Origin of the sequence: Rhodococcus tibetensis (assembly GCF_024438035.1) — a bacterium.
Lineage (GTDB): Bacteria > Actinomycetota > Actinomycetes > Mycobacteriales > Mycobacteriaceae > Rhodococcus_F > Rhodococcus_F tibetensis.
The window spans coordinates 456,787-514,231 of the sequence record NZ_JANFQF010000001.1 but is presented as its reverse complement, the minus strand read 5'-3'; the positions used below and the strand labels follow the sequence as shown (position 1 = coordinate 514,231).

Below are 57,445 nucleotides of genomic sequence, written 5' to 3'. Positions count from 1 at the left end.
GGTCAGGGGCGTTCAGGCCTGACGACGACCACCGGGCACAGGGCAGCACGCACCAGGCTGTTGCTGGTCGAGCCGAGCAGCATCCCCTTGAATCCGCCTCTGCCCCGGCTGCCCACCACCACGAGCTGCGCCTTCTTCGACCATTCGAGGAGGCGGGCTCGCGGATTGTCTATGTACACCTTCCGAGCAACCTGCACGTCAGGGTACTTTTCTTGCCAGCCGGCAAGTCGTTCGGCGAGCACTGCCCGCTCGTCCTCCTCGAGCCCGGCGGGCACCAGCGCAGCGTTGCGCGGGTCGTCGAACGTCATGGGGCCGAGGTCGCTCCAGACGTGGACGGCCACCAACGCCGCGTTCCGCAACGAAGCCTCCTGGAAGCCCACCGAGATGGCGCGTTCGCTGGTGCGGCTTCCGTCGACCCCGACGACGACCGGTCCGCCGGAGTGCGCGGCACCGCGGACCACCACGACCGGGCAATGCGCGTGACTGGTGACATTGATCGCAGTGTTGCCGAGCAGGGCCGTGGCCGCGGCTCCCGACCCCGACGCTCCGACCACCACCATCCGGGCGCTCTCGGAGAGGTCGACGAGCCACTGTGCACTGCTGCCGATGGACAGCTCGGTGTGGAGGTCGATGATGGGGTTGACCACGTACGCCTGCTCCTGGGCGTCAGCGAGGATCGCCTTGCCGCTCGCCTCGACCCACTCGTACACACCCCCTGAGTCCATGTAGGGGCCACCGAAACCGTACGGGGCGAAATCGAGAGCGTGGATGATCTTCAGATTCAGTGCGCGTTCGGTGGCAAGTTCCGCCGCCATTCGCACTGCGGCCTTGGAGTTGTCCGACCCGTCGACACCGACGACGACGCTGTTGCGGTCCCGTGCGCTCATGCCTCCACACTATCCCCGGTCACCATTTCACGTCTGCCGCCCTTCACCTTTCGGCGAAGGACCGAAGTTACCACCAACCAGGGACTCCAGCCTCTGTACGGCTCGATCCAGGCGTGCGAAGATGTGGGGTTTGCCGCTGAGTTTGCCCGAACACGTTGCAATGAAACATATTTCGCTAACGCGACGTCCGTCACACCATACGGATCCGAAGAGAGGATCGCAGTACCCTCGAGCCTGTGCGACTCCACTGACGTCGCGAGAAGATCGGAGAACGACATGCTCTCGGCCACATCGAAAAACATAGTTCGCGCCACCCTGCCTGCAGTGGGTGCCGCTGTCACCGACATCACATCCTTGTTCTACCGCAGGATGTTCGCGGCCCACCCCGAGCTCGAACGGGACCTTTTCAATCGCGGCAATCAGAAGAAGGGTGAACAGCAGAAGGCGCTGGCCGGGGCCATCGCTGCGTTCGCACGCCTGCAACTCGAGGCCGATCAGGCGCGCACCGACCTCATTCTGTCGCGGATCGCGAACAAGCACGCCTCGCTGGGAATCGAACCCGAGCAGTACGGGATCGTGCACACCCATCTCTTCGAGGCCATCGCCGAGGTCCTGGGCGACGCCGCCACCGCGGAGGTCGTCGCGGCGTGGAACGAGGTGTACTGGCTGATGGCAGAGACCCTCATCGCGATGGAGGCCGGCCTCTACGCGTCCGCCGGCGTCGCGGCTGGTGACGTCTGGCGGGACGTGCGTGTTCGGGAACGGCGACACGAGTCCGCCGACACGGTGTCGTTCGTGTTCACCTCCGTCGACAACGACCCGCTTCCCGGGTTCTCACCGGGGCAGTACGTGTCCGTGGCTGTCCGCCTCCCGGACGGCGCGCGCCAAATCCGGCAGTACAGCCTGTCGTCCGCCCCCTCGCACGACGATTGGCGGATCACCGTGAAAAGTGTCTCGGGCGGCGAGGTGTCGAACTTTCTGCATCGCAACATCTTCGAGGAAGATGCTCTCACCGTGTCGCTACCGTTCGGCGATCTCGTGCTACCGGACGACGATTCACCGCTGTTGCTCGCCTCGGCGGGAATCGGGTGTACGCCGATGATCGGGATGCTCAGCCATCTCGCCGCCACCGAGGACCGGAGACAGATTTCGGTGATCCACGCCGACCGTTCACCCAGCGATCATGCGCACCGCGCGGAGTTGACCGAACTCGTCGAACGCCTGCCCTCCGCAGTGATGCATCGTTGGTACGAAGACCTCGGCGCTCGCCGACCTTCGGGAGGTCTGCGTCTGGGCCGCGCCGATCTCGACGACCTCGCCGTCGTCCCCGAAAGCCATGCCTACCTGTGTGGCCCGTTGCCCTTCATGCTCGGAATCCGTGCGGCGCTGCTCGAGAAGGACGTGCCCGCCGAGAACATCCACTACGAGGTGTTCGGGCCCGACAGCTGGACCGCCGCGGTATGAAAATTCCCGAGATCAGCGGTCGGTGGTGAGCAGGTCGGCGAGGTTGTCCAGACTCGCCCGCACAGTGCGGGAGTACGCCTTGTTGACGATGGGGTCTGCCAGCTTGCCGAAGATCCCGCCGAGACCACTTTCGCTGTCGACGCGATAGGTGAAGAGGGTGCCGCCGTCGACCTCCTCGAGCCTCGTTGCCGCGGTGAACCCGATCTTGCTCTCCACCGATTTGGACACGCCCGCCTTCGCCGGCTGGTACTCGACGAATTCGCTTACCCAGTCGAATCGCTTACCCAGGATCCGCGTTGCTCCCCGCCACCGGGTGCCCACCCCGGGATCCCCGTCGGTGAGCTGCTCGCATTCGACGATGGACGCTTCCCACGAGGGCCAATTCTCCGCGACGGTGAGAAAGTCCCATACTTCCGACGGAGGACGGGCGATGACGACGGACTGCTCGGTAACCGGCATGGTGATCATTCCTTGTACGGTTGGCAGATGGATAGACCGGGTGAATAAGACCGGTCCGTTTCATCGTCCTCCCGAGCCGTGCCGGTGTCACCGATGGTTAGCACGTCAAAGCGCCGAGCGGCCGGCGTCCGGGGCGTTCACACTCGCCAGGTGTGGACCGGGCTCCCATCACGCATGTTCTCGACATACTGACGCATCATGGCGGCCAGCGCGTCCCGCCGGTTCATTCCGGCGTCTTCGTGACGAACGACCTGCGCGCGTTGCCACGCCGCCCCCGTCTGCCGGGTGAGGCACCGCCCCTCGATGACACTGAGGTAACGGTCCCGCGCCTTCTGCGAAAGTCCGAAGGCCGCCAATCCCTGGTCGGCGATCGGCAAGAGCCTGCGGAGAACCAACTCGTCCGCACCCGTCCGCCCGACGTCCGGCCAGTACATCTGGGCATCCATGCCGTGTTGGGCCCCGGCGCGCAGATTTTCCTCTGCCGCATTGAACGACATGCGCGTCCACACGGGCCGGTCGGCTTCGACCAGTCCGCGCAACGCCCCGTAGTAGAAGGCGGCGTTGGCCATGATGTCGAGCACCGTCGGGCCGGCAGGCAACACCCGGTTCTCGATCCGCAGATGCGGTCTGCCGTCGGCGCAGTCGTAGACAGGACGATTCCAGCGGTAGATGGTGCCGTTGTGCATTTGCAGTTCACTCAGGTCGGGGATGCGGCCGGCGTCGAGTTCGGCGGCCGGATCGACATCGGTCACCTCCGGCAGGAGGGCCGGAAAGTACCGGGAGTTCTCCTCGAAGAGGTCGAAGACCGACGTGATCCACCGTTCACCGAACCACACCCGTGGCCGGACGCCCTGATTCTTGAGCTCGAGGGGGCGGGTATCGGTAGCCTGCTCGAAGATCGGAATCCGCGATTCGTGCCACAGAGCCTTCCCCGCGAGAAATGGCGAGTTGGCCGCCAGCGCGACCTGTGCGCCTGCGAGGCACTGCGCGGCGTTCCAATGCGCAGCAAACTGCTCGGGTGCCACACGTAGATGCAGTTGCAGCGATGTGCACGCCGCCTCGGGAACAACCGAATTGCTGTCGGCGCGTAGTTGCTCCCGCGGACGGCCTTCGAGAGCGACACCGTCGAGGTCGAGCTCGATGTCCTCACCACGGGCCGCAAAAATCTGCTCGTTGAGCAGTTCGTACCGTGGGTTGGCCGAGATCCACTCACGGTCCAAGTGCTCGAGCTCGAGGGTCGGCAGCATCCCGATCATCACGAGTTGTGCATCATGGCGGTGGATTCGGGCATCGACAACGGACAGCGACGCCCGGAGGGTGCGCTCGAGGTCGAACGTCCCGTCACCGACGAGCGGCCCCGGTTTGACGTTCATCTCCACATTGAACTGACCCAGCTCGGTCTGGAACACCGCGTCGTCGTCGATCGATTCGAGCACGGCGTCATTGGACATCGCCGGTGTCATGTCGGCGTGCACGAGATTGAACTCGATCTCCATGCCGAGCATCGGTCGTGGTGGATCGATGTCGTCCGCGAACGCACCCTCCTGCAGCATGCGCTCGAGCGCGTCGGCGCACATCAGCACCTTCTGGCGGAACAAACGCCGATCTGCTCGGCTGAATGTCCGAGAGGTGACCTCACGGCCCATGCCACTCCTCTGCTCTGCTCTGCGATTTCCGTTCCGCGAGCATATCCGTTCGGTCGGCGCGAGACCGGGGTGGCGGGCTAACCTCGAACCAGACGCTGGTCAGCGGAAGGATCCGAGATGACACCTCACACCGACTCCAAGAAGACGCCAGAGTTCAGCGTGGGAACGCGCGTGAAGACACGACATTCGGCCGATCCCGGGCTTCCCGAGAAGGAATGGCCACTCGAGACGGGGGTCATCGTCGACGAATTCGGCGGTGTCCAGGACATCACCGACGAGTCCTACGGCCGCAACTGGGCCGTGTCGCGCCGATGGGCGGTGGCGCTCGACGGTGGTCCCCTGGTCTTCCGCAACGACCCGGATCTCGAGCCGGAATGACGGCTACGCGTTGGCGCCGGCGTCGCCCCACGTGACGGACACGCCGTTTTCCTTCAACCAGCGGCCGGGATCGACCTTGTTTCCAGCGGCGTCATGCACCTCGAAATGCAGGTGCGGGCCGGTGGACTGACCACGGTTGCCCACGTGAGCGATCTGCTGTCCGGCCGAGACCCGCTGACCGACGGCGACGGTGTAGTCGTTGACGTGCCCGTACACCGTCACCGTTCCGTCGTCATGGAGCAGCCGCACCCACAATCCGAAACCGGACGCAGCACCGGCGTCGATGACTTCACCGTCGGCAGCGGCGAGGACGGGAGTACCGATGGGAGCCGCGATATCGATGCCGCCGTGGTGCGCTCCCCAGCGGGAGCCGAAGTTGGAGGTCAGGGTGCCCGAGACCGGCTGCACCGCGTGCGGCTTGACCGGGTTCACCGAGCTCAGCCACTGCTGGGCCTGAGCCCCCAGGTCGGGACCGCCGAGATTCTGAACGGCAGCGCCCAGATCTGCGGGCACGTCGAATCCGGCAGGCAGGACGCCCGCAGGGATCTCGAAGGGCAGGCCGGGGACGGCCTGAGGGGCAGCCGGCTCGACTGCATGCGAGTCGGCCGGGGTAGCGGCCGCGCTGCCCGCACCGAGCTGAGCTGCGCCGACGACGAGGGCACCGGTGGCGGCCGCTACAGTGGCGGCCTTCATGCCCACTCCCGCTCCGGCCTGCTGATTGCGGTGGCGCCCGCGCGCCGCGTCCGGATCGATGTCGAATCGGAGCGATTGCCCGTTCGAGCGGTGGTGGGAACCCACAGTTGATACCTCGTCAGTCGTCGGATTGCAGCACGCCCCGTGTGGGGTGGACTCCTCTGTCTGGCGACGAATGTAACAAAACGATATAGGTCAGCGCCACCGTGACCGAATCTTTATGATCTGCGCTCGTCGAGTTCGGCGCGGAAGGCGGCATAGCGTGCCTTGTGCGGGGCGCGCGTGCGCACCACGGCCCAGGCGATACCGAGCACGACGAACCAGATGGGCGTGACGAGGAGCGCCTCGAGTGTGTCGTCTTCCTGCGTCAGCGCCCAGAGAAGAAACACGAAGAACGCCAGTACCACCCAGCACATCACCACACCGCCGGGCATCTTGAATGCCGACGCCTCGTGCAGCTCCGGCCGACGCTTGCGGTAGACCAGGTAACTGGCGAGGATCATCGTCCACACGAACATGAAGAGCACGGACGAAATCGTGGTGACCGTCGTAAACGCTTCGATCACAGAATCACCGGAGAAGAGCAGCGCGATGGCCGACAACAGGAAAGTGCACGAGAACATCAAGGCGTTGGCAGGCACCCTGCGCGAACTGAGCGTGCCCAATCGGGCGGGTGCGTCACCCTCTCGGGCAAGACCGTAGACCATCCGTGACGTCGAGTAGATGCCCGAGTTCGCCGACGACGCGGCCGAGGTCAGCACCACGAATTGGATCACTCCGGCCGCGATTGCGAGACCCGCGAGCGCGAACATCGCCGTGAAGGGACTCTCGCCGGGCACTACCTCACGCCAGGGCGTGACCGAGATGATCACGATCAGCGACACCACGTAGAACAACAGGATGCGGATGGGGATGGAGTTGATCGCTTTCGGAAGGTTCTTCTCCGGATCTTTCGCCTCCGCCGCGGTGGTGCCGACCAATTCGATGCCGACGAACGCGAACACCGCGATCTGGAAGCCTGCGACGAAACCCATTGCTCCAGTAGGGAACATGCCGCCATCGTTCCACAGGTTGTCGAAGCCGGCCTCCGCGCCGTTCGGTGCCGTGAAGTGTGCGAACACCATGACGAGACCGACGACGATGAGACTGACGATCGCGATGATCTTGATCAGAGCGAACCAGAACTCGGTCTCGCCGAACGCCCGCACGGTCGGGAGGTTCAGCAGCAGCAAAGCCGCAATGGCCACGACCGCCGGTATCCACAACTGCAGATCGGGCCACCAGTACTGCACATATCCCGAGATGGCAATGATGTCGGCGATTCCAGTGACGATCCAGCAGAACCAGTACGTCCAGCCGGTGAAGAATCCGGCCCACGGGCCGAGGAGGTCTGCCGCGAAGTCGGAGAACGACTTGTACTGCAGATTCGAGAGCAGGAGTTCACCCATCGCCCGCATCACGAAGAACAGCATGAAGCCGATGATCATGTATACGAAGATGACCGAAGGCCCTGCCAGCGAGATGGTCTTCCCGGACCCCATGAAGAGGCCCGTGCCGATGGCGCCACCAATCGCGATCAGCTGTATGTGACGGTTGGCCAACTGTCGGGACAGATGCGGCGCTTCCGCCGAGCCCGTTGGCGGATTTCCACTCGCGTCCGATCCGATCGCGCCCGTCGAGGAAGTTCGGTCAGCCATGGGAACCTGCAACCCTTTCTCAGTACGTGCCGGCGCTCTCGGCGTCTGGCGTCCGCAAAAGCGTGGGTCACGTTACGCGGGGATTCCTCGCGGACCACGTTCGAGGGCAGCTTCGTCGGACGCAGGGCTTGACACGCCACACCTAGCTAAGGCTAACCTTCCTAGAACTTACCGAGGCAGGAGCTGAGTTCATGATCGACGACCTCATCGAGATCGCGTACGCACAGGGCACCGTACGGACCGCGGCCCGTGCGAGCAACGGTGTGGACGAGTACGAACTCGCCCGGATCGATTGCGAGCGGACCACCGTGACTGTCGCGGTGCGCGCCGACGGCAAGTTCGCGAAGGCGACCACCCCGGACGGGTACCTCTCGCTCGGGCAGGTCATGCAGGTCTGCGGACTTCACTACCGGAACGCCACCTCCCGCGCGCGAGAGATCGTCTCCTGATCAGCGGAGATACTTCCGCAGATCCGGAACTTCCGCCGACCGCCCTCCCCTCCGGATCGCGAGTGCACCACAATTCCCGCTACACTCACCACGGCGTACGCCACCGGTGTACACGCGCCCTCGTAGCTCAGGGGATAGAGCAACCCTCTCCTAAAGGGTAGGTCGCAGGTTCGAATCCTGCCGAGGGCACGTTCAGCCCAGTTTCGGCTCGTAATGGACGCGTGGTGACGCCTCGGTTGTGACGCAGTGCGGCGTCGACCAGCGACCGGAGGTCCGCCACGACCTGCTGGGAACGCGCGCCGGCCAAAAAGCATGAAGTCACTTCATGCAGCAGAGGGCGGGGAATGGTGAACTCGCCGGCAACCGCAGCACGCAGGATCGTCTCGACAGCGAGGCGTTCTTCACCCTCATCCAGGAACTCATCCACCCGACATCGGGCACCGGCGTCGAGGAAGTCCTCGGCGATCTGCGATAAGTCGTGGGCAACGTCGATCGCATTCCTCATCCGATGAGTCTAGTGCGACGGTCGTAACTTGGGATCGGACCGTGAAATCTGGTGCCCACCTAACGATGAGTGAAACTAGTTGTGATGCACAGTTACTCACATCTCAGGACGCCGCGCCTACGATGCCGAGCCCGATGACCGCCACCCGGAGCAGCGTGTCGAGCACACCGCAGAACTCCGCGAGTGAGCGGTCGACCACCTTGTTCGCCCGGTAGTGGTAGACGTCCCACGCGGCGTGCGCGAGTAAACCGGCGCCGACGAGGAGGGCCCCGGCGGTAGGCCTCACCATGATGGCCGTGGCCGCCACTGCACCGTAGGCGGCCATCGCCAGGACCGCAGGCTGTACCCGGAACGTACGCCGAACGACGGCTCGACCCACCGTATAGCCGACGCCGATGGCGCCGAGCCCCACCGCACCCACGTGACGTCGACGCCGACTTCCGTGACACGCTCCGCCACCTTTCCCGCGGTGATCATTACCACCGTTCCGAAGAACAGCGGCCACGCGGAACCTCTGCGTCGCAGCAGTGCGGCACCCAGGTACACCAGCGCGGCGGCTGCGGTTACCGGCGCGAGATCGGTGCCGCCGTCGAACATGACGAGCACCGCGAACCCGACAGCAGCCGTGGTGGGCCGGCGTTGGAGGACGGGAGGGGCCGGATGGTGAGCGTGCCGTGTGGGTGTGGTGCTTATCGACTCCCCTCGGGTGCCTGGCGACCATTCACCGCGACGGTGCTGGCATCCTTTGCCCCGGCCGACAGGACGGAACAAGCGGAACAAGTCGTGTCGGAGGGCGGACGTAGTATCGACGCACATTCGACCGGGGGGTGAGTGATGTTGGTACAGAACGAGTTAGACGCGACGCCACCAGGCATCATGGCACTGGACGCCCTGCGGGCGCAGCAGGCCGAGCTCGCGCAGGCACAGTACGCACAGGTCCACGCGATTACCGACTACTACTACCTGTGCGCCGACGAGGATGAGCAACGTGGGATCAATCCGGCGCACGCCGCCGTCGAACTGTCCGCTGCGCTGGGGATGAACGAAGGAACGGTCACCGCGTCGATCGAGTTGGGTCTGGAGTTACGACACCGTCTTCACCGGACGCGCGAGGCGTTTGCGACCGGCCGGATCGGCCTGGCCCAGGCCCGCGTCATCTCCGCCATGCTGACCGGAGTGAACGACGCCGCCCTCGACATCCTCGAATCAGCAGTCCTCGACGGACGAAACCTGCCACCCACCACGCTCCGCGCCCGCTGCCGCCGACTGATCGCCAAACATGACCCCGGTAGTCTCCGTCGCCGAGCGAAGCTCGCCGCCGCCGACCGCGATGTCCGGGTGCGCCCCGCCGAGAACGGCATGTCTTACGTCGACGGACATCTTCCCGCGGCCGACGCCCACACGATCGGGATGCGGCTACGCGAGATGGCCATCCACGACGTCTGCACCGGCGACCCCCGAACCCTCGCCCAACGCCGTGCCGACGCCCTGACCGCACTCGCAGACGGCAGCGGCAGACTCCTCTGCCGCTGCCTGGACGTCGGCTGCCACACCCGTACCAGGCCCTCTCCTACCCGTCGGGCACCACTGATCCAGGTCGTAATCAACGCCGAAACACTGCTCGGGTTGGACGAAACCCCGGCCCACCTCGACGGGTATGGGCCCATCGACGCCGACACCGCCCGCCTTCTCGCCGCAGACGGGGTCTTCCAACGCGTCCACGCCCTCACCGAGAACGACGTACCCGGCGACGCCAGCCACATCCTCGGCCTCAGTGCCATCGTGAAACACCCTGGCGTACCGAAGGACCTGATCCGTAACGACACCTGCGCCACCACCTACACACCCGGCACCGCGCAGTCCCGCCGCATCCGTGCCCGGGACGGGCAGTGCCGCTTCCCGAACTGCCAGGTGCCCGCCCGACACTGCGACCTCGACCATACGACTCCGTTCGACCACGACGACCCCAGAAACGGTGGCCTGACCGTCGACTCGAATCTCGCCTGCCTCTGCCGGCGCCATCACCGCCTCGAAACCCGAGGACTGTGGACAGTGAAACAGACCGGCGCCGGACACCACGATCTGCGCCAACCGCCCCCAACCGTCCCCGACATCACCGTGCGAGATCCGGCACGCGACGATCCGCCGTTCCAGCAACCTAGGACGCGACCCGCTCACACTTCCCGACAGGGCCTTCGGACAGCAGATCGCGCGCCCTGTTCCGCGCTGCGTTGTACTCGTACCACTCGGCCTCTTCGGCGACCTCGCGTTGTAGCCGGTACAGGGCACACGAACGTTCGGGCTCCGGCAGTCGATTCAGGGCGGGAACTGCATCCACCGACAACGACCTCAGGTAGCTCACATCGATGCGTCCGGTCTGCTCGAAGCGTTCCACGTTTCTGTGCGCGATGTAGGCGTCCGGATCGACCGCGGCCAGCAGGAGAACTGCGCACACCGCAGAACCCAGAACCGCACCCGGCAGCCACCGTCCCGACAACCGCAGCCCCGCAACGATCAGCAGCACGAACACCAGCCCCAGCCACAGTTCGGTCACCAACACCAGGAGACGCAGCTGCGTGTACCCATAATGGCTCTCGTACAGCGACATCCGAGCGACCGCCGATGCCACGATGATGAGCGTCAGAACGCAGAGCAGTCCGAGCAGCACCCGCACCAGGGTGCGATCGAGCGTATCCCTCCGCGCCGCCTTGCGGATGGCGACGGCAATCACCAGCAAAGTCAGACCCGTCACGGCCAGCAGCTGCCAGAAACCCTGCCGGGCGTACTCGGCGTACGTAAGATCGTCCGTCGTCAATACGTGCCGGTTCCCGCCGAACAACACCCTCAACTGCACGGCGACGAATCCGAGAAACAGCACGTCCAGCATCGCGAGCGGAAACGCCCACTCCCACCGGGCAACCGGCCGACCAGGCCCGGGTGCGAGTGCGTCCACTCGCGGGGTGCGTCTCAGCAGATAGGCCGCACCCAGCGTTCCACCGCACACGAGGACACCGAGCGCGATCCTGCCGAGCGGATTGGACACCTGGACCGAGGGTGTCGCCTGTTCGAGCAGTTCGGCGAACTTCGCATCGGCACTGGCGAACAAGGCTCCGAAAACCAGCAGCAGCACGGCGCTGACCACCGCCACCCCGAAAACACGGAGCAGCGATACCCTTTCGGCGGAGTGCCAGCGGGACGCTCCCCGTCGCGTCCAACGGATCACCCGCAGCGGTGTGAACCACAGCGCGAACGAACCGGACGCCAGACCCGTCCACGTTCTTCCCCCGACCACGGCGAAGGACCCGACCACCCAGCTGAGGGCAACACAGACCACGGCCAGCCAGCCGGCGCCGCGAACACTGAGCACAGCGAGCAAGGCAATTGCAGTGACGATCGCAACTGCCTGCGTAGCTGTGGGTCTGACCCTGCGCGTCGCGAAGACGGCCACCGCGACAGCGCTACCCGTCAGCACGTATCCGAGACCGACCACAGTGATCTGCAGAGTGAGGGCAGCGACCAGCCCGGCTCCGACGGCGGCGAGGACGATCGCGCGAGGCGCTATCGAAGTGCGGTCACGCCGCCAGACCCCCCTCGGCCACGATCTTGTCCTCATCGGCCGAACTGGTTGTGCAGGTGCGATTGTCATGCGTCCTCCCTGGTTGCACCGCCCGGAATCGGACAGGCATCATCGCGGGACCGGCGGGTCCCGTATTCGGTCTGTTCGTGTTATCCGGCGGGCAGGGTCACCCGAATACAGCAGCCGCGCGCGGTGTCGACAACCTCGATACGGCCGGCGTGCAAGTCGACCGCCCAACGCGCGATCGCGAGCCCGAGCCCCGTCCCACCGTCCGTGGAGCCGCCGCGCGTAAAACGCTCGAATGCCCGTGACCGCTCACCGGGGGTGATACCCGGTCCGTCGTCCTCCACCTCGATGATCACTCCGTGCTCTTCCGGCCCGGGCCGGGCCCGCACCACGACCTGGGTGCGCGCCGAGCCGTGCCGTAGAGCGTTGTCGACGAGGTTCGTCACCGCCTGGTGCAGGCGCGCGACATCCGCATCGGCGCAGAGTCCGGAAGGCTGCACGTCCACCTGCACCCGCCGTGGTCCTTCCGGTCCCACCGCTTGGCGGACCACATCCTCGAGGAAGTCCCGGACTGTGAAGCGCTCGCGGTCGAGTTGCACGGCACCCTCTTCCAGGCGCGACAGGTCGAGCAACTCGGCGACCAACCGGCCGAGCCGTTCGGTCTGATCGAGCGCCACCTGCATCCTCGCCGGATCGGGTTTTTCCACACCGTCGACCACGTTCTCGAGCAGTGCCTGAAGTGCGGAAATCGGTGTGCGAAGCTCGTGCGACACGTTGCCGATCAATTCACGCCGATATCGGTCTGCCGCCTCGAGATCCTCAGCCATCGAGTTGAACGCGCGGGCCAGCTCACCGATTTCGTCTCTCGACGTCGAGCGGACCCGGCGGGAGTAGTCCCCCGTTGCCATCGCACGTGCTGCGGCGGTCATCTCCCGCAAGGGAGACGTCATACCGTGCGCCAGGATCTGCGTCACGGCCAACGACACCAGCAACGCCAGAGCGAGCGCGTATCGGAATGGCCAACGCGCCGTGACCCAGAACATCAGGGACGCGAGGAACAGTGCTGCGACCACAAGCAGCCCGGTCTTGACCTTGAACGAGCGAAACGGATCGAGCGGTCTGGGCAACCTGTCGACGATCCTGCTTCCGCCTACCCGTTCACCGGCGTTCACTTCTGAACGTCCAACGCGTAACCGACTCCGTGGACGGTGCGGATGAGGTCGCCTCCGAGTTTGCGTCGCAGGGCTTTGACGTGACTGTCGACGGTCCTGCTGCCGGCCACGTCGCCCCATCCCCACACCTCCGCGAGCAGCGACTCTCGGGAGATCGCAGCCCGGGGCCGCGACGCAAAGTGCGCAAGAAGGTCGAATTCTGTTCTTGTCAAATGTATTTCGTCGTTACCTCGGCGGACCCGGCGCTCGACGAGATCCACCTCGATATCGCCCACCGACATCCCGGCCGGTCCGGTGGAAACGGCCTCGGTGGCACGCTCGGCGCGGCGCAGGAGCGCGTGCACCCGGGCCACGAGCACCCGCATACTGAAAGGCTTGCTCAGATAGTCGTCGGCACCCACCCCGAGTCCGATGAGCATGTCGGTTTCGTCTGCGCGGGCTGTGAGCATCAGCACCGGAACGGGCCGCGTGGCCTGAACACGCCGGCAGACCTCGAGTCCGTCGAATCCGGGAAGCATCACATCCAGAACGAGCAGGTCCGGCTCCGAGGCCTCGCATTCGGCAACCGCGCCCGGTCCGTCGGACGCCGTGACGACGTCGAAGCCCTCCGCACGCAACCTGGCGGCGACCGACTCGCAGATCGTCGCCTCGTCGTCGACGACGAGCACTCTTCGCTGGCTCATGCCCCGACTGTATTGCCCGCACGTGCGGATCCCCGTCAGGGCTTGTGAAGATTCTGTGCAGGTTTACCCGCGCGCCGGGTGGCGGATCCTCACCCTGGGGTCACTGTCGAGAAGCTCGGGTTCAGCGCACGCTTTAGTCATCAACCCGGCACACCCCCCATACCCACCGGAGGCCTACACGTGACCACCACCGCAACCCGCATCGCTATCGGCACCACCGCCGCAATTGCCTTCTCGTTCGTAGGGACGGCAGTCGTCCTCCTCGCCGGTGGGCATATCGACGGCGCACCCTCACCGATTTCCGACAGGGGGAACTCCCAGCAGCGGGTTCTTCCCGGGATTGCTGCTGTGCCTGGCGACGTCGCGGTGGATCCCGCCAACGCGGCCGATGGCGAGGTCGCGGCGCCGGGACCGGATGTCGTCCCGCCGATCGTCTTCGCGCCGCCGGTGTTCGTTCCCCCCGTCGCAGCACCCCCGGTCGCAGGTCCCCCCGTCGCAGCACCCCCGGTCGTGGTTCCCCCGATTGCGCAGCCGCCCGTCGTCGAACCTCCGGTGGTCGTGCCTCCTGTCGACGAGCCTCCGGTGGTGGTGGACCCGGTCCCACCGAAGAAGCGTCCGTTCCCGTTCCCCGGAAAGATCGACCACGAAGTGCTTTCGCCCGAGACCGATCCCTTCCCGGCCGGTGGCGGACCGAAGACCCGGCCGCCGGGCGTTCCGCAGGCCCCCGGCGGAGTGGGCGGGTCCGTGGGCGGAACGACTGTCGGCGAGTAGGCAGATCGGAGCGCTACGATTCGTCCACCACATCCGCCGGCTGCTTGTCTTCTCGCAGCCCACGCCAGCTGGGGTGCCGTAGGCGTCCGGCGCCGGTCCACTCCATGAATCGCACCTCGCCTACCAGGGTGGGTTCGACCCACACCGCACCTTTGCGGTCAGCGGTCGGGAGATCGTCGATGAAGGGGCTGGCGTCGGTTTCGAGAGGAGCCAGGGTGGACGCGAGCTCTTCCAGGTCGCGCTGGGTGAATCCGGTGCCGACCCGGCCCACGTAGCGCAGCCCGCCGTCCTCGGGTATTCCGAGCAGGACAGAACCGATCCCCCAGGACCGGCCGCCCTGTCCGCGCCGCCAGCCACCTATCACCGCTTCCTGCGTCCGCCAGTTCTTCACCTTGATCCAGCTCGACCCACGCTTGCCCGGCAAATACACGGACTCGCGGCGTTTGGCCACCACACCTTCCCAACTGCGGCGACGACTCTCTTCGAGCGCGTCCTCCGCGGTCCCGTGCAGCTGCGGCGGCACCACGAGATCGTCGACTTTCGCGGCAAGCGCTTCGAGCACCCGACGGCGGTCGGTGTACTTCTTTCGCAGCAACGACACGCCGTCCAGGTACAGCACGTCGAAGGCCAGGAAGTGCGGTTCGTTACCTTGTTGCAGCAGGCTGAAACTGGTGATGCCGCGCCTGTCGAAGGCAACCACCTCACCGTCGAGCACGACGTCGTGGTCGGCGAGAGCGTCTGCGAGCCAACTCAATCCAGGGTAGTCCCGCGTCTTGTCGTTGCCTGCCCGGCTGCGCAGACGCACCACTCCCCCACTGATCTCGGCGATCACCCTGATGCCGTCCCATTTTCCCTCGAAAGCCCACTCGGCAGGGTCGAGTCCGTCCAGGGCGCCCGGCGTCGCCAGCATCGGGGAAAGATCATGCGGCAGTTCGGCGGACGTCGACTCTCCGGCCGACTGATCCTTCATCAAGTGCATCAACCACTGATCGCCCTTGGTGCGGATCAGCGCGAATCGCCCGTCCACCTGATCACCGTGCAAGCGCACGATCACTTCGTCGTCGCGCCACTTCTCGACGTCATACGTGCCGGTGTCCCAGATCGTCATGGTTCCGCCGCCGTACTCCCCCTTCGGGATGGTGCCCGAGAAGGTCAGGTATTCGAGCGGGTGATCCTCGGTATGGACGGCCAACCGGTTCTCACCGGTGGAGATCGGCACATTCTTCGGCACCGCCCACGACACCAGGACGCCGTCCCGCTCCAGCCTGAGGTCGTAGTGCAGTCGCCGAGCGTGATGTTCCTGAATGACAAAGCTGTTGCCCGCCCCGGGATTCACCCTGTCCGGCATCGGCTCCGGGGTTCGATTCGGGTCACGTTTACGGCGATAGTCCGCAAGGGTCGCATCGTTTTCCCACGGCGGATCGAGATCGGCCAGCAGGTCGCCGTCCGATTCCCACCGCTCGAGCACTTCCTCGAAACGCAACTGCCGCAACCCCGGATCGTCGAGTTCGTCCCAGCTGCGGGGCGCCGCGACGAACGGTTGCGGTCTTCCCCGCAACGAGTACGGCGCGATGGTCGTCTTCGACGGATTGTTCTGACTCCAGTCCACGAACACCTTCCCAGCGCGGACCGCTTTGGCCATCGTGGCGGTGACCAGTTCGGGCATCAACTTCTCCAAGCCCGTCGCCACCTGCTTCGCGACGGTCGACGCCCCCGATCCCTCCAACTGCCGGTCGAGCGGCACATACAGGTGAATACCCTTGCTGCCGCTCGTCACAGGGAAGGCGGTCCAGCCCAGTTCTGCCACAAGGTCGCGGACGGCGCGGGCAACCTCGGCGCATTCCGGCAGACCGACACCGGGTCCGGGGTCCAGGTCGAATACGATGCGGGTGGCCGGTCCGCGGTGTGACCCGTCGAATCGCCACTGCGGCACGTGTATTTCGAGCGCGGCTTGCTGACCCGCCCAGGCGAGGGCCGCCACAGAGTCGAGAATCGGGTAGTGCACGGAACGATCGGAGTGTTCCAGCGCCCGTCGCTGCAGCCAGGCGGGAGCGGAAGCCGCCAGGTTCTTCTCGAAGAACGGGTCGCTTTCCACGCCGTTCGGCCAACGTTTACGGGTGGCGGCCCGGTCGATGATGTGGGGAATCATCGCAGGCGCGATCCGCGTGTAGTACTCGATCACCTCACGCTTGGTGGTACCCGACTCGGGGTAGAGGACCTTGTCGAGGTTGGTCAGTGACAGCCGATGTCCGTCGACCGTCACCTGCCGGGTTCCCGCGTTCGCCATCGACACCCTTCCGCCGCCAATACATACATATTGTGCGCTGCGGGAGGAGTTTCCTCGCTCCGATCACGGCCCGGCAGGTGAGTCGTTCAGCCGTACAGCTCCACGAACGTCTGCAGCGACTTCTCGATGTCGCCCCTCAGCGCCTTCGCGACGCCGGAGCCGATGGGTCCGAACAGCGGCGCCCCGCCCAGTTCGATGGTGAACACGACCTCGGAGCCCCCACCCTTCGCCTTCACCTCCAGCGTGAGTCCGAGCTTGACCCCGCCCTTACCGTCGCCCTTCAGAACCAGCCGCCGCGGAGCGTCGTATTCCTTGATCGTCCACTTCACCCGGTTCCGCAGTCCCTTGACCGTCACCACGGAGCTGAGAACCGTCCCTGCCGTCAGCGTTTCGGGGAGTTCACTGCGCCAACCGTCGTGCACCACGAACCACTTGTCGAACTCCTGCAGATTCGATGCCTTGTCCCAGGTGTCCTGGGGAGTCAAAGGAACGTCCGTCTCAACCGTTAGTTTCGCCATCGCTGCAGCCTAACGGCGTCAGTGCGAGACAGCCTTCTCCACGCCGACACCGGTGAGGGAACGAACCTCCATCTCCGCCTGCTTGGCGGGATCCTCCGCCCTGCTGCGACCGACGTAGGTGCCGACGATACCCAGCAGGAACGCGAGCGGAATGGACACGATGCCGGGGTTGGCCAGCGGGAACAGGTCGAAGTCGGCGCCCGGGAACATCGACGACTTCTTGCCGGACACCGCCGGGGAGAAGACGATCAGCACGAGGCAGCTGATAAGTCCGCCGTAGATGCTGAACAACGCACCGGTGGTGTTGAACTTCTTCCAGAACAACGAGTACAGCAGCGTCGGCAGGTTGGCCGAAGCGGCGACGGCGAATGCAAGCGCCACCAGGAACGCGATGTTCTGACCCATCGCGAGAATGCCGAGGACGATCGACACGATGCCGATCACGACGACGGTGATGCGCGAGACCCGCACCTGCGACTCTTCGGACGCGTTACCGCGCTTGATCACGCTGGCGTAGATGTCGTGGGCGAACGATGCCGAAGCCGTAATCGCCAGACCCGCCACCACCGCGAGGATCGTCGCGAACGCCACCGCGGAGATGATGGCGAGGAAGATGGTGCCGCCCAGTTCGAACGCGAGCAGAGGCGCGGCCGCGTTCTCACCGCCGGGTGCGGCGAGGATGGCGTCCGGTCCGACCATCTTGGCGGCGCCGTAACCGAGGACCAACGTGAACAGGTAGAACGCGCCGATCAGTCCGATCGCCCAGGTGACCGAGCGGCGAGCTTCCTTGGCGGTGGGAACCGTGTAGAACCGCATCAGCACGTGCGGCAGGCCTGCGGTACCCAGAACCAGTGCAATACCGAGCGAGATGAAGTCGAGCTTGCTCATCGAGCTGATGCCGTACTTGGCGCCGGGACTGAGCAGGTCGCGGCCGGCGATCGCCTCGTTGGTGGAACCGGCGGCCGTGGCCTGGGCGTCGGCCAGCAGTTGCGAGAAGTTGCCGCGCACCGCGAACAGGACGAGGAAGAACATGACACCGGCACCGAGGACGAGCAGCACAGCCTTGACCATCTGCACGTAGGTGGTGCCCTTCATGCCGCCGACGAGAACGTAGACGATCATCAGCGCACCGACCACGGCGACGACGATGGCCTGGCCTACCTTGCCGTCGATGTTGAGCAGCAGCGCGACGAGTCCGCCGGCTCCCGCCATCTGCGCAAGCAGATAGAACAGCGACACGACCAGCGTGGAGAGTGCTGCCGCCATCCGCACCGGGCGCTGCTTCAGCCGGAAGCTCAACACATCCGCCATCGTGAACCGGCCGGTATTGCGGAGGAGTTCGGCGACCAGCAGCAGAGCCACCAGCCAGGCGACGAGGAAGCCCACCGAGTACAGGAAGCCGTCGTACCCGTACACCGCGATGGCTCCGGCGATACCGAGGAACGACGCTGCCGACAGATAGTCGCCGGCGATGGCGAACCCGTTCTGCGGTCCGGAGAACTGACCGCCTCCGGTGTAGAAGTCCGAGGCCTTCTTGGTGGTGCGGCTCGCGCGAATCACGATGGTCATCGTGATCACGACGAAGGCCGCGAAGATTGCGATGTTGAGGAGCGGGTTGCCGACGTCGGTACCGGCCGCGAGCGTGGTGATCACTTGACGGGTCCTTCCAGCTCTTCACGGATGGCGGCGGAACGGGGATCGAGTTCCCGGTTGGCGAACCGCACGTACAGGGCGGTGATCGCGAACGTGGTCACGAACTGCCCGAGGCCGAGGATGATGCCGAGGTTGATGTTGCCGAGCACCTTGGTTGCCATGAACTCGGACGCATAGGTGGCCAGGAGTACATATGCCGCATACCAGGCGAGGAAGAACGCCGTCATGGGGAAGACGAACCTACGGAGGCGGTGCCGCAGCTCCTGGAACTCGGGGCTCGCCTGCATGTCGAGGAAGGCTTGCGCATCAGGGGCGCGGCGCTCTTGCGACGCTCCCTCGCTGATATCGGCTGTGGTCACTGCTGACTCCTTGGTCGCACGCATGATGTGAACTGAAGGTCGACGCTAATGAGAGGTGAGTCACAACAACAGACTGTGTCTGCAGTCACACGCCGAGCTGTCGGAGTGTGCGCCGAACGGTCACCCGACCGCGACAAGCGGCTCCGCCACCCGTGCGTGCTCGAGGAGTGCAGAGACTCGTCAAGCACTCACGGGGAGCGGAGCTCCCTCTCCCGGTCGGAGCCGACGCCGAGCCGTTCGGGGGAGTGCATCCGCGTGAAGATGCGGCCGAGGTCAGCGGGGATCTGCCGTTGGGTCATCTTGCTGACCAGCACCATCGTGGTGAAAGCCAGCGGCACGCTGACCGCTGCGGGATAGGCGACCATCGCGGCGGGCCAGCCGTGGGCGACGTCGTCGGGAACGCCGCCGAGCACGACGACAGCTGCGGCGGTACCGGCGACGAGTCCACCGGCCGTCATTCCGGCGCCGGCCCCGGCTGCGGTGAGTCCACGCCACCAGATGCCGAGGATCAGCAACGGGCACAGCGTCGACGCTGCGACAGCGAAGACCAGTCCGACAGTTCGGGACAGGTCGAGCGATGTCACCGCCAGCGACAGCGCGAGCGGCGCGACCCCGGCGAGGATCGCGGCGATCCGGAAGTCGCGGACCCGTCCGCGCAGCACGTCGGTGCTGAGGACCCCCGCGATGCTGACGAGCAGTCCGGACGACGTGGACAGGAACGCGGCGATCGCGCCGGCGGCGACGAGCGCAGCCAGTAGCTGACCGCCCCAGCCCGAGAACACCGAGCCGGGGAGCAGCAGCACTGCGGCGTCGGATGTGCCGGTGATCAGCAGCTGTGGCACGTACAGCCGCGCGAACACGCCGAGCAGGGTCGGGAAAAGATAGAACACCCCGAGCAGTCCGACGACGGCGAGGGACGTCAGCCGCGCCGCTCGTCCGTCGGGGTTGGTGTAGAACCGGACCAGGACGTGTGGAAGCCCGAGCGTGCCGAGGAAGGTCGCGATGATCAGCGAGTACACCTGGTACGTCGGATGCCCTCCCCCGAAACCCCATCCAGGCGTGATCCAGTCGGAGTTGTCAGCCGGTGCGCCCGCGACGACGGGCACGGGCGACCCCGCCTCGAGGATCATCGAGGTGCCTTCGCCGAGATGGTGTTCACCCGGTGCGAGCTGGACGGCCTCCGCGTTCGACACTCCGTCGATCGTCCCCGACCCCCCGACCGTGACGGGAGCCGAAACCTGCACGACGACGTCGGTGGTGATGTCGACTGTGGTCTGCTCGTCGACGGTGGGCGGTGCGGGTGCACCCAACTGGTGGGAGTCGGCGAAGAAGTACACCGACAACACCAGTGCCGGGATCGCGACAGCGGTCAGTTTCAGCCAGTACTGGAACGCCTGCACGAAGGTGATGGACCGCATGCCTCCGCCCACCACGTTGGCGATGACGATGACCCCGACGACCGCCGCTCCGACCCAGCTGGGGACACCGAGGAGGATGTTCAGGGTGAGGCCGGCCCCCTGGAACTGCGGGACGAGGTACAGCGCGCAGACGACGGCGACGACGACCATCGCGAGGGTCCGCACCCGTGCCGAGCCGAGCCGGAATTCGGCGAAGTCGGGCACCGTGTAGGCCCCGGACCTCCGCAGCGGCGCTGCGACGAACAGCAGCAGGCCCAAATAGCCGGCCGTGAACCCGATCGGGTACCACAGCGCGTCCGCACCGTACTTGGCGATGAGCCCGGCAACTCCGAGAAACGATGCTGCCGAAAGATATTCACCGGAGATGGCCGCGGCGTTCCAGCGGGGACCGACGCTGCGCGAGGCGACCAGGAAGTCGGAGGTGGTGCGGGCCAACCGCACGCCGTAGATCCCGATGGCCACGGTGGCGACGGCTGCCGCGGCCAGACCGGCCAATGTGAGCCAGGGAATCGGTTGGTCGGCGGTCACGGCGTGCTCAGTCGTCTACCAGGTCGGTGAATTCCTGCTCGTTGCGTTCGGCCTGCCTGATGTAGACCCACCCGGTGGTGAGGAGTACCGGATACACCAGGGCGCCGAGCACCACCCAGGGCAGGCGAATTCCCAGCACGGACGCCTCCGACACCGCGGGGAACGACAACAAGACAACCGGCACCGCACACAGCACACCTGCCGCGAGGACGGCAAGCCGGACCGCGAGCCACAGCTGGGCTCGGACGAGCCCGCGAATCATGGCGTCCCCGACCGCGGTCTGCTCCTGAACCTCGACACGGGTACGGACGATGCGGGCACCTCGGCGCTGCGCCAGCACCACCCGGACGCGTTCGGGCGAGCTCATCGCGCGGTCCACGACTGCTTCGGCGCGCGGACCAGACGATCCTTGAGCATTCGCGTGTGCCGTCGACTGACCGGCAATTCGACGGGCGGGAGGTCGCCGTGCTGGCGTAGACAGACGACGAGGCCGTTGCCGACGGTGCGAATTCCCGTCACCAACGGCAGCGACACCAGGTAGGAACGGTGCACGCGGAGGAAACCGGCATCGGCCCAGCGCGTCTCCAGCGCGGAGATCGGAATGCGCACGAGATGTGAACGATCGGCGGTATGCAGTCGTGCGTAGTCGCCGTCGGCCTCCACCCACTCGACCGACGACCGGTGGACCAGAGTGGTGACACCGCCGAGTTCGACGGGAATCACCTCGTCCGACACCGCAGCGGTCGCGGCCTGTGGTTCATGCCGCCGGCGGCCCTCGACGATCCGCCGCACCGACTCGGCCAGACGTTCCTCGCGCAACGGTTTGAGCAAGTAGTCGACGGCACCGAGGTCGAAAGCGTCGACAGCGCGGTCGTCGTGTGCGGTGACGAACACGACCGGCGGCGGCGACGCGAAGTTCGACAGGATTCCAGCCAGTTCGAGACCGTCGAGGCCCGGCATGTTGATGTCGAGGAACACGGCGTCGATCTCACCGTCCCGCAGGATGCGCAGCGCCGTCGTGGCCTCACCTGCGGTGCGGATCTCCCCGACCGCGTCCTGGGCGCGCAGCAGGAACGCCAGCTCGTCGAGGGCGGGTTTTTCGTCATCGACGGCCAGCACGGTGAGCGGCGCGTCGGTACCGGACGCTCGGAGGGCCATGTCGTCAGTGTCGTTCACAACGGAAGCAATTTTCGCACGGACCCCACCGGTTCACGGGCGAATCCCCTGCCGAAACTTGGGAACGCGCATGCTCACCTTGGTGCCAGCTCCCGGCGCGGTCTCCACCACCAGCCCGTAGTCGTTGCCGAATGCGGCGCGCAGCCGGTCGTCGACGTTGGCGAGCCCGACGTGTGCCGTCTCCTTCATCCCGGACGACTCGGCGACGGCGTCGAGCGACCCCGACCGCAGCAGTTCGGGGTCCATCCCGATCCCGTCGTCCTCGACGCTGATCACGCAGTCCGTACCCTCGTCGGCGGCGACGATGCTGACGGTTCCGCCCTCGGGTTTGCCGGAAATTCCGTGGCGCACCGCGTTCTCCACGAGCGGTTGGAGCGCGAGGAAGGGCAGCACCACGTTCAGGACCTCGGGGGCCACCTGCAGTTTCACGTTCAGCGCGTCACCGAATCGGGCGCGCTCGAGGGTGAGGTACCGGTCGATGTTGCGCAGTTCGTCCGCCAGTAGCGTGTACTCCCCCGCCGACCGGAACGAATACCTCGTGAAATCGGCGAACTCGAGGATCAGTTCCCTCGCCCGGTCCGGATCGGTGCGCACGAACGACGCGACCGTGTTCAACGCGTTGTAGATGAAGTGCGGGCTGATCTGCGCGCGCAGGGCACGCACCTCGGCGCGGTCGAGGCTGGCCCGGGACGCATCGAGGTCGGCGAGCTCGATCTGACTGCACGCATACCGGGCCACCTCCGTGACGGCGCCCAGCATGCCTGGACCCGGGTCTTGGGTAGTGACGACACCGAGTACTCCAACCACGCCGGTGGCCTCGATGAGCAGCGGCTGCGCGATGAGCGCCCGCACCCCGTGGTCACCGGCGCTGCGGACCAGTCCCCCGTAGGCGACGAGCACCCGGCGCTCACCGTCGACGGCCCGGCGCGCGGCATCGTGAAGTTGTTCCGCCACTGCCTCGTGCGGGCCGTTCCAGGCGAGGAGCTGCCCGGCGGCATCGAAGATCGCGAGGGCCGGGGCGCCGGTGAGTCGGCGCAAATGGGGTGCCGCCTCCTCCGCCGAGGTCTCGTCGAGTCCCCGCCGCAACGATCCGGCCGCCAGCGACGCCGTGTGCAGGGTGGTATGGACTGCTCGTTCGGTGGGTGTGGTCAGCTCTTGTCTCGCCCGCAACCAGTGGAACAGACCACGACCGCTCATTCTCCGGCGTCCAGTCGAGCGATCAGAGTTTTCGGAGCCACAGTGCGGTATGCCTCCTCGACGATGTCCGCGATGTCCCGCCAATCCTGCGGCACGTCGAGGTACACACCCACCCATCCTCGACCGCCGACGTAGGGCGGCACGAAGAATCGTTCCTCGTTGCGCCGAACCCAATCCTGCTGCGCGCCAGCGGGAGCGGCGGCCCAGAATGACATGCGGTCGTCGTGGTGATGGTCTGCGAGGGTCGCGAACTGGGGTGACCGGCGGACGAACCACGCCGGTTCCCCGTGACTGACGCGTTCGGTGGCTTCAGGCAATGCCAGGCACAGCGCTCGCAGCCGCTCGATCAGAGACTCGCTCACGGCGTCCCGCCTTCGCCACAGGTATTCGGCGCCGGTACACCGGCGAAGCGGTCGGCGATCCACTGCACCGCACCGGGCACGGCCCGTCCGTCGGCGTGTCCCTCGCCCGGTCGGGATTCGAACTCGATCACATCACCCTGTTCGCACGCTTTGTCGACGGCTTCCGAAGTCCATTGCGGCAGAATGAGATTGTCACGTTCGCCGACCACAACGAGCATCGGTCCCTCGGCACGCTCGCGAGGCAGCGCGGTGTCCTCGAGCCAGCCGTTCATCCGTTCGGCGGCGGCTGCGGTGCGCGGTCCCGTGTCGGCCGGGGTGAGCTGGGTTGCCACGGTCCACTTCTCGGACAACCTCGCCGTGACGCACGACAGCGTGACCTCGGGGTTGTCGGCGAGCACGCCGCGCATGTAGTCGGCCGGATCGAGTTCCGGATGCAGCACCGAAAGGCCCTCCAGGAGATACGGCAGGAACATTTTCTGCGGCAACGACAACGGGGCAGCGGTGCCGTCGTCCATGATGGCCGACAGATCAGCCGCGGGCGACAGGTTCGCCGACCCGAAAAACTCGAGCCCGTCCCCGTAGTCGTCCGCATGTTCGGCTGCCGCCCACGACGCCTGACCACCCTGCGAGATCCCCACCGCAGCCCAGCGCGTCGACGCAGTGGGCACCACGTTGCGAGCTGCTCGGACAGCGTCGATGAGGTTGTAGGCCGCGGTGACGGGTTCGAGGTAGGGGTGCGGGCCGTCGGTGCCGAGGCCTTGATAGTCACTGACAGTCACCACATACCCCGCCTGCAGAAGCGGCGCGACGAGTCCGGTCGTGCCCGACAGCGTCGGTGACGCCGAGGGTGCACAGTCGTCGGTGACTCCAGTGGTGCCGTGCCCCACCGTGACTACCGGCCAACCGCCCTCGGGAGCGGGTCCTGCCGGTGTGAACACGGTGCCCACCACTTCGGTGCCGGCTCCGTCGACACCGGACGTCGACCGGTAGAGCACACGAGTGGCCGTCGCCCCCAGATTCGTGATCGCCTCGTCGATGGCGGCCACCGGATTCTGCGAGGTCAGCGCGCCGCGCTCGGTTCCCGTGGGAGCAGGCGGGAATTGCGGGCTGGAGGTCGCTGCGGGAGGAGGGGACGGGGCGGACGCGTCCGCCCCGCACGCAGTCAGCGCCACGACACCGGTAAGGGCGAGTAGAACGGACCATCCCGGACGCCGTCTCGACGGACCTGTCATCGCGCACCCCATTCTCGACGCCTTCGGACCCGCTCTTCCGCTGCAGCCTCTTCCACGTCGAGGCTTTCCAATACGGTACGCATCACCTCGTCATCGAGGGTGCCTGTATCGCGGGCATCGATCAGCGCCTGCCGCTGCGCCCGCAGCGCTGCCCGCCGGATGTCGTCGAAGACCACGCCGGCCCGCGCCTTCGCACCGGGCTCTTCCGCCTCTTCGGCTTGCGACCGTGCCCGCATCGATCGGCGTACCCGTGTCAGAATGTCGGTCACTTCTGCGGGGTCGACCCCTGAGGGCGGATGCTCGGCGAATCCGTCGAGGAACCGGTCCCCCGCCTCGCGTGAGATGGTGCGCGCGTGCTTCACCTGTTCCTCTTCCCGCTGACGTTCGAGGGGGTCGGCAAGATCGAGTACTCGGATCAGCAGCGGCATCGTGGCGCCCTGGATGAGCAGGGTTCCCACCGCGACCACGAAGGCGATGGCCTGGATCACTTCGCGGCCCGGGAAAGGCGCTCCGCTCGCGAGCGTCATGGGGATACCGGCCGCGGCGGCGATCGTGACCACCCCGCGCATACCGGCCCACGACACCACGAGGCTTTCGCGCCAGCCCAGTTCCACGGTGTTGCCCGGCGTCCGCACCACCAGACCGACGCGGCGGCGAAGCCGGTGCAGCAATATCCACGCCGGTCGCACCGCCATCACGACGAAGAGGACTGCGAAGCCGTAGAAGAAGATGTGGTGCACCGGCAACCCGTTGTCGCGGACGTCGCCGATCACGAACTTGAGCTGCAAGCCCATGTAGGCGAATACGAACATCTCGAGTACGAGGTCCACGCTCTCCCACAGGGACCGCTCCTGGATGCGGGTGGACACCGACGCGTCGGTTGCCTTGTGGCCCATCAGAAATCCAGCCGTGACCACCGCGAGGACGCCGGAGGCGTGCAGTTGCCCGGCGGCGAGGTACGCCGCGAAGGGAAGCATCAGCCCCAGCACCGTTTCCAGCGGCGAGTCGTACATGCGTCGGCGGACCCACTCCACGATCTTCGCGAGGACCAGCCCGACCACCACTCCACCGACCACCTCGTAGACGAAGAACAGCACCGGGTGAACCGGAACATCCGTCCCGACCACGGCCGAGACGGCCACGGCGAACAGTGTCAGGGCGGTGGCATCGTTCACCAGGCCCTCACCGGTGAGTATGGCGATCACCCGATTCGGCAACCCGAGCCTGCGGCCGACAGCGACAGCGCTGACCGCGTCCGTCGGCGCGACCACGGCTCCGAGCACCAGGGCTGCTCCCAGCGTCAGCTCCGGCGACAACCACGAGGCGAAGAAGGCGACGGCAAAAGCCGTGGCCAGCACTGTGAAGATGCCGAGCCGGAGGATGGGCCCGAGGTGACGGCGGAAGGTGGCCACCGAAAACTTGAGGGCCGCCGAATACAGGAGCGGCGGCAGCACAACTCCGAGGATGGCTTCCGGGTCGAGCTCGAGGCGCGGTAGGCCAGGGATGAAGGAGGCGATCGCGCCGATCGTCACCAGAACCAGTGGTGGCTGCAGATCCCGGCGCTTGGCGAGACTCGTCACAGCGATGGCCGCGATGATGACGAGGAGCACGAGGACGCCGTTCACACTTCGATTGTGCCGTGCCCGCCCCGAGATCGCGGCTCATGACCGCAGACGCGTGTGGGCCCCGGCTCGAGAACCGGGGCCCACACGAACTAGACGGGAAGGATGGTCATTCCTTGGGAGGAACGGCCTTCTTCGCGGCGTCGGCAGCCTTGTCGATCTTGTCGCTGTACTTGCGGCCGGTCTTGCTGTCCGCGATGTCGGCGGCCTTGTCGATGGCGCCGTGAACCTTGTCCGCGTTCTGTGATGCCGCGGCCTTTCCCTTGCCCAGCAGGCCCTTCAGTGTGTCGGCAAAACTCATCGTTCTTCCTCCTCCGGTGCTTGCGCACCTAGCCTCTGCGCGAGATCGAACACTCGCAGCGCAACCAGTCTCACAGCATCGAGCCGCCGACGCCAACGGTCCCGGTATCAGGCCCGGTGCTCGGGCACTCTCGCTGGTCCTCGAGCCGCCGCCCTCACTGGCGGCCCGGCAGATCTTCCGGTGGTGCGAAGAGTCGTCGATGCTCTCCGTGCAAGCGCCCCGTCACCCACCACGCCACCTCGACGAGAACCACGCCGACGAGACCGCACGCGAGCGCCGACGTCGTGGCAGCCACATTGGTGGGGTCGAGCTCGAAGAACGTCCGCGTGAACGGGAGTGCGAACAGGACGAGGTATGCCGCGACCGACCCGAAGATCAGTACCAGTTTCCACCACACGTACGGGCGGGCGACGACCGCGAGCACCCACAACGCGATCATGATGAGGGTGATCAGTGCCGATGTGCCCGCCTGCACCTTCTGTGTCTGGGTCTGCTCGGGCCCGGCATAGACCAGGAGATACGAAATGAACGTCGTGACGCCGATGATCACGCCCGACGGCACCGCCAGCCGCATGACCCGCGGCACGAAGCCGGAGCGGGCACGTTCGTTGTTGGGTGCGAGCGAGAGGATGAACGCGGGAATGCCGATGGTGAACCACGCGGCTATGGTCACGTGCCTCGGCAGAAAGGGGTACGGCACCGGTTCGAAATCGAATACTTGCGACAGCGCGCCCGTCAGGCCGATCAGGAACGCCAGTAGCACCGAGTAAACGGTCTTGGTGAGGAAGAGATTGGAGACGCGTTCGATGTTGCCGATCACCCGGCGGCCCTCACCGACCACGTACGGCAACGTGGCGAACTTGTTGTCCAGCAGCACGATCTGCGCCACAGCCCGTGTCGCGGGGCTTCCCGATCCCATCGATACCCCGATGTCGGCGTCCTTGAGCGCGAGAACGTCGTTGACCCCGTCACCCGTCATCGCGACCGTGTGGCCGCGAGATTGCAACGCTGCCACCATTTCCCGCTTCTGATCCGGCCGTACCCGGCCGAAGGTGGTGGAATCCTCGAGTGTGTCGGCGAGGCTCTCGGGGTCCGACGGGAGGGTGCGTGCATCCACGGGTCGCTCACCACCGGGGAGGCCGAGCGACCCGGCCACGGCCCCGACCGACACGGCGTTGTCCCCGGAAATCACCTTCACCGTGACGTTCTGGCTCGCGAAGTACTCGAGGGTGCCGCGCGCATCGGGTCGCACCCGCTGCTCCAGGATCACCAGAGCGCGAGGCGTGACGACACCCGGCGCCGCCGGATGGTCGACCGGAACGTCGCAGCTGCCGAGCAGCAGCACCCGCAGCCCCGACGCACCCGCATCCTCCGCCTGCCGAGCCATGACGCTGCCCGGGTCCAGGAGAACGTCCGGTGCGCCGAGCACCCAGTTCCCATGGGAGCCGTAAGACTGTCCGCTCCACTTCTTCGCCGACGAGAACGGTGCCTGCGCTGTCGCTTCACCCCAGCCGGGGTTGTCCGGGAACGCCTCTCTGATCGCCAGGACACTCGCATTGGGGCGTGGGTCGTCTGCCGCCATGGCGGCGAGTGCAACACCTGCCGGCCCGGCGTCTTCGGGTTCGGCGCAACGCAGTTCGGACAGGCGCATCCCGTTCTCGGTGAGTGTGCCGGTCTTGTCGGCGCAGACCACGTCTACCCGGGCGAGCCCTTCGATGGCGGGCAACTCCTGTACGAGACACTGGCGCTGTCCGAGCCGTACGACGCCGACCGCGAACGCGATCGACGTCATCAGGACCAGTCCTTCAGGGACCATCGGCACCAGTGCCGCCACCATGCCGTTCAACGCCGGTCGCAGCGACTGGCCGCTCGAGAACAACTGGTTGTAGATGATGAGCAACCCGGCCGGAATCATCAGGTAGGTGATGAACTTCAGGATCTTGTCGATCCCGCTGCGCAACTCGGAGTGCACGAGCGTGAACTTGCTTGCCTCCTCCGCTAGTTTCGCGGCGTAGGCGTCACTGCCCACCTTCGTCGCGCGGTAGCAGCCGCTGCCGGCAGCGACGAAACTCCCCGACAGAACCGGATCACCGACCGATTTGTGCACGGGGTCGGCCTCACCGGTGAGCAGCGATTCGTCGATGTCGAGCGCGCTCGCCTCCACCACGACACCGTCGACGACGATCTGGTCGCCCGACCCCAGTTCGATGAGGTCGTCGAGCACCACCTCGCGGGGTGCCATCGCCACGGCTGTCCCGTCCCGGCGCACCACAGGTTTGGTCTGGCTGACGATCGCGAGTTTGTCCAGAGTCCGCTTGGCGCGCACTTCCTGGATGATGCCGATGCCACTGTTCGCAATGATGAGCAGGCCGAACATCCCGTCGATGATCGAACCCGTCGCCAGGACGATGCCGAGCAGAATGCCGAGGATCGCGTTGATCCGCGTGAAGACGTTGGCGCGCACGATGTCGCGAATCGACCGGCTGGCGCGGTCCGGCACGTCGTTGGTCTTGCCCGCGGCCACCCGCTCCGCAACCTGGTCGGCGGTCAAGCCGTCCGCAGCGAGAACTGCAATGCCGTCCGTACCGGTCTCGTCGTACGCCATGATCCAAAGGCTACGCAACGAGGCGACGACGGGCGGTCACCCCGCCGATCGACCCGATCCAGGACAGCTTCCCGAACGAGATGAAGTGAGCACCCGGCACCCGGTCCGACAGATCAGCCGAGGGTGATCCACCACGGCGTCTGCGGAGTCGGCTTGGCCACGTCGATGCGCTGGCCCGGCATGGGCACGGCGACCGTCGTGCCGCTGGCCTTCGCGGCCTCGACGAGCCGGACGATCGGTTCGGACCACGCGTGAAAGGCGAGATTGAACGTTGCCCAGTGCACGGGAACCAGCAGCCCCCGGGTGGCGTCACCCTGTTCGAGGTCGGTGTGTGTCTGCACCGCCTCTTCCGGGTTCATGTGGATGTCGGCCCAACGCGGGTCGTAGGCGCCGACCGGCAACAGCGTCAGATCGAACGGCCCGTAGCGGCGACCGAGGTCCGCGAACCTCGGGGTGTACCCGCTGTCACCACCGAAGAACACCTTGCGCTCGGGGCCGGCGAGAACCCACGACGCCCACTGCGTGGTGTTGCGGACGAGCCCGCGACCGGAGAAGTGCCGTGCTTCGGTGCATGTCAGCGTGAGCGCACCCACCGTGGTCGCCTCGTCCCAGTCGAGTTCGACGATCCGCTCCTCCGGCACCCGCCACCGGCGCAGGTGCGCGCCGAGCCCGACCGGGACGACGAACGGCGCCTTTTGGCTGGAGGTGAGTTCCCGCACCGTCGCCATGTCGAGGTGGTCGTAGTGATCGTGCGAGATGACGATGGCGTCCACCGCAGGCAGGTCTAACAGTGGCACGGGTGTGGGATGCATACGCGACGGACCGAGGAACGTCGACGGCGACACCCGGCGACTCCACACCGGATCGGCCAGCACCCGGTAGCCGTCGACCTCGACGAGCACGCTCGAATGGCCGTACCAGGTGACCGCGACGTCGGCTGCCTCGACCGGTGCGAGAGGCGTGGCCAAGGGAATCGGCCTGCGCGGTCGGCCCGCCGCACCCCGGGTGATGAGCGCCTTCAAAATTCCGGTCTCCGATCCGGGCAGCATCGTGCTGCCCGGATCGGAGTTGTGGAACTGCTTGCCCCGGTATCTCGGCGACACCGCGGCGTAGGGACGCACCTTGGCGCGGGATGCCCCGATCTGCGCGGGCAGTCCCCACGCAGCCCTCGTCAGCCACCCGAGTGTGGCAGTTGCCAGGACAGTGGTCACAGCGCGTTTCGCGTTCATCCCGACAACTGTAACCACGAGTGCGCGGTAGGTGCCGGGGCCGACTATCGGCCCCGGAACACCGGGGGCCGCTTCTCCGCGCGTGCCATCCGTGCTTCGTGGGCGTCGTAGCTCTTCCACGCGGCATGGAGTGCGGCGAGCTGCTCGGGCGGCGGCGGGCTCTGCGTGCCGTCGTCGTTGAGAACCATCTTGAGGTGCTGCAACGACAGCGGGGCAAGCCGGGCGATGGAGTGCGCCCAGCGCTGTGCGACCGCGAGGTCGCCACGCTTGTTGGCGAGACCGTGGGCGAGGGCCTCGTCGGCACCGACCTCCTCGGCCCCGAGAAGGATGGTGCGGGCCGGGCCGCCGCCGATCAGCGACGCCAGCCGGTGCACGGTCCACCGGTCGACGGAGATACCGAGCTTGGCAGCCGGGATGGCGAAACGCGCTTCGGGGGCCACCACCCGCAGGTCGGCGGCGAGGGCCAGTTGGCTTCCTGCGCCGATGGCGGGACCGTTGATCGCGGCGATCACCGGGACGGGGACCGAGTCGATGGTGTGCAGCATCTCGAGCAGCGTGTCGGTGAACCCGTCGGCGTACACGTCGCCCGACAGATCGGCTCCCGCGCAGAACGCGGTGCCCTGTCCGGTGAGCACGATCACTCGTCCGCCGTCGGTCACGGACTTCTCCATCTCCTCGCGCAGGCGCTCGCAAATCTCGGTGTTCAGGGCGTTCCGGCGGTCGGGGCGTTGTAATTCGAGGGTGAAGACGTCGCCGTCACGACTCGTCCCGATCATGTCCACTCGCTTTCCTCGTGCTTGCTGTCCATTGCGTTGCTGACGTGCCCACCCGACTGGACCGCTGCCAGCCAACCACACGCCGGGACGGCCGGAACACAGGAGCCAGTCGGATAGTTGTCTAGGTGGAGGTAAGGACGAACATGAGTAGCGACATCGACGTGGTGGTGATCGGGGCCGGTCAGGCAGGGTTGTCCGTCGCCTACTACCTGCGCAAGTTCGGGGTGGAGCCCGAGACCGGGTTCGTAGTTCTCGACCATGCGGCCGGGCCCGGGGGCGCCTGGCAGTACCGCTGGCCGTCACTGACCCTGAGCACGGTCAACGGAGTGCACGATCTTCCCGGCCTCACTTTCGCCGATGCGGTGGGTGTCGAGGTCGCCGATGCGGCGGCGGCCCAGGTTCAGGCGTCGACCGCCGTTCCTCAGTACTTCGCGACGTACGAGAAGCAGTTCGAATTGCCGGTGCACCGGCCCGTGCACACGCGTGTGGTGTGTGCCCGAGGCCAACGGTTGCGGATCGAGACCGACACCGGCACTTTCACGGCACGCGGACTCGTCAATGCCACGGGCACCTGGGAGCGCCCGTTCATTCCGCGCTATCCGGGCGCCGAGTTGTTCGGCGGACAGCAGGTGCACACCAAGGACTACTCGTCGGCGCAGCAGTTCGCGGGACGCCACGTGCTGGTTGTCGGCGGCGGCATCTCGGCGGTGCAATTGCTGGACGAGATCTCCCGGGTCACCACCACCACGTGGGTCACCCGCCGCCTGCCCGAGTTCCGGGACGAGCCGTTCACACCCGAGATCGGTCGTGCCGCGGTCGCCCTCGTCGAGGATCGGGTCCGCCGCGGTCTCCCGCCGGGATCGGTGGTGTCCGTGACCGGTCTGCCGGTGACTCCCGCTATTCGCGCCGCCCGCGAACGCGGGGTGCTGGAGCGGTTGCCGATGTTCAGCGAGATCACGGCCACCGGTGTCCGTTGGGCAGATGGGCGCGAGCAGGACGCCGACGTGATCCTGTGGTGCACGGGCTTTCGGAGTTCGCTCGACCATCTGGCCCCGCTGCGACTCCGCGGACCGGGCGGCGGCATCGAGATGACCGGACGGCTGGCCACCCAGGTAGCGGCCGATCCGCGGATCCACCTGGTCGGTTACGGGCCGTCGTCGTCGACCATCGGCGCCAATCGTGCGGGGCAAGCCGCCGCGCGCGAACTCACCCGGTACCTGGAGTCGGCTACCTGAACAATCCCGCTACCTGAACAATTCCGCCACGAACACGGCCTGCTCCGGTCCCGCCTGGTACATGCTGCCGAAATGACCGCCCGAGTACGTGCGGTAGTCCAGCCGGGTCCCCGCGCGCCGCATGTCTGCGGCCAGTTTGTCCGTCAGGGGAAACGGTACCGATGCGTCCGTGACGCCCTGGACGATCAGCAGCGGGCGGTCGTACCCGACGACAGGAACTTCGAGATATTCACGCAGGGCCGACTGCAGGTCGGGTACGTCCAGTCCGCGGGAAAGCATCTGCGCCACCGAGACGTTGCGCGTCAGATTCGCGAACTCGCGCAGCGGCAACTCCGGCGCCGCATCGACCAATCGCCTGCCGGATTCCGTGAGGTAACTGTCGAGGTCGAGTTCCGGGTAGGCGTCGCGGAACCCGGCGATCAGATACGACATGTACACCGTCAGGCCCGCGAGCCCCTGCGGTGGAAACCAGGGACCGCTCCACGGAGCCACCATCTCGATGTTCGAGGGCACACCGCCCGCGACGGCGCCGCGATAGTCGAGTTCGGGCGCGTAGGTGGTGGCGGCATGGGCGGCGAAAACCGACGCCTGTCCGCCCTGTGACAGTCCCACCGTGACCCACGACGAGGACAGCCTGTCGTCGACTTTCCTCGCCGCCCGGACCGAGTCCACGACGCTGCGTCCGGCGACCTTGCCGTCGAGGTACGGCGGTATCCCCGGCGTGCCCAGCCCCACGTAGTCCGTCGCGGCGACGGCGTAGCCCAGTCGCAACCAGCTGCTGACGTAGTCTCGCGACTCCTTGTCGACGCCCGTCACGGACGGAGCGTCGTAGTCGGAGTTGCCGACCGTGCCGTGAGCCCAGGCAATTACGGGCCAGCCCTCGTCGGGTGGGAGGCCCGGTGGCACGAACACCATTCCCGTGCACTCGGTGATCCCGTGCCGGTCGGTCGTGAGGTAGGTCATGCGGTAGCCGGCGCCGGCGCCGGGGAGTCGGAGTTCCGCCGGGAGCTCGGAGGATGCGATCACCGTCCCGGCGCGGTAATCGGCGCGCACAGGAACCGCACCGACAGTGGGCGCCCACAGCACGCTGACCAGTGCGAGTAACGCCACAATGCGCCACGAACACCGCACCTCTCCACGGTAGCCCGCGCAGGGGTGGCAGTACTGTGAATCGTCCGCCTCCGGGGTAGGGCGGTCTCACCGGACGGGGAGAGCGGAAACATGAGTGACGAGAGCCCGATACTCATACCGGGCGACACGTGCTGGCAGGTCACGCACGCCGATCGGCTGGCGTGCATCGTCGACGCCGCCGACTACTTCCGCCACGCGAAGTCGGCGATGCTGCAGGCCCGGCGTCGCATCATCCTGATCGGCTGGGATTTCGACACCCGGATCAAGTTCGAGCCGCACCAGAAGACGCTCGACGGCCCCAATCGGCTGGGCGGATTTCTCGTCTGGCTGACCCGGGAGCGCCCGGAGCTGGAGATCTACCTGTTGAAGTGGAACATCGGGGCCTTCGCTGCGATCGGCCGCGGTATGACCCCTGTCTTCATGGTGAACTGGGTGACGGACCGGCGGTTGCATTTCGAGATCGACGGGGCGCACCCGGTGGGGTCCGCTCATCACCAGAAGATCGTGGTGATCGACGACACGTTGGCGTTCTGCGGCGGAATCGACATGACCGTCGACCGCTGGGACACCTCCGATCACCGGGACGACAACCACTACCGCACCCAGCCGAACGGCAATCGTTACGGACCGTGGCACGACGCGACCACCGCGGTGGACGGTGACGCGGCCAAGGCTGTCAGCGAACTGGCCCGCGCCCGATGGAAGACTGCCACCGGCAAGGATCTTGCGGCGATCGACGACACCGCGCAGACGGCACCCTGGCCGGACGGGCTGGAGCCGACGATGCGCTCGGTCGACGTGGGCATAGCCCGCACACTGCCCGAACTCGCCGAGCGTGCCGAGGTCCGCGAGATCGAGGCTCTTTATCTGGCGGCCATCGCGGGCGCCTCACAGTCGCTGTACATCGAAAGCCAGTATCTGGCGTCCCGCACCATCGCCGAGGCGATCGCCGCGCGACTGCGTGAACCGGACGGACCGGAGATCATCCTGGTGCTGCCCCGCAACGCCGACGGGTGGCTCGAGCGGCTGGCCATGGACGGGGCTCGCCGGCGGTTGCTGCATCTGCTGTGGGACGCCGACGTCGGTGGCCGGCTCGGTGTGTACTACCCCGTCACCGCGGGCGGGAATCCGATCTACGTGCACGCCAAGATATTGGTGATGGACGACCGCCTTCTGCGCGTCGGCTCGTCCAATCTCAACAACCGCTCGATGGGCTTCGATTCGGAGTGCGACCTGGCGGTCGAGGTGACAGCGGACACGTCCAACGGCGACCGGCTCCGCGACACCATCGTCGGAATACGGCGTCAGTTGATCTGCGAGCACCTCGACGTCGCGCCGGACACCTTCGACGACCTTCTCACCGAGAAGGGCTCGTTACTGGCCACCGTCGAGGCACTGCGCGGCAATGGCCGGACGCTGAGGCCGTTCGAACCGGACACCGTCGAGGGTGAAGACAGTCCCCTCGCCGAGAGCGAACTGATGGATCCCGAACGCACGCCGCCGCGGTTCTGGGAGCGTCCCGAGTGGACTCGTATGCGGCGCAGGGTGATCCGTCGTCGGAAAGCGGGCTCGAACGCGAAAGTATGATGGACGGACGGGGCAATGCCGAGGAGGCCGTGATGACGGACAGCCCACGAACGATCGCCCAACGCGACACGATACTCCCCGCCGGTGCGGACCAGGAGCGCTTCGCCGGGTACGGGGTGATGGGCCTGCCGTTCGCCAGCGGGCACTACCTTGCGTTCCGGCACTTCCCGGCAAGTTCACTCGGGGAAGGGTACGACTCGGTCTGGCATCGCGACCCCGCCGGGAACTGGGTGATCTACAGCAGCGTCCCACCCAGCTCCAGTTGCGCGCGCTATTTCGGTTCAGCACTCGAAGACGCTCGGGTCGAGGACATTTCAGTCCAGTGGACCGGTCCGCAGGCATTCACCGTGGAGATACGGCACAGGATCGTGTGGGAACTCGAACTCGGGCGTTCGGCCGCCACCATCGCTATGACCGGAATCGGCCGCCTGATGCCCGCATCGTGGTGGCGGAGCGACAAGGTGCTGTCGGCGATGTCGCGGGTCGCGGGCCCGGCGCTGCGCGCCGGACGGGTCGGTCTCACTGGCACGGTGTCGAACGGCCAATGGTTCCGCGCCAATCCGCGGATGCTGTGGACCGTCGACGAGAGCCGAGCCATGGTCGACGGCGTCGACATCGGTCCACCGGGGCCGCTCGAACACCAGGCGAGACTGGGAGACTTCTGGATGCCACAACGCGGCATGTTCGTGGTCGGCGAGACATTCTTCGAGCCGTACGACCCGCAACGCCACCGGCCGACAGAATGACACGTGCGCCATCGGCCGACAGAATGGCGCCATGACGGATCTGCCCGACTGGGCGCGCACCCTCGACCTCGCTCCCCACCCGGAGGGTGGGTGGTATCGGGAGACGTGGCGCAGCGACATCACCGTCCCGCGAGCGAATCTGCCAGCCGACTATGGGGGGCCGCGGTCCGCGGGCACCGCGATTCTGTTCCTTCTGTTGCCGGGACAGCGGTCGCAGTGGCACTCGGTGCGCAGCGCGGAATTGTGGTTCTACCACCGGGGCAGCCCACTTCGGCTCGACCTCGGCGGCGACGGCAACGAACCCGTCGCCCCGGCTGCCCTGATCCTCGGACACGACGTCGCCGCGGGCCACCAGCCGCAGCTACTGGTCCCGCCGCGGCACTGGCAGCGCGCCACCCCGGTGGGCGACGAACCGACTCTCGTCAGCTGTGTCGTCACACCGGGGTTCGACTTCGAGGACTTTCGATTGGTCTAGCCGGCGAACGTGTCCGGGTCGCCGCCGAGACGGCCGTCCGGGCGGGTGAGGGAGCCGATCGTGTTGATCTCCTCGGGGGTCAGTTCGAAATCGAAGATGTCGATGTTGGCGGCGATACGCTTCGGGGTCACCGACTTCGGGATCACGACGTTCCCGATCTGGATATGCCAGCGGAGAATCACCTGCGCCGGCGACTTGCCGTGCGCCTCGGCGATTGCGGCGATCGACTCGTCTTCGAGGACGGTGCCCTGTCCGAGTGGACTCCATGCTTCGGTCGCGATCCCCTTCCCGGTGTGGAAGGCACGCAGATCCGCTTGGTTGAACCGAGGGTGGAGCTCCACCTGGTTGAGCACTGGCACCTCCCCCGTCTCGGCGATCAACCGCTCGAGCGTGGCCGGAGTGAAGTTGGAGACGCCGATCGAGCGGGCCCGCCCCTCGGCCTTGATCTTCTGGAACGCCTTGAAGGTTTCGACGTAACGATCCCCTGACGGCACCGGCCAGTGGATCAGGTACAGGTCCACGTAATCGAGACCCAGCCTGCCGAGGCTCGCGTCGAATGCGCGGAGCGTGGAGTCGTAACCTTGGTCGTCGTTCCACAACTTGGTCGTGACGAACAGTTCGTCCCGAGCGATCCCGGAATCGGCCAGTGCACGGCCCACCCCGGCTTCGTTCTCGTAGATGCGGGCGGTGTCGATGCTGCGATATCCGGCCTTCAGCGCCTCGGTGACCGCGCCGTAGCTCTCGTCGTCGGGCACCTGCCAGACACCGAAGCCCAGCGCAGGAATGCTGTTCCCGTCGCTGAGCGTGACGGTAGGTACAGAACTCTGTGCATTGTTGAAACCCATAGGTAAATCCAACCGGACACCCGAAGAAGATGTTCCCCTGTCTCATGATGTGGACATTGCGTGTCGAGCGGTCCCGAGGGGGTAACCGGCTGCCAGTGGCGTGTTCAGGTGGGGACACGCCCGTCGGAAGGGGCGAACATGGGCCTCGGGTACGAACTGGCCTATCGGTTCAAGATCACGCCTTGGGTGAAGGCGGGCCGAATCTTCGGCGATCAGATCGAAGGACTCCTCGACCCGTTCGACACCCCGCCGGGCAAAGTTCTCGACGTCGGCTGCGGAACGGGCGACCACGCGATCGAAATGGCGAGGCGAGGCTGGGAGGTCACCGGAGTCGACACCGTCCAGCTGGCACTGGACAAGGCGCGCTCCAAAGCACGGAAGGCCGGCGTCGAGGCGCGGTTCATGCGTGCGGACGCCACCGATCTCGAGCACGCCGTCGGTCGCGGCTACCACCTCGTCCTCGACGTCGGGTGCTACCACGGCATGAGTGACGCCGACCGCATCGCGTACGCCGAGAACGTCACCACCGTCACCGAACCGGGCGCCACTCTCCTGATGTTCGCGTTCGGCCCGGGTCACCGGGGGCCGCTTCCCCGTGGCGCCTCGCGTTCCAATGTGGAGCGAACCTTCGAAAAGTGGAAACTGACGTCCGATGTGGACGCCGATACCACCGGCATGCCCGGGCCGCTGAAGAAGGCCGACCCGCGCTGGTTCCGCCTCGTCAAGCGCTGACCTCGCGAGAACTTCTCCACCGCCCGCGGTTGACCAGTACGCACGGGGGATAATGCCCAGGTGACTGCAACACTGCGTATCAGCGGATTGTCGGCTTCGCGGGGTGAGCGCACACTCTTCTCGGGCCTGGACCTGACCGTCGCCCCCGGCGACGTCACCGGCCTCGTCGGCGCCAACGGCGCCGGCAAATCGACCCTCCTGACGGCCCTGGCCGGGGTCGGTTCGGCCGACGTCGAGGGCAGCATCGTTCTCAGCCCGCCCGACGCCGCCGTCGGCTACCTCGCCCAGGAGCCCGACCGAATCGTCGGCGAGACGGTGCTCGACTTCCTCGGCCGAAGGACCGGCGTCACCGAGGCCGAGCACACCATGAACGCGGCCGCCGAAACACTCGGCGAGTCGGATGAGGATCTCTACTCCCCCGCCCTCGAACGCTGGCTGGCGCTGGGCGGCGCCGACCTCGCCGAGCGTGCCGAGAAGGTGGTCGCCGAGCTCGGGCTCGGGGTGCCGCTGACCGCGCCGATGACGACCCTCTCAGGTGGACAGGCTGCGCGTGCGGGGCTGGCGTCGCTGTTGCTGTCGCGCTACGACGTCCTTCTCCTGGACGAGCCGACCAATGACCTCGATCTTCTCGGGCTCGAACAGCTCGAGCGCTTCGTCGCGGACAGCAGGGCTGCGATGGTGGTGGTCAGTCACGATCGCGAGTTCCTCGCTCGGACCGTCACCGGCATCGTCGAACTGGACCTGGTTCAGCAGCAGATCGCCGTGTACGACGGCGGCTACGAGTCCTATCTCGCGGAGCGCGAGATCGCCAGGCGGCATGCCCGCGAGGCCTACGAAGAGTACGCGGGCACCCGCTCGGATTTGGAAGACCGCGCGCAGATGCAGCGGAACTGGATGGAGCACGGCGTCCGCAACGCGCGACGGAAGGCAAAGGACAACGACAAGATAGGCAAGGGTCTGCGTACCGAGTCGACCGAGAAGCAGGCCGCGAAGGCCCGTCAGACGCAGCGCCGGATCGAGCGACTCGACGTGGTCGAAGAGCCCCGCAAGGAGTGGGAGCTGCGGATGGAGGTCGCCGCCGCCCCGCGCAGCGGGTCCGTAGTCGCGACGGCGAACGGTGCGACGGTCACCTGGGGCGGGGACCGCGAATTCACGTTCGGGCCGGTCACCACTCAGGTGGACTGGGGCGACCGCATCCTCATCACCGGCGCCAACGGTTCCGGCAAGACGACCCTGCTGAAAGTGCTGCTGGGCAAGCTCACGCCGGATGCGGGTAGCGCGTCACTGGGCTCGGGCGTGGCGATCGGGGAGATCGATCAGGCCCGCGGCCTGTTCGAAGGCGCGGAGAAGGTGTCCGACGCCTTCGCCGCCCAGGTGCCGGACTGGCCGGACGCCGACGTGCGCACACTGCTCGCGAAGTTCGGACTCAAGGGCCACCACGTGTTGCGCCCGGCGTCGTCGTTGTCTCCCGGTGAACGCACCCGGGCTGCGCTCGCGCTGTTGCAGGCCCGCGGAGTCAACCTCCTGGTACTCGACGAGCCGACCAACCATCTCGACCTGCCCGCGATCGAACAACTCGAACAGGCGATGGAGAATTTCGACGGCACCCTGCTGCTCGTCACGCACGACCGGCGGATGCTGGAGACGACCCGCAGCACCCGCCGGTGGCGAATGGACGGCGGCCGACTGTTCGAGGAGTAGGTCAGTCGCCCTCGGCCATGGGCGGCAGCGCCTTGACGAACGGCGGGTCGAAGTCGACCTTCCCAAGCTTCGCCGCGCCGCCGGGGGAACCGAGGTCGTCGAAGAAGTCGGCGTTCGCCTTGGTGTACTCCACCCACTGGTCCGGGACGTCGTCCTCGTAGAAGATCGCCTCGACGGGGCAGACGGGCTCACAGGCGCCACAGTCGACGCATTCGTCGGGGTGGATGTAGAGCATCCGACCGCCCTCGTAGATGCAGTCGACAGGACATTCTTCGATGCATGCCTTGTCCAGAACGTCGACACAGGGCTCAGCGATGGTGTAGGTCACGTCAGTAATCCTGTCCTTTCCTGCCGTCCCGCGCGAATCGCCTCCACTCTGCCACGCAATTTCGCAGGGTCAACCTGTCATTTTGGCGAACCGTCGCCGTTGTATGTAGTTGACAAACTGTTGGGTTTTCACAACAATTTGTTGCATGAGCCCAGTACGGCGTGGGGACGCCCTCCCCATCTACAACCGAATCGGCGTCCTTCGCGCCGAGCGCGGGATGAGCCGGGCTCAGTTGGCGGGACTCATCGACGTCAATCCCCAGACCGTCGGCGCGCTCGAACGGGGCGACCACTACCCCAGCCTCGACCTGGCGTTCCGTATCTCGTGGGTGTTCGAACTGCCGGTGGAGGCCATCTTCTCCCGCACCGAGTTCGGACCCCTGTCCACCGAGCTGTATCGCACCGACCGACCGCCGTCCACGACAGGAAGCGGGGAGAGTTCCCATGCCTGAGACCAATCTGATCGAGCGGTACCAGGGGTTCCGCACGCGCAGATTCCTCCAGAACGAACGCCGTTACCGCACCTGGCTACCGAGGTGGCGGACGCGCAGCCGCAGACGAATCCTGGTGGTCGCCCTCGCGGTGACGTTCGTGTTCATGATCGCCGTCGGCATCGTGTGTCATTTCGACATGGTCGTCGGGCCGCTGCTGTGGCTGCCCGCGTGCCTGTTGTTCTTCCCACTGTGGACGATGCTCCAGATCGTGTCCGGGCGGCAGGGGGACGCTCCGCGCGATGCCCTCGACGAGTGGGAGATTCAGCAGCGCAACAGTGCCCGGTCGATCGGACTCACGGTCACCCAGCTACTGACGCTCGTTCCCGCGTTGTACCTGATATTCGTCGGAGCGCTGGACGTCGATCACAGCAACGTGCCGTACGGTGCCGGCCTCCTCGTGGTCACCGCACTGATGATCGGCGGGTGCACCCCCGCGATAATTCTCGGCTGGACACAACCCGATCCAGAACCGGAAGACCTGACGTCATAACAACTTCTGGCCCTCCAGAATGGGAAGGACCCATGTCTCACACACTCACCATCGACAGCATCTCCAAACGGTACGGCGACGTCGTCGCCCTCGACGACCTCTCGTTCGACGTGCGGCCCGGCGAGATCTTCGGATTCGTCGGCAGCAACGGTGCCGGAAAGACCACCACGATGCGCATCGCGCTCGGTGTCCTGTCCGCCGACTCCGGCGAGGTGCGGATCGGCGACAAGCCGATAGACCTCGAGGTACGACGAACCATCGGCTACATGCCCGAGGAACGTGGGCTGTACCCGAAGATGAAGGTGGGTGCGCAACTCGCGTACCTGGCGGAGCTGCATGGCCTCTCCCGTACTGTGGCCCGCGAATCGGTGGACCGGTGGACCGAGCGCCTCGGCATCTCGGACCGCACCGGCGACACCGTGGACGCGCTCTCGCTCGGCAATCAGCAACGTGTCCAGCTCGCCGCCGCGCTCGTCCACGATCCCGCGGTCCTGGTGCTGGACGAGCCGTTCTCCGGACTCGACCCCGTCGCGGTGGACGTCATGAGCGAGGTGCTGGTGGAGAAGGCGAAAACCGGTGTACCGGTGATCTTCTCGAGCCATCAGCTCGAACTCGTCCAACGCCTGTGCCACCGGGTGGGCATCATCGCATCCGGGAAGATGCGGGCCGTCGGAACCGTCGAGGAATTACGCGGCACCGGCAACGTGCAGCTCGACGTGTACGCACCGGAAGCGCCCGTCGGGTGGGCGCACCATCTCGACGGAGTCACCACGATCAGCCATGTCGACGGCCGGACGCTGCTGTCGCTCGAACCACACGTGGACGATCAACTGATACTCCATACCGCATTGAAAACTGGCCCGGTGCACGAATTCTCGTTGCACCGACCGTCCCTCACCGAGATGTTCCGAGAGGTCGTGACTGCATGAGTGCCCCACTGAGTCCTGTCCGCGCCATCGGCTTGGTAGCCCGCCGTGAATTCCTGACACAGGTCGCCAAGAAGAGTTTCGTCATCAGCAACGTGATCATTCTTCTCGCCATCGTCGGCGGCATCGTTGCCTACTCGCTGTTCTCGGGTGGCGACGACGACCGAGCGAAGATCGGCCTCGTCGGCGACCAGGCCCTCGCACCGGTTCTCGTCGCGACCGGGGACGCCGTCGGCACCCCCGTCGAGGTGACGGCCACCGACAGTGAACAGGCAGGCCGCGAACGCGTCGAGAACGGCGATCTGGACGTGGCCCTGATTCCGGGGACCGACGGTTCTGCCACGGCGGTCACCGAATCGGAGATCGGCTCCGGGCTGCGAGCCGTGATCGACGGCGCCGTCGTGCAACGAGCACAAGCCGAAGCACTGACCGCGCAGGGAGTCGATCCCGCGCAACTGGCCGACGCGGCCGGCAAGGCCGTCGTGACGGTCGACGCCCTCGACCCGCCCAACCCGGAAAAGGGTCAGCGGGTGGCGTTGTCGATCGCCGTGGTGGTGCTGCTGTACATGCAGATCATGATGTTCGGGATGTACGTCGCGATGGGAGTCGTCGAAGAGAAGTCGAGCCGCGTGGTGGAACTGCTCCTCTCTACCCTGCGACCACTGCAGTTGTTGTGGGGCAAGGTCATCGGCATCGGCGCCGTGGGCCTGGTGCAGCTGGCCGCGTACGGAGTGGCCGGCGTGGGCGCAGGCCTCGCCACCGGCACCCTCACCGTGACCGGTACGGCACTGGGGGTCCTGGCGGGAACGCTCGGCTGGTTCGTCCTCGGCTTCGCATTCTTCGCCGTGCTCTACGCCGCCGCAGGCTCCATGGTGTCTCGGCAGGAGGATGTCAATGCCACGGCGTCACCGTTGATGGTGTTGATCGTCATCATGTTCTTCAGCGCGTTTTCCTCGGTAAGCAACCCCGACGGCACGTTGAGCAACGTACTCAGCTGGATCCCGCCCTTCTCCGCGATCCTGATGCCGTTGCGGATCGCTTCCGGCGTGGCATCACCGACGCAGGTCGTGGTTACCGTGGCTCTGATGCTGGCCGTGACTGCCGCGCTCAGCGTGTTGGCCGCGAAGATCTACCAGCGCTCGATCCTGCGTATCGGCAAGGTCGTGTCGTGGAAAGAGGCGCTGGGACGTTAGCGGGCGGAGTCCAAGACACCATCGGTTCCCAGCGTTGGCCACCCATCGCACGGTTGAGGTCGGCAGCGCCGGGTACCCACGGTCATGACCACAGAACACCTGTCGCGCCATCATTTCCCGCGGGCGAAGCAGCACCCGACCGTTCGGATGGTCGCGGACCGCGAAGCCCAGCTGATGCGGACGCTGCGGCGGGCGGTGTCCATACTCTCGACCGCCGACCTGCCGTTCGCGGTCGGCGGAGACTGCGCCGTGTACGCCCGCGGCGGACCGCCGGCCGAGCACCAGGTGACCATCATCGCCTCGGATGAGCACCTGACCGGTGCAAGGGCCGCGCTGGCTGCGGGTGGGATGCGGTCCATCGCTTCGCCCCGGTCCGGGTCACGGCAGCACGTCGACGGTGATCACCGGGTCACCCTGCTGTATCCGGCCTCCACCACCGGCACCGCGGAGGGACTCCTAGATCGGGCGGAGACGATGCGGATCGGGCAGATCTGGGCACCGGTCCTCAGCGGAACCGATCTGATGATCGACAAACTTCGTCACCTCGATTCTCATCGGGGTGACTTCGTGCCGATGCTGCCGGTCGCCCGCGCACTGTGCGAGCAGGTCGACTGGCCCACCGTGGTGGGGGCCACCGCAGACCTCCCTTATGCCCGGGCATTCTTGGGACTGCTCGACGACCTGGCGGTCACACCGACCGTGGAGGGGCGGACCTGACCCCGCGGGGATGCAGGTTTGCCCCGTCACGGTTCGGTTCGGTTCGGGCTCAGCTTCGGACGGCCGCCAGCGTGGTGTTCAAGGTCTTGCTCGGCCGCATCACGGCGACGGTCTTCTCGCTGTCCGGCTGGTAGTAGCCGCCGATGTCAACCGGCGAGCCCTGCACCTCGGTGAGTTCCCGCACGATAGTGTCCTCATTTCTGGCCAGCGCCTCGGCAAGCGGGGCGAAGCGTTCCGCCAGTTCCTCGTCGTCTGTCTGCGCGGCAAGCTCCTGCGCCCAATACATCGCTAGGTAGAACTGGCTGCCCCGGTTGTCGAGCTCGCCGGTCTTACGCGACGGGCCCTTGTTCGTGTCCAGCAGCTGACCGGTCGCTGCATCGAGCGTCTTGGCCAGGATCTTGGCGCGCTCGTTGCCGGTCTTGATGCCGAGGTCCTCCAGGCTGACGGCCAACGCCAGGAACTCACCGAGCGAATCCCAGCGCAGGTGGTTCTCCTCCACCAACTGCTTGACGTGCTTGGGCGCCGACCCCCCGGCGCCCGTCTCGTACAGGCCCCCGCCTGCCATCAGCGGCACGATCGACAGCATCTTGGCGCTCGTGCCGAGTTCCAGGATCGGGAACAGGTCGGTGAGGTAGTCACGCAGGATGTTGCCGGTCGCGGCGATGGTGTCCATCCCGCGGATGAGCCGCTCCAGCGTGTACCGCATCGAGCGCACCTGCGACATGATCTGGATGTCGAGGCCCTCGGTGTCATGATCCTGCAGGTACAGGTCGACCTTCTTGATCAGCTCGTTCTCGTGCGGGCGGTACGGGTCGAGCCAAAACAGGACCGGCATGCCGGAGTTGCGTGCCCGGGTGACCGCGAGCTTGACCCAGTCGCGGATAGGCGCGTCCTTGACGGTGCACATGCGCCAGATGTCACCGGCCTCGACGTGCTGGGAGAGCAGCACCTCACCGGTGTCGACGTCGACGAAGTTGGCATCGCCCTCCTCAGGAATCTCGAAGGTCTTGTCGTGCGAGCCGTACTCCTCGGCCTGCTGCGCCATGAGCCCGACGTTGGGGACGGTACCCATGGTCGTCGGGTCGAACGCACCGTTGGTCTTACAGAAGTTGATGATCTCCTGGTAGATGCGCGCGAAAGTGGACTCCGGCATCACCGCCTTGACGTCCTTGGGCCGTCCGTCGGCGCCGTACATCTTCCCGCCCGAGCGGATCATCGCGGGCATCGAGGCGTCCACGATCACGTCGCTGGGCGAATGGAAGTTCGAGATGCCGCGGGCGGAGTCGACCATGGCCAACTCGGGACGGTGCTCATGGCAGTCGTGCAGGTCCTGATTGATCTCCTCTCGCTGCGTACTGGGCAGGCTCTCGATCTTGTCGTAGAGGTCGACGAGGCCGTTGTTGACGTTGACGCCCAGTTCGTCGAACAGCTTCTGATGCTTGGCGAAGGCGTCCTTGTAGAACGTCTTCACCGCGTGACCGAAGACGATGGGGTGCGAAACCTTCATCATCGTCGCCTTGACGTGGAGGGAGAACATCACGCCCGTCTTGCGCGCATCCTCCATCTGCTCCTCGTAGAAATCGAGCAAGGCCTCCTTGCTCATGAACATGCTGTCCATGATGTCGCCCTTGCCCAGAACCATCCCGGGCTTGAGAACGATCGTCTCGCCGTCCTTGGTCACCAACTCCATCCGGACCGTGCGCTCCCGGTCAAGCATCATCGACTTCTCGCCGTGGTAGAAGTCGCCGTGCCGCATGTGCGCGACATGGCTGCGCGAGGCCATCGACCACTCACCCATGCTGTGCGGGTGCTTGCGGACGTACTCCTTCACCGCCCTGGGTGCGCGGCGGTCGGAGTTGCCCTCACGCAGGACCGGGTTGACCGCACTGCCGAGGATCCTGCCGTAGCGCTGCCGGATCTCACGTTCCTCGTCGGTCTTCGGGGCGTCCGGGAAGTCCGGGACCTGGTAGCCCTTACCCTGCAGTTCCCTGATGGCAGCCAGAAGTTGCGGCACAGACGCGCTGATGTTGGGCAGCTTGATGATGTTGGTCTCGGGCTGTTGCGTCAGACGACCCAGCTCGGCAAGGCGGTCCGGGACGCGCTGCTCTTCGGTGAGACGATCGGGGAACTCGGCCAGGATCCGCGCCGGCACCGAGATGTCACTGGACTCGATCTCGATGCCCGCGGCATCGGCGAAGGTGCGCACGATCGGCAGGAAGGCATAGGTCGCGAGCAACGGCGCCTCGTCGGTCAGCGTGTAGATGATGGTCGACTGCTTATCGGCGCTCATGGTTATTCTCCCGCGTCAGTTCGGTTCCGCTTTCGAAGAGCTTGCGTGCGGCTACGGTATCGCGTCGAGCACAAGGCTACGTGCGACACCACCACGACCATACAAGCGCCGGTACTCCGAACTCCGCTTCCTGCGGCTGGATTCGTTCACCGCTCGAACACCCCAGCGGGCGAAGGCGCGAATCCCCGACCACGGCCTCGCGCGCTATGTAGTGTTCGATCTGTCGATCGGCGCTGCTCACGTTCGGTCGTGGAACGGGGAACGCCATGGTCGTCCGTCGCAAAAGACCGGTCGTCGCAGTCGCTGTCGCAGTGGTCACGTCGCTCGCCCTGATGTTCACCGGATGCACGTCCGAGACGACCGGTGCTGGTGGCGGCAATTTCGGTCCGGAGGGCTCACCGGTCGCGTATCAGGAGCCGGTGAAGCTGACGAGCGAGGGCGGTGTCCTCGAAGTGCGACTCTCGGCCCACCAGGGCACCGTCGACCTCGACACCGCTTCGGCGCCGGTATCGAACTTCCTGCTCTTCGGGTACGAAGTCCTCCGAGGCACAGCCTCCGACGGGTCGAGGGAGGCCGACGGCGTCTACCCGGCGCCCACATTGCGGGTCGATCCGGGTGAGCGCTTGATCATCCATTACGACAACGATCTGCAAGATCTCACGATCGAAGACTTCTACGACCCCGCCTTCACACCCGCAGGCGGGGTCGTACCGATCTACCCGCCGTCGCTGACGTCGTCACCGCTCAACCTGCACACCCACGGACTGCATGTCAGCCCGGACGGCAACGCCGACAACGTCCTGCTCGACATCCCGGCCGGCAAAGGCAACGTCTACGACTACGCGGTGCCGAAGGACATGCCGAACGGCCTGTACTGGTACCACAGCCACCGCCATACGGTCACGGCGCAGCAAACGTATCTCGGGCTCGCGGGTCTGCTCGAAATCGGCCGCCCGGACGGCGACCTGCCGCTGGTGACCGAGAACGACGTCCCGATCCGGGACATGGCGTTGCAGTACAACTTCGTGTTCGACCGCAAGGGCACCGGCCGTCAGTTGAACGACCCGAACTGGCCGCAGTACGTGAGCACGCTGACCCCACCGGAAGGCAACCAGCTCGCCGAGGGCACGTACTCGCCGAGCCTGGCTCCGGTGAATTTCTCGGAGACGTCGGAGGGTGCCCAGTACTTCACCAATTGGTACAGCGGACCGCTCTCGCCCGCCAATCATCGCGGGCAGAACCAATTCGTGCCCGGCAACCTGCAGAGCTTCAGCAGCGACGGGGCCGACATTCCTGCAGACCTGTCACTGCCGGACAACCAACGCGACGTGCAGTACACGGTGAACGGTCAGTTCCAGCCGGAGCTGAAGCTGAAGCCGGGTCAGACCGAGATCTGGGTGTTGGCGAACATCAGCGACTTCGCTTACATGCCGCTGCGCCTCACCGAGACAGCGACGGGCAACCATCCGAAGTTCGCGGTGCTCGGTCAGGACGGTAATCCCTTTTCCCGGGTGGAGTTGCCCGTGGGCGGCGATGGGACCCGGCTCGTCATCCCCCCGGCGTCGCGTTACGCGATCGCGGTGACGATGCCGCAGACCGGTGATCTCGTGCTGGACATGCCACCCCTGGAAGGCGCGAAGCCGGTTACCAATCCCGGTGTGCTGTATACCAACAACGGCACCGAGAACCCACCTGCCGTTCTCGGCACCGTCACGGTCGACCCGTCGGTCATCAGCTATGCCGACGGGTTCTTCACCTTTCCCACGCAGAAGCTCATTCATGCCACACCGGACAGCGGGGAGGGACGGACCACACCGTTCGAGCCCGGGCAGAACCTCGACGCGTACACGTCTTTCGTCGACACGTCGGCGATGACGCCCGACGTGAAGCGCACCCTCACCGTCTCCGGCGGTTTCGGCAACGAAAAAGCCAGCAACAGCGACCCCAAGGCATTCACCTACGAGTTCGACGACAACACCTTTCCCAACATTCCCTTGATCCAGCCGCGGCTGAACTCGGTCGAGGAGTGGCTGATCACCAACCTCAACAACGACGAACATCCAATGCACATCCATGTCAACGACTTTCAGGTCACCGAAATCGTGGACCCGGTAGCCGGCACGAGGACAGGGGTGCAGATGTGGGGTGAGGACAACGTCAACGTGCCTGCGCCGGTGACGGACGCGAACGAGAACCCACTCGCGCCGGCATCGGTGACGTTGCGCACGAAGTTCACCGAATACATCGGCACGTTCGTGATCCATTGTCATCGCCTCAACCACGAGGACAACGGTTTGATGGCCACCGTCAATGTGATCCCCGAGGTGTCGACGTACGCGGTCGCGGTCCCGGGATCACCGGGCAGACCTGCGACCGTGCAGGTCTACGACGGCAGCGGTGACAGGCTCATCTCGACCGCCACGCCCTTTCCCTCGTTCGAGGGCACGCCGACCGTCGCCATGGCCGACGTCGACGGCGACATGGTGCTCGACCTCGTGGCCGGCACGGGTGCCGGGGTGGCACCCGAGGTGGTGGCCTACAACGGAGCAGACGACTTCCTTGCCGAACTCACCCGATTCGCGCCGTTCGACTCGGAGTTCCGTGGTGGCGTGAATGTCGCAGGAGCCGACATCGACGGGAACGCGTTGGCCGACAACATCATCGTCGGGTCCGGTCCCGGAATCGAGTCGGAAGTGAAGGTGTTCGGCCTCCCCGGCGAGAAGGGCACGGCCCCCGCGTTGTTCGGATCCTTCACGCCGTACCCAGGATCGACTTCGGGCGTCACGGTTGCCACCGGCATGGTCGACGCCGTCTCCGGCCGGGACAGCATCGTCACCGCGCCCGGTCCGGGTGAGGTACCGCGCGTGAAGACCTTCCGCTATGACCTGTACACCCCGACCGCCGCGGCCGAGGCGAACGGTTCGGCTGACGAGCATGCCGGCCACTCGGCGGGACCGGTGACGACCTCGGAATTCCTGGCCTTCGACGAGGGCTACACCGGTGGCGTCTCCCTGGCCACCGGGTGGGTTGCCGGCGCCGAAGGCGGCGCGCAGAGCATCGTCACCGGCATGCTCGGCGGCGACGGCACCGTCCGAGTCTGGTCGAGCGGCTCACGACTCGACGGTGAACCGGCGATGTATCTCGACAGCCCCAACCATCATTCGGGCCCCGTCGCGTTCGCGCAGATCGCCTCCTTCGTACCCTTCCAGGGGAGCGGCGTGCAGGTGGCCACCACCAGCACCACCACGGGCGCAGATCTGCTCGTCAGTGGTACCGGACCGGGCGGTAGCGAGGTCCGCAAGTTCGGCCTCGGCAGGGTCGACCCGCGGTCCACCACCCTGGTGCCGTCCCCATTGGGCACTCTGCCCGCGCTGCCTTCACCGAGCGGCCCGGTTCCGCTCGGTGGGCGGTAGTACGTCCCTCAGTTGTCGGGTACCACCATGCCGGTGGCGGCGTCGACGTTCACGTCGTAGTCCCAGCCCCTGCCGTCGCGGATGTGGACGTGCCACACCATCTTACCATCGCGCTGCTGTTCCTCGGACGAGGCCACCATGCCCCCGGGCACTGTTGCGAGAGCCGTCTGTTCCGCCTGCTGCTGGCTGACCGGCTGCGGCACGGCCGGCGCGGTGGGCGTCGAAGCAGTGTTGTCGTCGTCGTGGTCCTGGTCCTGGGATACGACGGTGCCGGTGGCGGCGTCGACGTTCACGTCGTAGTCCCAGCCCCTGCCGTCGCGGATGTGAACGTGCCACACCGTCTTACCATCCCGCTGCACTTCTTCGGACGAGATGACCGTGCCTCCGGGCACCGTCGCCAGAGCGGCCTGTTCGGCTTGTTGCTTGCCCACCGCCGCGGCCGCCGTTCCGGTGGGCGAGGCCTCCGAGCCCGTGGTGGTTGCCGCTCCTGTGGTGGTGGTGGCGGCGGCGGTGGTGGTGGCAGACGAACCCGAGTCTTCGGTGCTGTCCGAGCCACAACCTCCCAGGAGCAGTGCCGAGGCCATGGCAATGGCGATCAGGCTCGTATCTCGAACGGTTTTCGCGGTCATCATCGATCCTTCCGTGTCGGTTCCACTGCTTCTCAGGGCAGGGTCCAGAACTGAGTGGTCACCAGAAAGAACACGAGCACCCAGAACGCGTTGGCGGCTGCGACGAGTGCGATCCCTCTCAGATTGGTCTTCACTTTCGACGCACCCGCGGGGGGCCGCAGCCACCGCCCCAGAAGCGGGTTCACGTAATGGGGCATCGTCAGGAAACTCATGATGAAACTGGACAACAGATTGCCGATGAGCAGACCGAGCCACAGCGGCATCCGCAACGGTGCCAGAGCAAGAGTGAGCAGCACGACGGTGGGATACAGCCCGACCCAGACAGCGATGGAGGTCTTGGTCTCCGACGGCGGCGGCGCCTCGTTGCCGTTCTCGTCGAACGCGAACCAACTGCCGAAGGAGTTGTCGACGGTGCGTAACTCGAAGTCGGAGAACTTCTCACCCTCCGCCAGCAGGTCCTGTCGTTTCTTCGACGTGAGCCAGGCGTCGAGGTTCGCTGCGGTGTCGTAGCGGTACAGCGCGGTCCACTCGTCCTGCACGCCCTCGACGGGTCGGAAGAGTTCGCTGCCCCGGAAGCCGTCGAATTGGCTCTCTTCCAACCGCAATCGCTCCTGCCATTCGAGGAATGCGTCGACCTTGCCGCGCGCGACACGGTGCGACACGACGACGGTCACGAGCGGGTCGGTGGGCTGTTTGCCCCCGCCCAGGACCTGCTGGGTGGCGGGACCGTCGAAGTACCGCTGCCCCTCGTCGAGGTGCTTCTGCCGAGTGGCGCTGTTGATCCAGGCCTGCACGTGGGCGACGGAATCGAAGCGGTAGACCACCACCCAGTCGGGTTGCACGTCGGTCGGCGGGGTGATCTCGGCGCCCAGGAAACCGGCGTAATCCGAGGCAGCAGCATTCATGTCCTCTTGCCACGTCTCGAACGCCCGCTCGGAACCGGCGAGCACCTTCTGGCCGATGATGACCGTCGCGGCGCCGCCGTCGAGCCTTTCCGCACGCATCGCCGCCGCCCTAGGACTGCGCCGTCGCAACACGAGTCGACTCGCCGAGCCTGCGGTAGATGCGCTCGGGTGTCAGCGGCAACTCCCGGTAGCGCACACCGGTCGCGTTTTCGAGCGCATTGGCCAACGCCGGCGCCACCGGGTTGATGCAGCACTCCGCCATGCCTTTGGATCGCAACGGGCCCACAGAATCCGTCGAGTCGACCAACAACACCTCCGTGCGCGGCACGTCGGCGTACGTAGGGATGCGGTAGTTGCGCAGATTCGGGTTGATCATCGTGCCGGTGTGGTCGACGTGGTAGTTCTCAGTCAGTGCGAACCCGATGCCCTGGGCCACCCCACCCTCGATCTGACCGCGCACCTGGGCCGGGTTGATGACGACCCCGGCGTCGGTGGCATGAACGCTGTAGAGAATGCGGATCTCGCCCGTGACTCGGTGAACGGCGATGCGGAAGCCGTGGGTATTCGACACCACGCTGCGCGGCGAGCCGTATGCCTTGCGCGCCGCGGCGAACCGGATACCGCGTCGGCCCGCAGCATCGAGAAGTTCGCCCAACGTGAGGCGGAGGCTCCCACAGACGACACCGTCGTCGTCCATCGAGCACTCGGACAGATCGGCTCGGGTGTGTGCGGCCGCGAACGCGAGGATGCGGTCGCGCAAGGCGTCGGATGCCCGCAGTACGGCGTTGCCGGCGACGAACAGGCCCGCGCTCGCGAACGCTCCGGTGTCGAAACCCGTCCTGTCGGTGTCGGACTGCACGAGCCGTACCCGCGACGGCGTGGTGCCGAGCTGGTTGGCCGCGATCTGCACGTGGGCGGTGGACGTTCCCTCCCCGAATTCGACCGTGCCGATGGCCAATTCGTACACGCCGTCGTCACCGAGCGTCAGCCATGCCTCGGAAATGTGCTCGGTGGGCGGGGCGGTCTCGTGCACGGAACTCGCGGTACCCGTGCCGACCAGCCAGTGGTCTCCGAGGACTTTTCCGTTTGCACTGCGTATCAGGGCAGCGTCGACGAGGTCGATGCACTGGGCGAGGCCGTCCTCGGTGAAGGTGACGTCGTCCGGCCGGTCGTCGATCGCGACGAGGGAATCACCGGGACGCACGATGTTGCGCCTGCGCAGTTCCAGCGGATCGATGTCGAGGGCGACCGCGAGTTCGTGCATGGCGGATTCCACCGCGAACGCCGGCTGGGTCATGCCGTACCCGCGCAGCGCACCGCTCGGCACCGTGTTCGTGTAGACGGAGTACGCGTCGAACCTCTTGTTGGGACACCGGTACAGCGAGATGGCGGCTCCGGCCGCGAACAGCGTCTCGCCGCCGTGGTTGCCATAGGCGCCCGTGTTCGACACGTTGCGCACCGCAAACGCGGTGAGCGTACCGTCGGCCCGCGCTCCCAAGGTGATCGTCAGCTTCATCGGGTGCCGCGGCGAGGCCGTCGTGAACTCCTCCTCCCGGGTGTACTCGAAACAGGCCGGACGACCGGTGTCCAAGGCAGCGAGAGCCACCAGGTCCTCGGCGATCACTTCCTGCTTGCCACCGAAACCACCGCCCACTCGCTTGCAGAACACTCGCAGCTGATCGGGGCGCAGATCGAAGAGATGGGCCAGCTTGACCTTGGCTATGGACGGCGACTGCGAGCTGGTACGCACGTGAAGTCGGCCGTCCTCCATCCAGGCGATCGAACCGTGCGTTTCGAGATGCGCGTGCTGCACGCGCGGGGAAAAGTAGGTGCCCTCGTGGATCACATCGGCTTCGGCGAAACCCGCCTCGAGGTCGCCGATGTCGCCGTGAAGTTCGAGCAGAATGTTGTGGTCGGGGTCCCGCACGAAGGGATCGTGCGAGCCGTGCAGCCGGGGAGCCCCGTCGGCCATCGCTTCCTCCGGATCGAACACCGCAGGGAGCACCTCGTACTCGACCACCACCTTCCGACATCCTTCCTCGGCGGCTCCGATGGTGTCGGCGAGCACCGCGACCACCCGCTGCCCGACGAACCGCACGGTGTCGTCGAGGATGTAGGTGTCGTCGGGATCGACCAGATGGTCGGTGTGGATTGCCGTGGTGAACCTCTTCCGGGGCACGTCCTGCCACGTGTAGACGCGATGCACACCGGGCACGGCGAGTGCCGCAGTCTTGTCGATGGAGACGATGCGCGCGTGGGCGTGCGGCGAGTGCAGCACCCTCAGGTGCAACAGGCCTTCGATCTCGGTGTCCATGGTGAACTCGGCGCGGCCCGTCACCACGTCGGTGGCTGCGGGCGCTCCCACGCTGGTGCCGACGGCCTTGCCCGGAAGCGCTTCCTCGATCGCGGTGACACCGTTGACCGCGTCCTCGATGGCTCGGTAACCGGTGCAGCGGCACAGGTTACCTTTCAGCGCGCGGGGCAGATCCGCCTTCTGGGCGTCGGTGAACGTCGCCGAGGTCATGATCATCCCGGCGGTGCAGAAGCCGCACTGGAAGCCGGGCGCATCGCGGAAACAGCGTTGCACCGGGTGCAGGTTGTCGGGTGAGCCCAGTCCCTCGATCGTCGTGACCTCATGGCCCTCGGCCCGGAACGCAGGGGTGATACAGCTGTGCACCGGGGCGCCGTCGAGCCAGACCGTGCATGCGCCGCAATCGCCCGCGTCGCAGCCCTTCTTCACGCCGTGATGACCCAGTGCACGCACGAAGGTGCGCAGACACTGGCCGGGCTCGGGTTGTTCGTCGAAAGTCCTGCCGTTCACGGTGTACGTCATGGCAGCTCTCCCAACGCCAGTTCGCTGCGAATCTCCTCGGCGAAGTGTTTCGCCAGGTGACGGCGGTGGTCGGGGGTGCCGTTCGGATCGTCGAACCACACTTCTGCGGGGATGGCATCGATGCTGCGCTGCAACGCGTCGGCATCGGGCATGGAGTCGAAGGACAGGCACACCGGACGGGTGGTGCCTGCGGAGACGGTGAGCAGAAGGTCATCGGTTCCCGGCGACTGCGTGGCGATCAGAAAGATCGTCGAACGACCCAACTGTGTGAGGGTGAAACGACGGTGGCTGTAGCGCTTGCGCAGAGCGCTCACCGGAATGTCGATGCGCCGCAGCAGTTCGCCGGGAGCGAGGACGTTCCGGTGATCCCCCGTGACGAAGTCGGCGGCGTCGACGGTGCGTTCCGACCCGTCCGCATCCCAGAGCGTATAGGTCGCCTCCAACGCGACCGTCACCGTGATCATCGGGCCGGCAGGCAGCGACATGCAGATGTTGCCGCCCACCGTCGCCGAATTCCACACCTTGAACGACGCAAGAAACGCCTCGCAGCTCGTCGCCAGCAACGGGCCGGCGGGCCAGTCACCCGGCAGCTCCAGCGCATACAGCTCGCGGATCGTGCACGTGGCACCGATCTGCAGGGCGGCGTCACCGACCACGAGCGTGTCCCAGCCGAGAGTGGTGATGTCGACGAGGCGGCGGACGTCGGGCTGCGGGACCGAGAACAACCACGTGCCCCCGGCCAGCCAGGCGTCACCGTCGCGCCATGCCTCCCCCGGCCTGTCGGAGGGTCGTCGAACGACGTCCGTGACAGTGTGGAGATCCATGGGACTGCTCCCCTCGGGGGAAGGTGTCGTTCTCATGCCCAACCTGCATCGACGTTTCTGACTCTAGACACCCGCTGCGGTGTGTCGGCGCTGTTTTGCGCTGTTCCACCCGAAGGGACTGCCGTCACCCGCCGTAGCAGGCATCGAGCCAAACGGACGTACCGCTACTCTCAGGGCCATGGCCGCCAAGATCTCCGCCCACGACGTCCTCGAATTGGTGCTGGATCAGGGCAGTTACGTTTCCTGGGACACCACCCCAGTGGACGTTCGGCCCGACGAGAAGTACGGATCGGACCTGATGAAGGCCGCCGAGAAGTCGGGCGTCGACGAATCGGTGTTGACCGGAGTCGGCACGGTTCGCGGTCGCCCGGTCGCGGTGATCGCCTGCGAGTTCGCGTTCCTCGCGGGTTCGATCGGAGTGGCGGCGGCCGAACGCATCGTCTGCGCCATCGAACGGGCCACCCGCGAGGGGCTTCCCCTGCTCGCCTCCCCCACGTCCGGAGGCACGCGGATGCAGGAGGGCACCGTCGCCTTCGTGCAGATGGTGAAGATCGCCGCCGCCGTCGCCACCCACAAGGCCGCCCATCTCCCCTACCTGGTGTACCTGCGGAATCCGACCACCGGCGGTGTCTTCGCGTCCTGGGGTTCCCTCGGGCACATCACCGTGGCCGAACCCGGTGCACTCGTGGGGTTCCTCGGGCCCCGCGTCTACCAGGCGCTGTACGGCGAGAAGTTCCCCGACGGCGTACAGACATCGGAGAACCTGTACCGCAACGGCGTCATCGACGGCGTCGTCCCCGCGACCCGGCTACGACTACTCGTACATCGGGCGCTGCGGGTGCTGATCGACCCCCCTGCCACCCCGACGGTCGCCGCCGAGATCCCGGACATCGAGATTCCCGACGTTCCTGCCTGGCAGTCGGTGATGCTGTCGCGGCGCGCCGACCGGCCCGGCATCCGCCACCTGCTGCGGCACGCGGCCACCGAGCAGGTCCCCCTCAGCGGCACCGGCCAGGGTGAAACCGAGGGGACGGTGCTGTTGTCGCTGGCCCGTTTCCGCGGCGCTCCGTGCGTGTTGCTGGGCCAGGACCGCGCCGGGCAGTCGGCGCTGAACACGATGGGGCCTGCCGCCCTCCGCGAGGCACGCCGCGGCATGCGGTTGGCCGAGGAATTGCAGATCCCCCTGGTCCTGGTGATCGACACCCTCGGTGCGGCGTTGTCGCAGGAGGCGGAGGAACGCGGGCTGGCCCCTGAGATCGCACGCTGCATCTCCGACCTCGTGACGTTGAAGACGCCGACCGTGTCCGTTCTGCTCGGTCAGGGCACGGGCGGTGGGGCGCTCGCGTTCCTCCCCGCCGACCGCGTGCTCGCGGCGCAGAACGGGTGGCTGGCCCCGCTACCTCCCGAAGGCGCCAGCGCGATCGTCCACCGCGACACCACACACGCCCCCGAGATGGCGGCCGCCCAGGGCATTCGTTCGCTCGACCTCCTTCGCGACGGCGTCATCGACGCCATCATCCCCGAGCATCCGGACGCCGCCGACGAGGCCGTCGATTTCTCCAAGCGAGTCGGCGAGGCCATCTCCCGGGAACTCCGTGCCCTGACCGGGGTTCCCGAGAGCGAACGCTTCGCGGCCCGGCTCGCCCGCTACCGGAACCTCGGCCTCGACTAGGAAAGCTTGATCGTGTTTTCGACAGTATGCGGCGATGTCGCGAGCCACTGTCGGACCTCCGGCCGCGGGATCGGAGTGATCGAACGGCCGATGATGATCGAGGTCCGTGTTCGAGGCCGCAAACATCACAGTGCAGCGCGACCCCCGATCGAAACCTAGCCACTCCCCGCGACGATGGCGGGCACGGTGGCGGCGACGATGATCGCGGCGTTGACTGCCTCGACTGATTTGCGCACGGCCTTGCCGGCCCAGTCGCCTTCGGCGATCTCCTTCGCCCGTTTCTTCACGGCGCGACGATCGGCGTCCGGGAACAGCTTCGGGGCCGCGTCGACCGCGGACAGGAGGGAGACGAGCGCGGCGGTTCGCGGAGTAGGGGTGACCCCGTCGAGGAGTGCGGAGCTCAGTTCGGACCGCAGCGCGCGTTCTCGGCTGCTGTCGACCTCCGGCCAGCGGGCGGTGGGGAAGATGCCGAGCACCTTGCCCTTCTCCTCACTGGCTTTCCCGAGGCGTCGTCGAGCAGCAGCAACAGCAGGTCTTCGGCAAGCAGCGTCATGCGTCCACGATAGGGCGGACGTCCCCGGCGAAGTCCGGTGTCCGTTCAGCCGCCCCGGGGAATGTTTGCCGGTTACC

At 66.2% G+C, this 57,445-nt stretch carries 50 protein-coding genes, 1 tRNA gene and 2 pseudogenes; 20 read left to right on the top strand and 33 right to left on the bottom strand.

The window, feature by feature from the left end:
• Positions 1–2 precede the first annotated feature (2 nt).
• Positions 3–887, bottom strand: coding sequence for a universal stress protein (locus tag NOF53_RS02520; RefSeq protein WP_255965379.1), 885 nt, complete (start codon positions 885–887; stop codon positions 3–5).
• A gap of 276 nt (positions 888–1,163) precedes the next feature.
• Between NOF53_RS02520 and NOF53_RS02515 the strand changes: the two genes are divergently transcribed.
• On the top strand, positions 1,164–2,351 hold the full coding sequence (locus NOF53_RS02515; protein WP_255965378.1) for a globin domain-containing protein: 1,188 nt from the start codon (positions 1,164–1,166) through the stop codon (positions 2,349–2,351).
• A 12-nt stretch (positions 2,352–2,363) separates the two neighbouring features.
• On the opposite strand, the gene NOF53_RS02510 is transcribed toward NOF53_RS02515, so the two are convergent.
• Positions 2,364–2,819, bottom strand: a complete 456-nt coding sequence (locus NOF53_RS02510; protein WP_255965377.1) for an SRPBCC family protein — start codon at positions 2,817–2,819, stop codon at positions 2,364–2,366.
• A 128-nt stretch (positions 2,820–2,947) separates the two neighbouring features.
• Positions 2,948–4,456 carry a glutamate-cysteine ligase family protein gene (locus tag NOF53_RS02505; RefSeq protein ID WP_255965376.1) on the bottom strand — a complete coding sequence of 503 codons (1,509 nt, stop codon included), beginning with the start codon at positions 4,454–4,456 and terminating at the stop codon, positions 2,948–2,950.
• Between the two features lie 117 nt (positions 4,457–4,573).
• On the opposite strand from NOF53_RS02505, the gene NOF53_RS02500 reads away from it, so the two are divergent.
• A complete protein-coding gene (locus NOF53_RS02500; RefSeq protein ID WP_255965375.1) occupies positions 4,574–4,834 on the top strand; it encodes a hypothetical protein in 261 nt (86 codons plus the stop codon).
• A gap of 3 nt (positions 4,835–4,837) precedes the next feature.
• Here the strand turns inward: NOF53_RS02500 and NOF53_RS02495 are convergent, their stop codons facing one another.
• Complete coding sequence (locus NOF53_RS02495) at positions 4,838–5,632, bottom strand: M23 family metallopeptidase (RefSeq protein WP_255965374.1); 795 nt, start codon at positions 5,630–5,632, stop codon at positions 4,838–4,840.
• A gap of 113 nt (positions 5,633–5,745) precedes the next feature.
• Positions 5,746–7,224, bottom strand: coding sequence for a D-serine/D-alanine/glycine transporter (gene cycA, locus NOF53_RS02490; RefSeq protein ID WP_255965373.1), 1,479 nt, complete (start codon positions 7,222–7,224; stop codon positions 5,746–5,748).
• A 191-nt stretch (positions 7,225–7,415) separates the two neighbouring features.
• Between cycA and NOF53_RS02485 the strand changes: the two genes are divergently transcribed.
• The 3 genes from NOF53_RS02485 to NOF53_RS02475 all read left to right on the top strand — a co-directional run bounded on the left by NOF53_RS02485 (position 7,416) and on the right by NOF53_RS02475 (position 8,148).
• The gene (locus tag NOF53_RS02485; protein WP_255965372.1) at positions 7,416–7,673 is read left to right on the top strand and encodes a hypothetical protein; all 258 of its coding nucleotides are present in this window, start codon (positions 7,416–7,418) and stop codon (positions 7,671–7,673) included.
• Positions 7,674–7,789: 116 nt separating this feature from the next.
• A tRNA-Arg gene (locus tag NOF53_RS02480) sits at positions 7,790–7,862 on the top strand.
• A gap of 136 nt (positions 7,863–7,998) precedes the next feature.
• Positions 7,999–8,148, top strand: a complete 150-nt coding sequence (locus NOF53_RS02475; RefSeq protein ID WP_255965371.1) for a hypothetical protein — start codon at positions 7,999–8,001, stop codon at positions 8,146–8,148.
• A gap of 133 nt (positions 8,149–8,281) precedes the next feature.
• Here NOF53_RS02475 and NOF53_RS02470 read toward each other — a convergent pair whose 3' ends face one another.
• Complete coding sequence (locus tag NOF53_RS02470; RefSeq protein WP_255965370.1) at positions 8,282–8,599, bottom strand: hypothetical protein; 318 nt, start codon at positions 8,597–8,599, stop codon at positions 8,282–8,284.
• 413 nt (positions 8,600–9,012) lie between these two features.
• On the opposite strand from NOF53_RS02470, the pseudogene NOF53_RS27850 reads away from it, so the two are divergent.
• Positions 9,013–9,831: pseudogene (locus tag NOF53_RS27850) on the top strand (DUF222 domain-containing protein); the annotation flags it as partial.
• A 505-nt stretch (positions 9,832–10,336) separates the two neighbouring features.
• Here NOF53_RS27850 and NOF53_RS02460 read toward each other — a convergent pair.
• From NOF53_RS02460 to NOF53_RS02450, 3 genes are all read right to left on the bottom strand, one after another.
• Positions 10,337–11,824, bottom strand: a complete 1,488-nt coding sequence (locus tag NOF53_RS02460) for a DUF4153 domain-containing protein (protein WP_255965368.1) — start codon at positions 11,822–11,824, stop codon at positions 10,337–10,339.
• A gap of 80 nt (positions 11,825–11,904) precedes the next feature.
• Positions 11,905–12,888 carry a HAMP domain-containing sensor histidine kinase gene (locus NOF53_RS02455; RefSeq protein ID WP_255965367.1) on the bottom strand — a complete coding sequence of 328 codons (984 nt, stop codon included), beginning with the start codon at positions 12,886–12,888 and terminating at the stop codon, positions 11,905–11,907.
• A 41-nt stretch (positions 12,889–12,929) separates the two neighbouring features.
• Positions 12,930–13,616 (bottom strand): response regulator transcription factor, encoded by a 687-nt coding sequence (locus NOF53_RS02450; RefSeq protein WP_255965366.1) that lies wholly within the window; start codon positions 13,614–13,616, stop codon positions 12,930–12,932.
• Positions 13,617–13,796: 180 nt separating this feature from the next.
• Between NOF53_RS02450 and NOF53_RS02445 the strand changes: the two genes are divergently transcribed.
• A complete protein-coding gene (locus tag NOF53_RS02445; RefSeq protein ID WP_255965437.1) occupies positions 13,797–14,387 on the top strand; it encodes a hypothetical protein in 591 nt (196 codons plus the stop codon).
• Positions 14,388–14,400: 13 nt separating this feature from the next.
• Here the strand turns inward: NOF53_RS02445 and NOF53_RS02440 are convergent, their stop codons facing one another.
• The 15 genes from NOF53_RS02440 to NOF53_RS02370 form a co-directional block, all read right to left on the bottom strand.
• On the bottom strand, positions 14,401–16,674 hold the full coding sequence (locus tag NOF53_RS02440; protein ID WP_255965365.1) for an ATP-dependent DNA ligase: 2,274 nt from the start codon (positions 16,672–16,674) through the stop codon (positions 14,401–14,403).
• An 86-nt stretch (positions 16,675–16,760) separates the two neighbouring features.
• Entirely contained in the window at positions 16,761–17,192 is a 432-nt protein-coding gene (locus NOF53_RS02435; protein ID WP_255965364.1) for a type II toxin-antitoxin system Rv0910 family toxin, read from the bottom strand.
• Positions 17,193–17,210: 18 nt separating this feature from the next.
• Entirely contained in the window at positions 17,211–18,845 is a 1,635-nt protein-coding gene (locus NOF53_RS02430; protein WP_255965363.1) for a monocarboxylic acid transporter, read from the bottom strand.
• Positions 18,842–19,204 carry a DUF485 domain-containing protein gene (locus tag NOF53_RS02425; RefSeq protein ID WP_255965362.1) on the bottom strand — a complete coding sequence of 121 codons (363 nt, stop codon included), beginning with the start codon at positions 19,202–19,204 and terminating at the stop codon, positions 18,842–18,844. The genes NOF53_RS02430 and NOF53_RS02425 overlap by 4 nt, the downstream gene beginning before the upstream one ends.
• A 188-nt stretch (positions 19,205–19,392) precedes the next feature.
• Positions 19,393–21,150: a sodium/solute symporter gene (locus NOF53_RS02420; RefSeq protein ID WP_255965361.1), complete on the bottom strand. Its 1,758-nt coding sequence runs from the start codon at positions 21,148–21,150 to the stop codon at positions 19,393–19,395.
• Positions 21,151–21,157: 7 nt separating this feature from the next.
• Complete coding sequence (locus NOF53_RS02415; RefSeq protein ID WP_255965360.1) at positions 21,158–21,517, bottom strand: hypothetical protein; 360 nt, start codon at positions 21,515–21,517, stop codon at positions 21,158–21,160.
• Positions 21,514–22,308 (bottom strand): LytR/AlgR family response regulator transcription factor, encoded by a 795-nt coding sequence (locus tag NOF53_RS02410; protein WP_255965359.1) that lies wholly within the window; start codon positions 22,306–22,308, stop codon positions 21,514–21,516. The genes NOF53_RS02415 and NOF53_RS02410 overlap by 4 nt, the downstream gene beginning before the upstream one ends.
• A 51-nt stretch (positions 22,309–22,359) precedes the next feature.
• Entirely contained in the window at positions 22,360–23,523 is a 1,164-nt protein-coding gene (locus NOF53_RS02405) for a sensor histidine kinase (RefSeq protein WP_255965358.1), read from the bottom strand.
• Entirely contained in the window at positions 23,520–23,885 is a 366-nt protein-coding gene (locus tag NOF53_RS02400; protein WP_255965357.1) for an MmcQ/YjbR family DNA-binding protein, read from the bottom strand. Before NOF53_RS02400 ends, NOF53_RS02405 begins: the two co-directional genes overlap by 4 nt.
• The gene (locus NOF53_RS02395) at positions 23,882–25,117 is read right to left on the bottom strand and encodes a lipase family protein (RefSeq protein ID WP_255965356.1); all 1,236 of its coding nucleotides are present in this window, start codon (positions 25,115–25,117) and stop codon (positions 23,882–23,884) included. Before NOF53_RS02395 ends, NOF53_RS02400 begins: the two co-directional genes overlap by 4 nt.
• The gene (locus NOF53_RS02390; RefSeq protein ID WP_255965355.1) at positions 25,114–26,742 is read right to left on the bottom strand and encodes a Na+/H+ antiporter; all 1,629 of its coding nucleotides are present in this window, start codon (positions 26,740–26,742) and stop codon (positions 25,114–25,116) included. Before NOF53_RS02390 ends, NOF53_RS02395 begins: the two co-directional genes overlap by 4 nt.
• Positions 26,743–26,848: 106 nt before the next feature.
• Positions 26,849–27,040 carry an antitoxin gene (locus NOF53_RS02385; RefSeq protein WP_255965354.1) on the bottom strand — a complete coding sequence of 64 codons (192 nt, stop codon included), beginning with the start codon at positions 27,038–27,040 and terminating at the stop codon, positions 26,849–26,851.
• A gap of 154 nt (positions 27,041–27,194) precedes the next feature.
• On the bottom strand, positions 27,195–29,645 hold the full coding sequence (locus NOF53_RS02380) for an HAD-IC family P-type ATPase (RefSeq protein ID WP_255965353.1): 2,451 nt from the start codon (positions 29,643–29,645) through the stop codon (positions 27,195–27,197).
• A 113-nt stretch (positions 29,646–29,758) separates the two neighbouring features.
• Positions 29,759–30,874, bottom strand: a complete 1,116-nt coding sequence (locus NOF53_RS02375) for an MBL fold metallo-hydrolase (RefSeq protein WP_255965352.1) — start codon at positions 30,872–30,874, stop codon at positions 29,759–29,761.
• Positions 30,875–30,918: 44 nt separating this feature from the next.
• Complete coding sequence (locus NOF53_RS02370; RefSeq protein WP_255965351.1) at positions 30,919–31,650, bottom strand: enoyl-CoA hydratase; 732 nt, start codon at positions 31,648–31,650, stop codon at positions 30,919–30,921.
• Between the two features lie 143 nt (positions 31,651–31,793).
• Here NOF53_RS02370 and NOF53_RS02365 point away from each other — a divergent pair, with 143 nt between their 5' ends.
• Positions 31,794–32,885 carry an NAD(P)-binding domain-containing protein gene (locus NOF53_RS02365; RefSeq protein ID WP_255965350.1) on the top strand — a complete coding sequence of 364 codons (1,092 nt, stop codon included), beginning with the start codon at positions 31,794–31,796 and terminating at the stop codon, positions 32,883–32,885.
• 9 nt (positions 32,886–32,894) lie between these two features.
• Here NOF53_RS02365 and NOF53_RS02360 read toward each other — a convergent pair whose 3' ends face one another.
• A complete protein-coding gene (locus NOF53_RS02360; protein ID WP_255965349.1) occupies positions 32,895–34,016 on the bottom strand; it encodes a lipase family protein in 1,122 nt (373 codons plus the stop codon).
• A gap of 90 nt (positions 34,017–34,106) precedes the next feature.
• Here NOF53_RS02360 and NOF53_RS02355 point away from each other — a divergent pair, with 90 nt between their 5' ends.
• From NOF53_RS02355 to NOF53_RS02345, 3 genes are read left to right on the top strand one after another with little or no spacing between them, the layout of a single operon-like run.
• Positions 34,107–35,603 (top strand): phospholipase D-like domain-containing protein, encoded by a 1,497-nt coding sequence (locus tag NOF53_RS02355; RefSeq protein WP_255965348.1) that lies wholly within the window; start codon positions 34,107–34,109, stop codon positions 35,601–35,603.
• Positions 35,604–35,635: 32 nt separating this feature from the next.
• Positions 35,636–36,349 (top strand): hypothetical protein, encoded by a 714-nt coding sequence (locus NOF53_RS02350; RefSeq protein ID WP_255965347.1) that lies wholly within the window; start codon positions 35,636–35,638, stop codon positions 36,347–36,349.
• A 31-nt stretch (positions 36,350–36,380) separates the two neighbouring features.
• Positions 36,381–36,824 (top strand): cupin domain-containing protein, encoded by a 444-nt coding sequence (locus NOF53_RS02345; protein WP_255965346.1) that lies wholly within the window; start codon positions 36,381–36,383, stop codon positions 36,822–36,824.
• Here the strand turns inward: NOF53_RS02345 and NOF53_RS02340 are convergent.
• Complete coding sequence (locus NOF53_RS02340) at positions 36,821–37,669, bottom strand: aldo/keto reductase (protein ID WP_255965345.1); 849 nt, start codon at positions 37,667–37,669, stop codon at positions 36,821–36,823. The genes NOF53_RS02345 and NOF53_RS02340 overlap by 4 nt on opposite strands.
• Before the next feature lie 138 nt (positions 37,670–37,807).
• Here NOF53_RS02340 and NOF53_RS02335 point away from each other — a divergent pair, with 138 nt between their 5' ends.
• Together NOF53_RS02335 and NOF53_RS02330 are read left to right on the top strand one after the other, a co-directional pair.
• Complete coding sequence (locus NOF53_RS02335; protein WP_255965344.1) at positions 37,808–38,401, top strand: class I SAM-dependent methyltransferase; 594 nt, start codon at positions 37,808–37,810, stop codon at positions 38,399–38,401.
• 60 nt (positions 38,402–38,461) lie between these two features.
• Positions 38,462–40,102 (top strand): ABC-F family ATP-binding cassette domain-containing protein, encoded by a 1,641-nt coding sequence (locus NOF53_RS02330; protein ID WP_255965343.1) that lies wholly within the window; start codon positions 38,462–38,464, stop codon positions 40,100–40,102.
• 1 nt (position 40,103) lies between these two features.
• Here the strand turns inward: NOF53_RS02330 and fdxA are convergent, their stop codons facing one another.
• Positions 40,104–40,430: a ferredoxin gene (fdxA, locus tag NOF53_RS02325; RefSeq protein WP_255965342.1), complete on the bottom strand. Its 327-nt coding sequence runs from the start codon at positions 40,428–40,430 to the stop codon at positions 40,104–40,106.
• 145 nt (positions 40,431–40,575) lie between these two features.
• Here fdxA and NOF53_RS02320 point away from each other — a divergent pair, with 145 nt between their 5' ends.
• The 5 genes from NOF53_RS02320 to NOF53_RS02300 all read left to right on the top strand — a co-directional run bounded on the left by NOF53_RS02320 (position 40,576) and on the right by NOF53_RS02300 (position 44,249).
• Positions 40,576–40,881: a helix-turn-helix transcriptional regulator gene (locus tag NOF53_RS02320; RefSeq protein ID WP_037234450.1), complete on the top strand. Its 306-nt coding sequence runs from the start codon at positions 40,576–40,578 to the stop codon at positions 40,879–40,881.
• Positions 40,874–41,413: a hypothetical protein gene (locus NOF53_RS02315; protein ID WP_255965341.1), complete on the top strand. Its 540-nt coding sequence runs from the start codon at positions 40,874–40,876 to the stop codon at positions 41,411–41,413. The genes NOF53_RS02320 and NOF53_RS02315 overlap by 8 nt, the downstream gene beginning before the upstream one ends.
• Before the next feature lie 32 nt (positions 41,414–41,445).
• Entirely contained in the window at positions 41,446–42,342 is an 897-nt protein-coding gene (locus NOF53_RS02310; RefSeq protein ID WP_255965340.1) for an ABC transporter ATP-binding protein, read from the top strand.
• Positions 42,339–43,532 carry an ABC transporter permease gene (locus tag NOF53_RS02305; RefSeq protein WP_255965339.1) on the top strand — a complete coding sequence of 398 codons (1,194 nt, stop codon included), beginning with the start codon at positions 42,339–42,341 and terminating at the stop codon, positions 43,530–43,532. The genes NOF53_RS02310 and NOF53_RS02305 overlap by 4 nt, the downstream gene beginning before the upstream one ends.
• Before the next feature lie 84 nt (positions 43,533–43,616).
• On the top strand, positions 43,617–44,249 hold the full coding sequence (locus tag NOF53_RS02300) for a hypothetical protein (protein WP_255965338.1): 633 nt from the start codon (positions 43,617–43,619) through the stop codon (positions 44,247–44,249).
• A gap of 49 nt (positions 44,250–44,298) precedes the next feature.
• Here the strand turns inward: NOF53_RS02300 and NOF53_RS02295 are convergent, their stop codons facing one another.
• A complete protein-coding gene (locus NOF53_RS02295; RefSeq protein ID WP_255965337.1) occupies positions 44,299–46,539 on the bottom strand; it encodes an NADP-dependent isocitrate dehydrogenase in 2,241 nt (746 codons plus the stop codon).
• Positions 46,540–46,805: 266 nt separating this feature from the next.
• Here NOF53_RS02295 and NOF53_RS02290 point away from each other — a divergent pair, with 266 nt between their 5' ends.
• On the top strand, positions 46,806–49,952 hold the full coding sequence (locus tag NOF53_RS02290; RefSeq protein WP_255965336.1) for a multicopper oxidase family protein: 3,147 nt from the start codon (positions 46,806–46,808) through the stop codon (positions 49,950–49,952).
• 8 nt (positions 49,953–49,960) lie between these two features.
• On the opposite strand, the gene NOF53_RS02285 is transcribed toward NOF53_RS02290, so the two are convergent.
• The 4 genes from NOF53_RS02285 to NOF53_RS02270 are packed head-to-tail and all read right to left on the bottom strand — an operon-like array spanning position 49,961 to position 55,143.
• Positions 49,961–50,581: a PepSY domain-containing protein gene (locus NOF53_RS02285; RefSeq protein ID WP_255965335.1), complete on the bottom strand. Its 621-nt coding sequence runs from the start codon at positions 50,579–50,581 to the stop codon at positions 49,961–49,963.
• 32 nt (positions 50,582–50,613) lie between these two features.
• Complete coding sequence (locus NOF53_RS02280) at positions 50,614–51,585, bottom strand: antibiotic biosynthesis monooxygenase (protein ID WP_255965334.1); 972 nt, start codon at positions 51,583–51,585, stop codon at positions 50,614–50,616.
• Between the two features lie 10 nt (positions 51,586–51,595).
• Entirely contained in the window at positions 51,596–54,319 is a 2,724-nt protein-coding gene (locus NOF53_RS02275) for a molybdopterin-dependent oxidoreductase (RefSeq protein WP_255965333.1), read from the bottom strand.
• Positions 54,316–55,143 carry an FAD binding domain-containing protein gene (locus NOF53_RS02270; protein ID WP_255965332.1) on the bottom strand — a complete coding sequence of 276 codons (828 nt, stop codon included), beginning with the start codon at positions 55,141–55,143 and terminating at the stop codon, positions 54,316–54,318. Before NOF53_RS02270 ends, NOF53_RS02275 begins: the two co-directional genes overlap by 4 nt.
• 178 nt (positions 55,144–55,321) lie before the next feature.
• Here NOF53_RS02270 and NOF53_RS02265 point away from each other — a divergent pair, with 178 nt between their 5' ends.
• Positions 55,322–56,815: an acetyl-coenzyme A carboxylase carboxyl transferase subunits beta/alpha gene (locus NOF53_RS02265; protein ID WP_255965331.1), complete on the top strand. Its 1,494-nt coding sequence runs from the start codon at positions 55,322–55,324 to the stop codon at positions 56,813–56,815.
• A 155-nt stretch (positions 56,816–56,970) separates the two neighbouring features.
• On the opposite strand, the pseudogene NOF53_RS02260 reads toward NOF53_RS02265, so the two are convergent.
• Positions 56,971–57,351 (bottom strand): annotated as a pseudogene (locus NOF53_RS02260) (GOLPH3/VPS74 family protein); the annotation flags it as partial.
• Positions 57,352–57,445 lie beyond the last annotated feature (94 nt).

Excerpts from the sequence above, each read along its gene's own strand:
- NOF53_RS02300 (WP_255965338.1), top strand. The coding sequence starts at position 43,617 with ATGACCACAGAACACCTGTCGCGCCATCATTTCCCGCGGGCGAAGCAG.
- NOF53_RS02485 (WP_255965372.1), top strand. The coding sequence starts at position 7,416 with ATGATCGACGACCTCATCGAGATCGCGTACGCACAGGGCACCGTACGG.
- NOF53_RS02515 (WP_255965378.1), top strand. The coding sequence starts at position 1,164 with ATGCTCTCGGCCACATCGAAAAACATAGTTCGCGCCACCCTGCCTGCA.
- NOF53_RS02335 (WP_255965344.1), top strand. The coding sequence starts at position 37,808 with ATGGGCCTCGGGTACGAACTGGCCTATCGGTTCAAGATCACGCCTTGG.
- NOF53_RS02385 (WP_255965354.1), bottom strand. The coding sequence starts at position 27,040 with ATGAGTTTTGCCGACACACTGAAGGGCCTGCTGGGCAAGGGAAAGGCC.
- NOF53_RS02460 (WP_255965368.1), bottom strand. The coding sequence starts at position 11,824 with ATGACAATCGCACCTGCACAACCAGTTCGGCCGATGAGGACAAGATCG.
- NOF53_RS02340 (WP_255965345.1), bottom strand. The coding sequence starts at position 37,669 with ATGGGTTTCAACAATGCACAGAGTTCTGTACCTACCGTCACGCTCAGC.
- NOF53_RS02270 (WP_255965332.1), bottom strand. The coding sequence starts at position 55,143 with ATGGATCTCCACACTGTCACGGACGTCGTTCGACGACCCTCCGACAGG.
- NOF53_RS02290 (WP_255965336.1), top strand. The coding sequence starts at position 46,806 with ATGGTCGTCCGTCGCAAAAGACCGGTCGTCGCAGTCGCTGTCGCAGTG.
- NOF53_RS02265 (WP_255965331.1), top strand. The coding sequence starts at position 55,322 with ATGGCCGCCAAGATCTCCGCCCACGACGTCCTCGAATTGGTGCTGGAT.
- NOF53_RS02320 (WP_037234450.1), top strand. The coding sequence starts at position 40,576 with ATGAGCCCAGTACGGCGTGGGGACGCCCTCCCCATCTACAACCGAATC.
- NOF53_RS02350 (WP_255965347.1), top strand. The coding sequence starts at position 35,636 with ATGACGGACAGCCCACGAACGATCGCCCAACGCGACACGATACTCCCC.
- NOF53_RS02450 (WP_255965366.1), bottom strand. The coding sequence starts at position 13,616 with ATGAGCCAGCGAAGAGTGCTCGTCGTCGACGACGAGGCGACGATCTGC.
- cycA (WP_255965373.1), bottom strand. The coding sequence starts at position 7,224 with ATGGCTGACCGAACTTCCTCGACGGGCGCGATCGGATCGGACGCGAGT.
- NOF53_RS02405 (WP_255965358.1), bottom strand. The coding sequence starts at position 23,523 with ATGAGCGGTCGTGGTCTGTTCCACTGGTTGCGGGCGAGACAAGAGCTG.
- NOF53_RS02375 (WP_255965352.1), bottom strand. The coding sequence starts at position 30,874 with ATGAACGCGAAACGCGCTGTGACCACTGTCCTGGCAACTGCCACACTC.
- NOF53_RS02345 (WP_255965346.1), top strand. The coding sequence starts at position 36,381 with ATGACGGATCTGCCCGACTGGGCGCGCACCCTCGACCTCGCTCCCCAC.
- NOF53_RS02505 (WP_255965376.1), bottom strand. The coding sequence starts at position 4,456 with ATGGGCCGTGAGGTCACCTCTCGGACATTCAGCCGAGCAGATCGGCGT.
- NOF53_RS02315 (WP_255965341.1), top strand. The coding sequence starts at position 40,874 with ATGCCTGAGACCAATCTGATCGAGCGGTACCAGGGGTTCCGCACGCGC.
- NOF53_RS02285 (WP_255965335.1), bottom strand. The coding sequence starts at position 50,581 with ATGACCGCGAAAACCGTTCGAGATACGAGCCTGATCGCCATTGCCATG.
- NOF53_RS02380 (WP_255965353.1), bottom strand. The coding sequence starts at position 29,645 with ATGGCGTACGACGAGACCGGTACGGACGGCATTGCAGTTCTCGCTGCG.
- NOF53_RS02280 (WP_255965334.1), bottom strand. The coding sequence starts at position 51,585 with ATGCGTGCGGAAAGGCTCGACGGCGGCGCCGCGACGGTCATCATCGGC.
- NOF53_RS02395 (WP_255965356.1), bottom strand. The coding sequence starts at position 25,117 with ATGACAGGTCCGTCGAGACGGCGTCCGGGATGGTCCGTTCTACTCGCC.
- NOF53_RS02410 (WP_255965359.1), bottom strand. The coding sequence starts at position 22,308 with ATGGCCCTCCGAGCGTCCGGTACCGACGCGCCGCTCACCGTGCTGGCC.
- NOF53_RS02435 (WP_255965364.1), bottom strand. The coding sequence starts at position 17,192 with ATGGCGAAACTAACGGTTGAGACGGACGTTCCTTTGACTCCCCAGGAC.
- NOF53_RS02295 (WP_255965337.1), bottom strand. The coding sequence starts at position 46,539 with ATGAGCGCCGATAAGCAGTCGACCATCATCTACACGCTGACCGACGAG.
- NOF53_RS02275 (WP_255965333.1), bottom strand. The coding sequence starts at position 54,319 with ATGACGTACACCGTGAACGGCAGGACTTTCGACGAACAACCCGAGCCC.
- NOF53_RS02500 (WP_255965375.1), top strand. The coding sequence starts at position 4,574 with ATGACACCTCACACCGACTCCAAGAAGACGCCAGAGTTCAGCGTGGGA.
- NOF53_RS02415 (WP_255965360.1), bottom strand. The coding sequence starts at position 21,517 with ATGAGCTCGCCCGAACGCGTCCGGGTGGTGCTGGCGCAGCGCCGAGGT.
- NOF53_RS02520 (WP_255965379.1), bottom strand. The coding sequence starts at position 887 with ATGAGCGCACGGGACCGCAACAGCGTCGTCGTCGGTGTCGACGGGTCG.
- NOF53_RS02475 (WP_255965371.1), top strand. The coding sequence starts at position 7,999 with ATGCAGCAGAGGGCGGGGAATGGTGAACTCGCCGGCAACCGCAGCACG.
- NOF53_RS02510 (WP_255965377.1), bottom strand. The coding sequence starts at position 2,819 with ATGATCACCATGCCGGTTACCGAGCAGTCCGTCGTCATCGCCCGTCCT.
- NOF53_RS02310 (WP_255965340.1), top strand. The coding sequence starts at position 41,446 with ATGTCTCACACACTCACCATCGACAGCATCTCCAAACGGTACGGCGAC.
- NOF53_RS02355 (WP_255965348.1), top strand. The coding sequence starts at position 34,107 with ATGAGTGACGAGAGCCCGATACTCATACCGGGCGACACGTGCTGGCAG.
- NOF53_RS02305 (WP_255965339.1), top strand. The coding sequence starts at position 42,339 with ATGAGTGCCCCACTGAGTCCTGTCCGCGCCATCGGCTTGGTAGCCCGC.
- NOF53_RS02365 (WP_255965350.1), top strand. The coding sequence starts at position 31,794 with ATGAGTAGCGACATCGACGTGGTGGTGATCGGGGCCGGTCAGGCAGGG.
- NOF53_RS02370 (WP_255965351.1), bottom strand. The coding sequence starts at position 31,650 with ATGATCGGGACGAGTCGTGACGGCGACGTCTTCACCCTCGAATTACAA.
- NOF53_RS02440 (WP_255965365.1), bottom strand. The coding sequence starts at position 16,674 with ATGGCGAACGCGGGAACCCGGCAGGTGACGGTCGACGGACATCGGCTG.